Annotated in this window: 55 protein-coding genes (1 of these 55 running past the window's edge); 19 read left to right on the top strand and 36 right to left on the bottom strand. The window is 35.9% G+C overall.

From position 1 onward, the window contains the following. The 3 genes from xerA to I6U50_RS15040 form a co-directional block, all read right to left on the bottom strand. Positions 1-500: the 5' portion of a site-specific tyrosine recombinase/integron integrase gene (gene xerA, locus I6U50_RS15050; RefSeq protein WP_198639446.1), read on the bottom strand. It extends 679 nt beyond the left edge of the window; 500 of the gene's 1,179 nt are visible here — the first part of the coding sequence; its start codon is at positions 498-500; its stop codon lies off the left edge, out of view. 67 nt (positions 501-567) lie between these two features. Continuing rightward, on the bottom strand, positions 568-993 hold the full coding sequence (locus tag I6U50_RS15045) for a DUF4268 domain-containing protein (protein WP_198639445.1): 426 nt from the start codon (positions 991-993) through the stop codon (positions 568-570). Between the two features lie 122 nt (positions 994-1,115). Next, complete coding sequence (locus I6U50_RS15040; RefSeq protein WP_193709411.1) at positions 1,116-1,784, bottom strand: ZIP family metal transporter; 669 nt, start codon at positions 1,782-1,784, stop codon at positions 1,116-1,118. Between the two features lie 126 nt (positions 1,785-1,910). Between I6U50_RS15040 and I6U50_RS15035 the strand changes: the two genes are divergently transcribed. Both I6U50_RS15035 and I6U50_RS15030 read left to right on the top strand, forming a co-directional pair. Beyond that, positions 1,911-3,068 (top strand): THUMP domain-containing class I SAM-dependent RNA methyltransferase, encoded by a 1,158-nt coding sequence (locus I6U50_RS15035; protein WP_198639444.1) that lies wholly within the window; start codon positions 1,911-1,913, stop codon positions 3,066-3,068. 118 nt (positions 3,069-3,186) lie between these two features. After that, positions 3,187-3,387, top strand: a complete 201-nt coding sequence (locus I6U50_RS15030) for a hypothetical protein (protein ID WP_198639443.1) — start codon at positions 3,187-3,189, stop codon at positions 3,385-3,387. A gap of 192 nt (positions 3,388-3,579) precedes the next feature. Here the strand turns inward: I6U50_RS15030 and I6U50_RS15025 are convergent, their stop codons facing one another. The 3 genes from I6U50_RS15025 to rlmD are packed head-to-tail and all read right to left on the bottom strand — an operon-like array spanning position 3,580 to position 6,187. Then, complete coding sequence (locus I6U50_RS15025; RefSeq protein WP_198639442.1) at positions 3,580-4,284, bottom strand: DUF6048 family protein; 705 nt, start codon at positions 4,282-4,284, stop codon at positions 3,580-3,582. Beyond that, entirely contained in the window at positions 4,250-4,777 is a 528-nt protein-coding gene (locus tag I6U50_RS15020) for a DUF6452 family protein (RefSeq protein WP_198639441.1), read from the bottom strand. Before I6U50_RS15020 ends, I6U50_RS15025 begins: the two co-directional genes overlap by 35 nt. Continuing rightward, positions 4,778-6,187 (bottom strand): 23S rRNA (uracil(1939)-C(5))-methyltransferase RlmD, encoded by a 1,410-nt coding sequence (rlmD, locus tag I6U50_RS15015; RefSeq protein WP_198639461.1) that lies wholly within the window; start codon positions 6,185-6,187, stop codon positions 4,778-4,780. 179 nt (positions 6,188-6,366) lie between these two features. Here rlmD and rocD point away from each other — a divergent pair, with 179 nt between their 5' ends. Beyond that, complete coding sequence (rocD, locus tag I6U50_RS15010) at positions 6,367-7,647, top strand: ornithine--oxo-acid transaminase (RefSeq protein ID WP_198639440.1); 1,281 nt, start codon at positions 6,367-6,369, stop codon at positions 7,645-7,647. A 368-nt stretch (positions 7,648-8,015) separates the two neighbouring features. Here the strand turns inward: rocD and I6U50_RS15005 are convergent, their stop codons facing one another. The 4 genes from I6U50_RS15005 to I6U50_RS14990 all read right to left on the bottom strand — a co-directional run bounded on the left by I6U50_RS15005 (position 8,016) and on the right by I6U50_RS14990 (position 12,249). After that, positions 8,016-8,762, bottom strand: coding sequence for an NYN domain-containing protein (locus tag I6U50_RS15005; protein WP_193709416.1), 747 nt, complete (start codon positions 8,760-8,762; stop codon positions 8,016-8,018). Between the two features lie 423 nt (positions 8,763-9,185). Then, on the bottom strand, positions 9,186-10,343 hold the full coding sequence (locus I6U50_RS15000; RefSeq protein ID WP_198639439.1) for a baeRF7 domain-containing protein: 1,158 nt from the start codon (positions 10,341-10,343) through the stop codon (positions 9,186-9,188). 101 nt (positions 10,344-10,444) lie between these two features. Then, positions 10,445-11,326: a cation diffusion facilitator family transporter gene (locus tag I6U50_RS14995; protein ID WP_193709418.1), complete on the bottom strand. Its 882-nt coding sequence runs from the start codon at positions 11,324-11,326 to the stop codon at positions 10,445-10,447. A 92-nt stretch (positions 11,327-11,418) separates the two neighbouring features. Next, positions 11,419-12,249 (bottom strand): DUF1853 family protein, encoded by an 831-nt coding sequence (locus I6U50_RS14990; protein ID WP_198639438.1) that lies wholly within the window; start codon positions 12,247-12,249, stop codon positions 11,419-11,421. Between the two features lie 290 nt (positions 12,250-12,539). Here I6U50_RS14990 and hemN point away from each other — a divergent pair, with 290 nt between their 5' ends. Further along, positions 12,540-13,895, top strand: a complete 1,356-nt coding sequence (gene hemN, locus I6U50_RS14985) for an oxygen-independent coproporphyrinogen III oxidase (RefSeq protein ID WP_198639437.1) — start codon at positions 12,540-12,542, stop codon at positions 13,893-13,895. Positions 13,896-14,214: 319 nt separating this feature from the next. On the opposite strand, the gene I6U50_RS16035 is transcribed toward hemN, so the two are convergent. From I6U50_RS16035 to nhaA, 10 genes are all read right to left on the bottom strand, one after another. After that, positions 14,215-14,349, bottom strand: a complete 135-nt coding sequence (locus I6U50_RS16035; RefSeq protein ID WP_262894739.1) for a hypothetical protein — start codon at positions 14,347-14,349, stop codon at positions 14,215-14,217. A 16-nt stretch (positions 14,350-14,365) separates the two neighbouring features. Next, a complete protein-coding gene (locus tag I6U50_RS14980) occupies positions 14,366-15,067 on the bottom strand; it encodes a sulfite exporter TauE/SafE family protein (protein ID WP_198639436.1) in 702 nt (233 codons plus the stop codon). Next, positions 15,068-15,514 (bottom strand): FixH family protein, encoded by a 447-nt coding sequence (locus tag I6U50_RS14975; RefSeq protein ID WP_193709423.1) that lies wholly within the window; start codon positions 15,512-15,514, stop codon positions 15,068-15,070. Between the two features lie 12 nt (positions 15,515-15,526). Then, positions 15,527-16,942 carry a cytochrome c oxidase accessory protein CcoG gene (gene ccoG / locus I6U50_RS14970; protein ID WP_198639435.1) on the bottom strand — a complete coding sequence of 472 codons (1,416 nt, stop codon included), beginning with the start codon at positions 16,940-16,942 and terminating at the stop codon, positions 15,527-15,529. A 24-nt stretch (positions 16,943-16,966) separates the two neighbouring features. Then, a complete protein-coding gene (locus I6U50_RS14965; RefSeq protein WP_198639434.1) occupies positions 16,967-17,848 on the bottom strand; it encodes a cbb3-type cytochrome c oxidase N-terminal domain-containing protein in 882 nt (293 codons plus the stop codon). A gap of 2 nt (positions 17,849-17,850) precedes the next feature. Continuing rightward, entirely contained in the window at positions 17,851-18,033 is a 183-nt protein-coding gene (locus tag I6U50_RS14960) for a CcoQ/FixQ family Cbb3-type cytochrome c oxidase assembly chaperone (RefSeq protein WP_193709426.1), read from the bottom strand. Between the two features lie 2 nt (positions 18,034-18,035). Beyond that, positions 18,036-20,237 carry a cytochrome-c oxidase, cbb3-type subunit I gene (gene ccoN / locus I6U50_RS14955; RefSeq protein WP_198639433.1) on the bottom strand — a complete coding sequence of 734 codons (2,202 nt, stop codon included), beginning with the start codon at positions 20,235-20,237 and terminating at the stop codon, positions 18,036-18,038. 2 nt (positions 20,238-20,239) lie between these two features. Beyond that, complete coding sequence (gene ccoS / locus I6U50_RS14950) at positions 20,240-20,434, bottom strand: cbb3-type cytochrome oxidase assembly protein CcoS (RefSeq protein WP_193709428.1); 195 nt, start codon at positions 20,432-20,434, stop codon at positions 20,240-20,242. Between the two features lie 69 nt (positions 20,435-20,503). Next, positions 20,504-22,897, bottom strand: a complete 2,394-nt coding sequence (locus I6U50_RS14945; RefSeq protein WP_198639432.1) for a heavy metal translocating P-type ATPase — start codon at positions 22,895-22,897, stop codon at positions 20,504-20,506. A gap of 72 nt (positions 22,898-22,969) precedes the next feature. Beyond that, the gene (gene nhaA, locus I6U50_RS14940; RefSeq protein ID WP_198639431.1) at positions 22,970-24,295 is read right to left on the bottom strand and encodes a Na+/H+ antiporter NhaA; all 1,326 of its coding nucleotides are present in this window, start codon (positions 24,293-24,295) and stop codon (positions 22,970-22,972) included. 277 nt (positions 24,296-24,572) lie between these two features. On the opposite strand from nhaA, the gene corA reads away from it, so the two are divergent. Next, complete coding sequence (gene corA / locus I6U50_RS14935) at positions 24,573-25,649, top strand: magnesium/cobalt transporter CorA (RefSeq protein ID WP_193709431.1); 1,077 nt, start codon at positions 24,573-24,575, stop codon at positions 25,647-25,649. Between the two features lie 13 nt (positions 25,650-25,662). After that, entirely contained in the window at positions 25,663-26,784 is a 1,122-nt protein-coding gene (locus tag I6U50_RS14930) for a lactonase family protein (protein ID WP_198639430.1), read from the top strand. Between the two features lie 231 nt (positions 26,785-27,015). Here I6U50_RS14930 and I6U50_RS14925 read toward each other — a convergent pair whose 3' ends face one another. The 6 genes from I6U50_RS14925 to I6U50_RS14900 all read right to left on the bottom strand — a co-directional run bounded on the left by I6U50_RS14925 (position 27,016) and on the right by I6U50_RS14900 (position 34,240). Next, a complete protein-coding gene (locus I6U50_RS14925) occupies positions 27,016-27,939 on the bottom strand; it encodes a M14 family metallopeptidase (RefSeq protein ID WP_198639429.1) in 924 nt (307 codons plus the stop codon). Positions 27,940-28,046: 107 nt separating this feature from the next. Beyond that, positions 28,047-29,096 carry a glutathione synthetase gene (locus I6U50_RS14920; RefSeq protein WP_198629183.1) on the bottom strand — a complete coding sequence of 350 codons (1,050 nt, stop codon included), beginning with the start codon at positions 29,094-29,096 and terminating at the stop codon, positions 28,047-28,049. After that, positions 29,093-30,940 (bottom strand): flavohemoglobin expression-modulating QEGLA motif protein, encoded by a 1,848-nt coding sequence (locus tag I6U50_RS14915; protein WP_198639428.1) that lies wholly within the window; start codon positions 30,938-30,940, stop codon positions 29,093-29,095. The genes I6U50_RS14920 and I6U50_RS14915 overlap by 4 nt, the downstream gene beginning before the upstream one ends. A 345-nt stretch (positions 30,941-31,285) precedes the next feature. Then, entirely contained in the window at positions 31,286-32,347 is a 1,062-nt protein-coding gene (locus I6U50_RS14910; protein WP_198639427.1) for an endonuclease/exonuclease/phosphatase family protein, read from the bottom strand. Between the two features lie 294 nt (positions 32,348-32,641). Then, the gene (locus I6U50_RS14905; RefSeq protein ID WP_198639426.1) at positions 32,642-33,952 is read right to left on the bottom strand and encodes a mechanosensitive ion channel family protein; all 1,311 of its coding nucleotides are present in this window, start codon (positions 33,950-33,952) and stop codon (positions 32,642-32,644) included. A 3-nt stretch (positions 33,953-33,955) separates the two neighbouring features. After that, positions 33,956-34,240 (bottom strand): DUF3817 domain-containing protein, encoded by a 285-nt coding sequence (locus I6U50_RS14900; RefSeq protein ID WP_193709438.1) that lies wholly within the window; start codon positions 34,238-34,240, stop codon positions 33,956-33,958. 154 nt (positions 34,241-34,394) lie between these two features. On the opposite strand from I6U50_RS14900, the gene galE reads away from it, so the two are divergent. Then, positions 34,395-35,432: a UDP-glucose 4-epimerase GalE gene (gene galE, locus I6U50_RS14895; protein WP_198639425.1), complete on the top strand. Its 1,038-nt coding sequence runs from the start codon at positions 34,395-34,397 to the stop codon at positions 35,430-35,432. A 66-nt stretch (positions 35,433-35,498) separates the two neighbouring features. Here galE and I6U50_RS14890 read toward each other — a convergent pair whose 3' ends face one another. The 4 genes from I6U50_RS14890 to I6U50_RS14875 all read right to left on the bottom strand — a co-directional run bounded on the left by I6U50_RS14890 (position 35,499) and on the right by I6U50_RS14875 (position 37,778). After that, a complete protein-coding gene (locus tag I6U50_RS14890) occupies positions 35,499-35,657 on the bottom strand; it encodes a YqaE/Pmp3 family membrane protein (RefSeq protein ID WP_193709774.1) in 159 nt (52 codons plus the stop codon). 89 nt (positions 35,658-35,746) lie between these two features. Next, on the bottom strand, positions 35,747-36,523 hold the full coding sequence (locus tag I6U50_RS14885) for a DUF1206 domain-containing protein (protein ID WP_198639424.1): 777 nt from the start codon (positions 36,521-36,523) through the stop codon (positions 35,747-35,749). 78 nt (positions 36,524-36,601) lie between these two features. Beyond that, complete coding sequence (locus tag I6U50_RS14880) at positions 36,602-37,219, bottom strand: YqaA family protein (RefSeq protein ID WP_193709775.1); 618 nt, start codon at positions 37,217-37,219, stop codon at positions 36,602-36,604. Positions 37,220-37,403: 184 nt separating this feature from the next. Next, positions 37,404-37,778 carry a hypothetical protein gene (locus I6U50_RS14875; protein ID WP_193709441.1) on the bottom strand — a complete coding sequence of 125 codons (375 nt, stop codon included), beginning with the start codon at positions 37,776-37,778 and terminating at the stop codon, positions 37,404-37,406. Between the two features lie 281 nt (positions 37,779-38,059). On the opposite strand from I6U50_RS14875, the gene I6U50_RS14870 reads away from it, so the two are divergent. From I6U50_RS14870 to cysM, 8 genes are all read left to right on the top strand, one after another. Then, a complete protein-coding gene (locus tag I6U50_RS14870) occupies positions 38,060-38,770 on the top strand; it encodes an SDR family oxidoreductase (protein ID WP_198639423.1) in 711 nt (236 codons plus the stop codon). Positions 38,771-38,966: 196 nt separating this feature from the next. Beyond that, positions 38,967-39,299 (top strand): ArsR/SmtB family transcription factor, encoded by a 333-nt coding sequence (locus I6U50_RS14865; protein WP_193709443.1) that lies wholly within the window; start codon positions 38,967-38,969, stop codon positions 39,297-39,299. A gap of 173 nt (positions 39,300-39,472) precedes the next feature. Continuing rightward, a complete protein-coding gene (gene arsB / locus I6U50_RS14860) occupies positions 39,473-40,522 on the top strand; it encodes an ACR3 family arsenite efflux transporter (RefSeq protein WP_198639422.1) in 1,050 nt (349 codons plus the stop codon). Next, positions 40,522-41,580: an ArsO family NAD(P)H-dependent flavin-containing monooxygenase gene (locus tag I6U50_RS14855; protein ID WP_198639421.1), complete on the top strand. Its 1,059-nt coding sequence runs from the start codon at positions 40,522-40,524 to the stop codon at positions 41,578-41,580. Before arsB ends, I6U50_RS14855 begins: the two co-directional genes overlap by 1 nt. A 220-nt stretch (positions 41,581-41,800) precedes the next feature. Further along, entirely contained in the window at positions 41,801-44,044 is a 2,244-nt protein-coding gene (locus I6U50_RS14850) for an FUSC family protein (protein ID WP_232805961.1), read from the top strand. Further along, entirely contained in the window at positions 44,045-44,557 is a 513-nt protein-coding gene (locus tag I6U50_RS14845) for a DUF6155 family protein (protein ID WP_198639420.1), read from the top strand. It begins immediately after the preceding gene. Between the two features lie 204 nt (positions 44,558-44,761). Then, entirely contained in the window at positions 44,762-45,550 is a 789-nt protein-coding gene (gene epsC, locus I6U50_RS14840) for a serine O-acetyltransferase EpsC (protein ID WP_193709447.1), read from the top strand. Beyond that, positions 45,550-46,434 carry a cysteine synthase CysM gene (gene cysM / locus I6U50_RS14835; RefSeq protein ID WP_193709448.1) on the top strand — a complete coding sequence of 295 codons (885 nt, stop codon included), beginning with the start codon at positions 45,550-45,552 and terminating at the stop codon, positions 46,432-46,434. The genes epsC and cysM overlap by 1 nt, the downstream gene beginning before the upstream one ends. Positions 46,435-46,591: 157 nt before the next feature. On the opposite strand, the gene I6U50_RS14830 is transcribed toward cysM, so the two are convergent. Next, entirely contained in the window at positions 46,592-47,155 is a 564-nt protein-coding gene (locus tag I6U50_RS14830) for a hypothetical protein (protein ID WP_198639419.1), read from the bottom strand. Between the two features lie 118 nt (positions 47,156-47,273). Next, entirely contained in the window at positions 47,274-47,969 is a 696-nt protein-coding gene (locus I6U50_RS14825; protein WP_198639418.1) for a Crp/Fnr family transcriptional regulator, read from the bottom strand. A gap of 158 nt (positions 47,970-48,127) precedes the next feature. Here I6U50_RS14825 and I6U50_RS14820 point away from each other — a divergent pair, with 158 nt between their 5' ends. Continuing rightward, positions 48,128-49,642, top strand: coding sequence for a DEAD/DEAH box helicase (locus tag I6U50_RS14820; RefSeq protein WP_193709451.1), 1,515 nt, complete (start codon positions 48,128-48,130; stop codon positions 49,640-49,642). Between the two features lie 176 nt (positions 49,643-49,818). Here the strand turns inward: I6U50_RS14820 and I6U50_RS14815 are convergent, their stop codons facing one another. Next, positions 49,819-52,116 (bottom strand): penicillin-binding protein 1A, encoded by a 2,298-nt coding sequence (locus tag I6U50_RS14815; protein ID WP_198639417.1) that lies wholly within the window; start codon positions 52,114-52,116, stop codon positions 49,819-49,821. A 182-nt stretch (positions 52,117-52,298) separates the two neighbouring features. Continuing rightward, positions 52,299-52,436 carry a hypothetical protein gene (locus I6U50_RS15955; protein ID WP_198629199.1) on the bottom strand — a complete coding sequence of 46 codons (138 nt, stop codon included), beginning with the start codon at positions 52,434-52,436 and terminating at the stop codon, positions 52,299-52,301. A 564-nt stretch (positions 52,437-53,000) separates the two neighbouring features. On the opposite strand from I6U50_RS15955, the gene I6U50_RS14810 reads away from it, so the two are divergent. The 3 genes from I6U50_RS14810 to I6U50_RS14800 all read left to right on the top strand — a co-directional run bounded on the left by I6U50_RS14810 (position 53,001) and on the right by I6U50_RS14800 (position 55,322). Beyond that, positions 53,001-53,858: an SdiA-regulated domain-containing protein gene (locus I6U50_RS14810; RefSeq protein ID WP_198639416.1), complete on the top strand. Its 858-nt coding sequence runs from the start codon at positions 53,001-53,003 to the stop codon at positions 53,856-53,858. Positions 53,859-53,863: 5 nt separating this feature from the next. After that, the gene (locus I6U50_RS14805; RefSeq protein WP_198639415.1) at positions 53,864-54,574 is read left to right on the top strand and encodes a TVP38/TMEM64 family protein; all 711 of its coding nucleotides are present in this window, start codon (positions 53,864-53,866) and stop codon (positions 54,572-54,574) included. A gap of 295 nt (positions 54,575-54,869) precedes the next feature. Further along, positions 54,870-55,322 carry a cold-shock protein gene (locus I6U50_RS14800; protein WP_193709455.1) on the top strand — a complete coding sequence of 151 codons (453 nt, stop codon included), beginning with the start codon at positions 54,870-54,872 and terminating at the stop codon, positions 55,320-55,322. Positions 55,323-55,516: 194 nt separating this feature from the next. Here the strand turns inward: I6U50_RS14800 and I6U50_RS14795 are convergent, their stop codons facing one another. Both I6U50_RS14795 and I6U50_RS14790 read right to left on the bottom strand, forming a co-directional pair. After that, positions 55,517-56,440 (bottom strand): PorP/SprF family type IX secretion system membrane protein, encoded by a 924-nt coding sequence (locus I6U50_RS14795; protein WP_232805960.1) that lies wholly within the window; start codon positions 56,438-56,440, stop codon positions 55,517-55,519. A gap of 62 nt (positions 56,441-56,502) precedes the next feature. Next, a partial coding sequence (locus I6U50_RS14790) for a gliding motility-associated C-terminal domain-containing protein (RefSeq protein ID WP_198639414.1) occupies positions 56,503-57,671 on the bottom strand: 1,169 nt, incomplete at its 5' end.

Below are 57,671 nucleotides of genomic sequence, written 5' to 3'. Positions count from 1 at the left end.
GCACTTACACATTGCCGGTGTGTACTGATAGCGTAATTTTTCCCGGCAATTTCTTTTTCAATAAAAAGCTCAATGCTACGATTGGTAATGGTATCTAAATTGTCTTTTTGAAATTCTAGAAACCGTTGTACAAAGGTGTTGTAGGTTTTTAAGGTACTTTTGCTTAATCGCTGTCCCAGCAAATAATTCTTAAATTCCTCCAGGATATCCAATTGTTGGGCATTTAAATTTGAAATTTTTTCCTCAGGCGCTGCTATTGCCGTTACTTTAAGATTTTTTAAGGCCGAATAATCTATAATAGACCCTATTTTTTTTAAATTATAATAAATACGTTTTTTATTGTTGACTGAATATGGTAAATAAAAGCAAGAATAGGTGCGGGACCAGCGCATGCCTGCCATATTTTTAATGAACTCATTGAGCTCAAAATCAAATTTGTAAGTGATTCCAATTTGTAGTTCGTCTCTATGGTGAAACGGAAAAAGCCTAATAGTTCTCATAAGTCTATTTTAAACAAATAAGAAACTAAATTAGTTGGGTGAAAACCCTGAAAATTACGAAGAAAACTTAGCGAAAAAGGTCTTTATATTCCATGAAAAAGTCCTCCATTTTCTCCATGTTATCATTTAAGAACTTCATGGCTTCAGGCCATTGGTTTCGGTTATGTATGCTAACATTATCTAGTTGCACATATACCCGGGAAATTACTTTTCCTTCCGGAAGTTCATAGGCTTCGTCAAAAATTGCTTCAGGTAAATATTCAGAAAGTAGAATATTTTTTAAAGAGAGCAGCTTTTCGAAATAATAGGCTCTAATTAGTGGGTCTTCATCCAAAACATCTATAGAAACCTGGGCAAATTTTCGGTGAAAAGTAAATTTTAGCTGAAGTTCTTTTATGCCGGTATTATAAAGTACCCATTTTCTTCGGAAAACAATACCAAAACTGGTCCAGAACTGTTGTCTTAATTTTTTACTTTCAGCTTTGCTAAACATAGTATACCAATTTAATTTTGTACAGTCGCATAGAAAGCAAAGTTGCTTTTTTGTTCTATGAGCAAGGAAATAGCGCGGAAAATGAACGAGTTTGAATGCGGCATTAGATTGTTAATTTGGTATTAGATAAAATAAGCCAGTAAAATACCACCAACAATTACCGCAAGTTTAGAAATATTGAATTTATGGTTTTTGGAAGCTTCAAATAGAATGGTGGTAGAAACGTGTAAAAAAATACCAATTACCAGGGCATTAATGTAAACTGAAAGGTCCTTAAATACACTAAATTCAGATTTAAAAAAGCTTCCTAAAGGTGTCATTAAAGCGAAAATTGCCAGGAAAACACCAACTTTTATCTTGCTTAAGTTAGAATGAATAAGGAAAACCGAAAGTATTGTGGCCACCGGAATTTTGTGTATTACAACGCCATGTAGTATATGGTCGCCTTCGTCCATAGGGAAGCCTTCTAAAAAGGCATGAATACTTAAACTTATTAAAAGCAGTATTGGGAATTTATTCATAGACTCCTGGTGGTGTAAGTGCCCATGTTCTACCCCTTTTGATACAAATTCCAGGATAATTTGTAATAGTAGCCCCAGCATGATAAAGATTCCCACTTCGTTTGTGCCGTTTAAATAAACCTCGGGCAACAATTCAAAAACAGTAACGGCCAATAAATAGGCACCACTAAAACTAAGTAGTAATTTAAACCCCGTAGAAGAGGAGGGATTTAAGAAAGTAGCAATAAGGTATCCGGCAAGAACAGAAACAAGGGGTAAAATATAGATCATTAATTACGTAAAAATATTATTAGAAAACCTAAGTCGTAAAAGCTTTTAGAATATTTCAGTATCCAAAGCCGGCAATACTATTATTCAGCAAAATTACCCTATTTTTGTGGACTGTAAAAAACCAATATGGAAAATAATTTTAAAATGATCGCCAAGACCATGTATGGTTTTGAGCCGGTTTTGGCTAAAGAACTTCTGGCTCTTGGCGCGATGGATATAAAAGAAGGAACCAGAAATGTAAGTTTTGTGGGAGATACCGGGTTTATGTATAAAGCCAATCTTTGCCTTAGAACTGCTATAAAAATCCTGAAACCTTACCGGAGTTTTAAAATATATTCTGAAGAAGATCTTTATAAGCAAATCTATGAGTTGCCCTGGGAGGATTTTATGGACGTAGACGATAGCCTGGCAATAGACGCTACGGTACATTCAGAAACGTTTACACATTCTAAATATATTTCCCTTAAAACAAAAGATGCTATTGTAGATCGCTTTCGCGATAAGTTTGGCAGGAGACCCAATGTAGACCTGGATTTCCCAACTTTGCGGCTTAATATTCATATTGAAAAGAATTTTTGCAATGTTTCTTTTGATTCCTCTGGCCAGTCGCTTCATAAACGTGGGTATAAATCGGCTACCAATATTGCCCCTATAAACGAAGTTTTAGCTGCCGGCCTGTTATTGCTTTCCGGTTGGGATGGGCAATCTGATTTTATGGATCCTATGTGCGGTAGTGGTACTATTTTAATTGAAGCCGCTATGATTGCCTGTAATATTCCTCCTAATTTAAACCGAAAGGAATTTGCGTTTGAACGTTGGAAAGATTGGGATGAAGATTTATTTGAAAAAATAGAAGCTTCGGTATTAAAAAAGATGCGGGAATTTCATTTTAATATCAAAGGTTACGATACTTCACCATCGGCAGTACATAAAGCCATAGATAATATTGAAAATGCAAATCTATCTGAATTTATAAAAGTAGAAAGACAGGATTTCTTTGCTTCACAAAAGGAAGGTGAGCGGCATTTGCATATGTTGTTTAATCCGCCTTATGGAGAACGATTGGAAATAGATATGCCAAAATTTTATAAAGAAATAGGAGATACCTTAAAGCAATCTTACCCAGGGACTGATGCCTGGTTTATAACTTCTAATCTTGAAGCAATAAAACACGTTGGCCTAAGGCCTTCCCGAAAAATAAAACTTTACAACGGTGCCCTGGAATCTAAGTTATTAAAATACCAGATCTACCAGGGATCAAAAAAGGCCAAGTTCCAGGAATAGGATTCGGGAATCGGGAGTGGTTGATTCGTTGCTTTGATGGGGAGATTGCTTCAGTTGTACCTCCTTTGCAATGACTTTGTTTCAAAAGGAATTGTCATTGCGAGACCCAATACAAAATTTGAAAAACGCTGGTATTGACGTTTCAAAGCAGCGCTTTGGAATCTTTTTCCGCAGTATAAGTTTTGTTTTGCGTGAAAAAATCTTGAAGCCTTGGAAAGATTTTAGCAAAACAAAACTGGTTTTCAGCTTTGCTGAAAAATACCTTGGAAAAAGCGCCTTTTCTTTTGTTTCGTTTTCTTTGGGCGAGCAAAGAAAATGAAAGTTAGGATGCTTAAAGTCTTTTGTTAAGTTGCTGTTATTTAGTAAATAACGTTAATGATAGCGACACCGGAGCACGGCAATCTCGCCCCGTCTTTGCGAGGAGCGCAGCAACGCGGCAATCTGTCGTTGGTTTTCGATCTGTCGATTCAAGTTTGTAAAACCAGTTAATGCAGTTTAATTTTCAATTCCCCTATTTCTTATAAAAAGGAATTAGATAACTAATAGTGTATCCATAACCAACTCCAATATTACTATCGTCGTAAGTACGGTTAAAACCGGGTATAGCCAGGTTGTCAAAATTATTTGGGGTAGACTGAAACAACCTGCGCTTTAATTGAACATTAACCGAGAGGTATAAATTATTCAATACTTCAACCTTAATCCCTGCAATTAATTCTATCCAGCTAGCGGTTAAACCGGAATATTCAATATTATCGGTTCTAATATCAGGTTCAAAAAAAGGATTAGTGGTGTATATTTGGTATTCTTCTACTTCCTGGGTAAAAGTGGCAAAACCATAGCGCGCACCTACAAAAATAAGATTCTGCATTCCGGTCCAGTTTTCGTAAGCATTGTAATCGGCTCCCAGTTTTATATAGCTTCCTCGGGAAGTTAGTCTAATATTGTCTTCTTCATAACCTATACTTTCATTACCCAATTCGGCTGCAGCATAGTAATTTTTATAAACCCTGTAATCTCCAAGAATTTCAAAACCTGAATAATCTTCCTGAAAAGCCGTTCTTGCCAGTTTACTAAGATCTGTGCCCACGCGTAATCCAAATTTTTCGCGCTTGGCAAGGCTATCCTTTACTGTTGTTTCCTGGCTAAATAGGGGAGAAGCCAAAAACAGAAAGGAAAGACTAATAAAATATACTAATATGTGCTTGTGTTTCATCTTCAATGTTGGGTTCTTCAATAATATAAGAATCAATCCATTGTCCCTCTTCACCGCCTTCAATGGTTAGCTTTAAACTATTATAAATTACTTTATAAGCACAGGCGCGGTTTATATATACCTCTTCGGTGCCGTAAGTAAATGTTAAGGTGTCGGTATTTGGCGTAAATTCATCATCTTCCTCTTCTTCGTTATCCGAATCAAAAATAGTGAAGGAATAGGTAGTGGCGTTTTGGTTTGTCCTTAAAGGAATTACAATACTATCCTGATTTATTCGTCTGTATAGGGTCTTAACAGAGTCGTTTACAATAGACCTGATGCTTAAATTGGTGGGCCTGGCAGGTTGATCACGATCACTTGCATCATAAAACCGCATGACCATCATTGGGGTGGTTTGCGTTGCTTCAGCGCATATATCGTCTCTTTGGCAGCTTGAAAAAAGCATTAGCAATCCACCGATTAAAAAGAGGTTTTTAAGATATTTTGTATTCATTTATTTTCTTTCTAAACAAACAACATTTTCTACGTGATGTGTTTGCGGAAACATATCTACCGGCTGTACTTTAGTTACTTTGTAATATTCGTCTAGCAAAGAGAGGTCTCGCGCCTGGGTAGCCGAATTACAACTTACATAAACAATACGCTCTGGCAATATACCAATTATTTGAGCAACTACATCTTTATGCATGCCGTCCCGGGGAGGGTCGGTAATAATAACATCGGGCTGGCCATGTGTATTGATAAAAGATTCAGAAAAAACCTTTTTCATATCGCCTACAAAAAACTCGGCGTTGTTAATCTGGTTTCGTTCCGCATTTTCTTTAGCATCTATAATAGCTTCAGGTACCACTTCAACACCCACTACCTTCTTTGCCTTTTTCGCCACAAATTGTGCAATGGTTCCTGTTCCGGTATAGAGGTCATAAACAATTTCGTCTCCCTGTAAATTAGCGAAATCGCGGGTTATTTTATAAAGTTCGTAGGCCTGCGCCGAATTGGTTTGGTAAAAAGACTTGGCGTTTATTTTAAACTGAAGTCCTTCCATTTGCTCAAAAATATGATCGCGACCTTTATAGCAAATTACTTCCTGATCGTAAATAGTATCGTTGCCTTTTTCATTGATCACGTACTGAAGCGAAGTGACCTCGGGAAACATTTCTGCTACCGCCTCTAATAGTAATTCACGCTTTTCCCTGTCTTCATAAAAAAACTGGATTAAAACCATAAGCTCACCGGTAGAGGAGGTCCTAATCATTAAAGTTCTTAAGAGGCCTTCCTGTTTACGGGCATTAAAGAAACTAAGCTTATTATCGGTTGCGAATTCTTTTACAAAGTTTCTAACAGCATTACTGGGATCTTCCTGTAGATGGCATTTTTTGATATCCAGGATTTTATCCCACATTCCTGGAATATGAAATCCCAGGGCATTCTTATTGTCAAAATCCTGTCCGCTGTTTATTTCCTCGGGGGTTAACCAGCGGCTATCGCTAAAAGAAAACTCCATTTTATTACGGTAAAAATAGATTTCCTTACTTCCTAAAATGGGAGTAACTTCAGGTAGGTCAACTTTCCCAACGCGAATAAGATTATTTAAAACTTCGTCCTGCTTATATTCCAGTTGATATTTATACTCCATATTTTGCCATTTACAGCCTCCACAAGTTCCAAAGTGCTGGCAAACAGGTTCTGTACGTTTATCTGAATATTGATGAAAATTTACAGCTGTTCCCTGGTAGTATGATTTTCTTTTTTTTGTAGTTTTAATATCGGCTATATCGCCGGGTACTACATTATCTATAAAGATTATTCGGCCATCTGGAGAGTTCCCGATTCCTTTTCCTTTTCCACCGGCACCGGTAACTTCAACGGCCTCAAATACCTTGTTTTTATTCCTTCTTCCCATAGCGCAAAAATAAGATAATTGTAAAGATTTATTCCCTGAGTTGCTTAAAATTTCGGCAAACATTTAGTAATTTGCCAAAACTTGAATTTTGGATGATTTCTCTCCCTTGCTGCCTGAGTTTTTAAATAATTGGGAGCAAAAGAAGGAATTGTGAAAATTAACAGTTAAAAATTAAATGAATGCCATTAACAGAAATTAAATCCTCAGAAGAAGCTATTAACCTGGAAGATAAACATGGTGCCCATAATTACCATCCGCTTCCTGCTGTTTTAAGCAAAGGGGAAGGAGTTCATGTTTGGGACGTAGAAGGAAAAAAATACTACGATTTCCTTTCTGCGTATTCCGCGGTAAACCAGGGCCATTGTCATCCTAAAATTGTAAATGCTATGTATGAGCAAGCCTCGAAATTAGCACTTACTTCCCGGGCTTTCCATAACGATGTGCTTGGTGCTTATGAGAAATATGCCACCGATTATTTTAAATTCGATAAACTTTTGCCCATGAATACAGGGGCAGAAGCTGTTGAAACCGCTATAAAAATTGCCAGAAAATGGGCCTATGAAAAGAAAGGGGTAAAAGAAACAGATGCACAAATTATTGTTTGTGAAAATAATTTCCACGGAAGAACCACTACCATAATTTCTTTTTCGAATGATGAAGGCGCCCGTAAAAATTTTGGGCCATATACCCCCGGGTTTATTAAAGTAGCTTATGACGATCCTGATGCACTGGAAAAAGCCATCACAGACAATGATAATATTGCCGGCTTTTTAGTAGAACCCATTCAAGGGGAAGCAGGAGTTTATACCCCGGCAGATGATTATATGAAAAAAGCCAAAGAAATTTGTAACAAGCACAATGTGCTTTTTATGGCCGATGAAATCCAAACGGGTATTGCCAGAACAGGTTCTTTACTGGCCGTTTGTGGAAATTGTACCTGCGAAGGCCACTGTGAGCGACAGGAAACTTATACAAGACCAGATATTTTGATATTAGGAAAAGCACTTTCCGGAGGTAACTACCCGGTATCTGCAGTACTGGCCGATGATGAGGTAATGAATGTAATTCAGCCCGGTCAACACGGCTCTACTTTTGGAGGAAACCCTGTAGCTGCTGCTACAGCCGTTGCTGCTTTAGATGTTGTGCGAGATGAAAAACTGGCCCTTAATGCCCGTAAACTGGGAAATCTTTTTAGAAGATTAATGAACGACTATATTAAGGATTCTAATATTGTAGAATTGGTAAGAGGTCGTGGGCTATTAAATGCCATTGTTATTAACGACTCAGAAGAAAGTTCTACCGCCTGGGATATTTGTATGGCTTTAAAAGAAAACGGACTTTTAGCTAAACCAACTCACGGGAATATAATTCGTTTTGCGCCACCACTGGTAATGAACGAAGAACAGCTTAAAGATTGTGTAGATATTATTATTTCTACATTAAAGGAATTTGAAAAGTAATTTTCTCTAGAATGCATAAAGAAAGAGGCTGTCTGAAAAGTTTATTCTCGTCAAGCTGAACTTGTTTCAGCTTCTAACATGTTTTTAATTACCAACATGTTAAATCCCCGATAAAGAATCGGGGCAGGCTCTGAAATAAATTCAAGATGAGGGTTTTAAAACCTTTTCAGACAGCTTCTTTTATGTTTTAAAATAGCTTGTAAAAGCTGATAATTTTTGGAAAATGAACTCTTTTTAAGCTTTATCCCGAATTTCTCTCGTAGTATGATAAAAGGCTTTTAGAACTTTTTAATGCAATTGTTTCTTATTCGATAATAGAGATTTTTATGGCTACTTATCGGCACTTTGAGCTGCAAAGGGCTAAGTCCTTAAGCCTCTTTATTTTTAACGTAAATAAGTTTAAACTTACTGTTTTGGTTGGTTCGTGATTCAATTTCAAATTTGTCTATAGAATGAATCATGGGGGTTAGTTTTTGAAAGCCGTAATTACGAGAATCAAAATTGGGTTGCTTTTTCTGGAGTAAACTTCCTACATCTCCCAAAAAAGCCCAGCCATCTTCATCGGCCACGTCTGAAATAGTTTGTGATATAAACCGAATAACCTTGGGTGTGATCTTGTCAACATTTTTCTTTTTGGAAGCTTTCCCACCCTTACCGTTATTTTGATCGCTATCTTCTTTATCTGTATTCTTTAAAATTTCAATATAAATGAATCTGTCGCATGCTACAATAAATGGTTCAGGGGTTTTCTTTTCGCCAATACCAATCACATTTTTGCCTGCTTCGCGCAGCCTTGTTGCCAATCTTGTAAAATCGCTATCACTGGAAACCAGGCAGAACCCATCTACTTTATCTGAATATAAAATATCCATCGCATCAATGATCATGGCCGAATCTGTTGCGTTTTTTCCCTGAGTATAGCCGTATTGTTGAATAGGATTAATAGCATTTTCTAGCAGTACATTTTTCCATTTTGCTAAATGGGGTTTCGTCCAGTCACCGTAAATTCGCTTAATCGTTGGATTGCCGTATTTGGCAATTTCTTCCATCATTTCTTTTATATAGGCCGAAGGGATATTATCGCCATCAATTAGTACCGCGAGGTTAGTTTCCATAGAGTTTTATTTGAGGTAAATATACTTGTTTTACTCGATAATCGAGGTTTATCCCAATCGTTTTCGGGACTTCGAGGCTGGTCTCGAAATAATAAAATATTTTCATTTAATTGCTACCTGGCTTGCCCCGATTTAATTTATACAAAAAAGAGGCTGTCTGAAAAGTCTATTCTCGTCAAACTGAACTTGTTTCAGCTTCTAACATGTTTTTAATTACCAACATGTTAGATCCCCGATAAAAAATCGGGGCAGGCTCTGAAATAAATTCAAGATGACGGTTTTAAAACCTTTTCAGAAAGCTTCTTCCTTAATTGACTTACTTTATTGGCACCGCCAAAGGGTATAATACCTAAGGCTTGCCTCGAAATTAAAAATTTGTTTCCAACGAATGCCTCGTGGGCTTGCCCCGAGGTAGTTTACTAATTAAAACCTATAAAGTGCATTCATTTTTGAATTCTTATCTGGCATTTGTGCTTCCGGTATAAGAAACACATGTCCACCTTGTTTTAGAACTTCCCTGGCACCCCAATTCATCAATGAATAATTTCCTTCTTTTTGTGCATCATCAATAGTAACGTTCATATTATCGGAATTATAGGTCCCCCAAATTTCACTTCGGTTTTCCAGAAACAGGCTGTCTACTTTTCCCTGTTGAATTGCAGGAAGAATATCGGTAACTGAAGCTCCGGTAGTATCGGTATTGTTCAGTTCATTAAATTTTTTAATTCTTTCCTTCTTTATCTTTTCCAGTTCAGGTTCTAAAACCTGTACGGCTTTCTCGTGTAATCCAAGCATATCACTCTCTGATGGGTTACCCGGAATCACTGTTTTGATTAGATGCTTATAGGTATTCACTTTTTCGTAAATAGGAAATAAATAATCTTGGGTAGCCACTACCAACGGAACGCTTTCACTATTTAACACCGTTTCCAGACCTTTGTCTATAGCTCTAAAATATTTGTTGATTTCTTCTTTGCGTACTTCATCACTAGTACCTCCATGCCCGTGGAAAATGGTGTTTTCCCCACCTGAATTTTGAGTTTTAAAATCCAGGTGTTTCTGTTTATAATCAAAACCTACCCTTTCTTCCAATTTGGAAGGAACAAGATCATCTACCACCACTTTACCTATACTATATCTTGTTGCCTCATAAAGCGCTACATCTTCCAACTGAAGTGCCAGCACATAAAAGCGGCTGTCTTCATTAAACATGGGAACCAATGGCTTTATATAAAACTCTTCCGAAATATAAGTATGCGCATCAAAATTTACGGGAAGTGTGTATTTTTCAAAAAAACCTTCTGCCGCAAAAATTGCCAGACCGTCGCTTTGGTGTCGCCAAAAAGTTTTTTCATTGAGTAAAGCTTTAATAGGTTCTCCTATTTTTTCAATCTTACTTTCAGGTACCGCTTTTTCTTTTAGTTTTGTAGCGACTTCTTTCCATAGGGATTTTAGATGTGTTTTATTTTTTTCTTCCAAAACTTCCTTGCCTGCACGTTGGGTAGGAATAAAAATAGAGACACAGGTAGTGTCTTTTACGTTGGTTAATTGCTCCAAATCCTTTTCATTTATCAAACTCATAATATCATTATTTTGGTTAATTACTAATGAATATAAGTTGATTTTAATGGACCCCAATAGGATTTAGCAGCGCTTTAACGCTAAATCTTTCTTAAAGAATTTTATTCATATTCCACATTTGGTTCTACGTGAATAAGAACATCAAAAATTTCGGGAAGGTGGGTGAGAAGCTCGTTTTTTACCCGGTGGGCAATATCATGTCCCTCTTTAACACTAATGTGTGCATTTACAATAATATGAAGGTCTACATGGTAAATCATTCCTGTTTTTCTAACATAGCATTTTTCGGTATCTAAAACTCCGGGCACCTTAATACTTACTTTACGAATATCGGCAATCATATCATCATACATATGTTCGTCCATAATTTCTCCCAGGGCAGGCCTTAGAATAAGATAAGCGTTATAAATAATAAAGCCAGAGGCAAATAGAGCCGCCCAATCGTCTGCGGTTTCATAGCCCTTTCCCATAAAAAGAGCTATAGAAATGCCTATAAAGGCCATTAAAGAAGTAATTGCATCGCTACGATGGTGCCAGGCATCAGCCTTTAAAGAAGTGCTTTTGGTTTCGGTTCCTTTTTTAGAGACTTTTCTGTAAAAATATTCTTTAATAATTACAATTGCTCCCAGTACTATAAGCGTATAGGGTTCCGGTACTTTATGCGGAGTTTTTATATGCTGAATACTCTCGTAAGCAATTACAGTTGCTGAAACTATTAAAAAACCTACCACGGCAAAAGTCATAAGGGGTTCAGCTTTTCCGTGACCATAGGGGTGATTTTCATCGGGTGGTTTACTGGAATATTTGAGCCCCAATAAAACCAGAAACGATGAGAATACATCAGTGGTAGATTCTATGGCGTCGGCAATAAGGGCATATGAGTTTCCAAATATTCCGGTTACAAATTTAGCGACGGCCAGTACAGCATTTCCTAAAATGCTGAGCCAGGATGCTTTTATCGCTTCATTTGTGTTTTGGTTCATAGAAAGCATTTTATTAGAAATGTAAATTTAAAAGTAATAATATGATTTCCCGGAATAATTGAACTTTAAAATGTTTAGAAAGCCGTTTATGTTTACCACCAAACTACAAACAAACGCTCATAATTGTTCCCCGGTTTTTTTATCCATAATAATGGTGCTTTTTTATTACTAAGCACTATTTCTATCTGTTTTATTATTTCTGAATGGCTAAACCAGGTTGTGCCGTGTTTTGGCAATATAGGCCAATCTTGTTTTTTAGGCGCATAATAATTAAAATCTCGATAAGCAGAGGTATTAAAATCTTTAAAATGCAACCAGGTACCGGTTATACAGCTATTGTTTACTTCCGGAAGTTGTTTAAATTGAAATTCCCTGGGAACAAAAAGATTTGCCTTAAAACAAGTTTGTTGAATAATTTCTTCTGATTTTAAATTTAGGCCTTCCAAAAGATTTTCTGTTTCGGGTCTAAACAGTAAAGGAAACTGTTTTTCCTTTAGCTTTTTAATTTTTTGCAAAAGACTGTCTTTTCGGTTTGGGCCAATCCAACGCTCAGCTTCTATGGAAAAAGAAGGATCGTAAACATAGAATTTGTAAACCATTTCTATGTGATACACATACTTTTGTGTAAGCTCTTTTAGTAGAAAATCGAGTTCCCCCAGGGTGATTTTGTCCCGACTTACCTGAATGTTCCCGGCCAGTAAATTGTAAGTTGGGTTCTGCTGAATAATCCATTCAAAAAATCGCTCAACACGTTTACCCATTACAAAATTTTCTGCAAGAGAAGGCAGTTGTGCTATTGTAGGTTTTTGTTGAGAGGCATTTACTTCGGGTAATTGAAACTGTTTTATTTCCTGAAAATCTTTTTTCCATAAAGGAGGTGTATTTAAGAAACCTTCAAATTGTTTTGCGATACGATTTTGCATTATAAAATTTTAGATTAACTGCTTTTACTAATCGAAAATATACATTTACTAAAGCTGTAACCAATAATAATTAAAAAGCTTTATATGCTAGACGCTGTAAGTTTAAACTATTAAAAACCCCCAAACTTCTTGTCGTTATTACTACTATAGACCTTTATTGATATGAAGCTCAGTATTTATGAATATACTTCATTGAAATAACACTATTTGAATAAGATTTATAAGAACCTGATCTCCCTCATATTAATTAAAAAGTAACTGAAATATTTTTGTAAAAAATTACATTGTCTATGTCGTTGAACCTAATAAGTAAATATAATGTGCCGGGACCAAGGTACACAAGTTATCCTACCGTTCCTTACTGGGAAGACAATAGCTTTTCTATGACTGCCTGGAAAGAAAGTTTAAAGCGTAGTTTTAGCGAGAATAAAGAAGTTAGCCTGTACATTCATTTACCTTTTTGTGAGAGTTTATGTACTTTTTGCGGCTGTAACAAGCGAATTACAAAAAAGCACGAAGTAGAGTCTCCTTATATTGAAACCCTTTTACTAGAGTGGGACCTTTATCTGGAAATTCTTGGAGAAAAGCCCACAATTAGAGAGGTACACCTTGGCGGGGGGACTCCCACTTTTTTTGCTCCTGAAAATCTTAAGTTCTTATTAAATATGATTTTCCGAAAAGCCAATCGGGATTGTGATACCGAATTAAGTTTTGAAGGCCACCCCAACAATACAACTAAAGCACATTTAGAAATGTTTTCAAAATTGGGTTTTAAACGTGTAAGTTATGGGGTGCAGGATTATAGCGAAAAGGTGCAAAAGGCAATTCATAGAATCCAACCCTTTGAAAATGTAAAGAAAACTACAGAAGAGGCCCGGAAAGCCGGTTTCACCTCTGTGGGGCACGATATTATTTTTGGTTTACCCTTCCAAACCAAGAAAGATATTATTGAAACCATAGAAAAAACAAAATTGCTAATGCCAGATCGTATTGCTTTTTATAGTTATGCACATGTACCCTGGATAAAAGGAAATGGGCAACGCGGCTTTAAAGATTCAGACCTTCCAGTTGCAGATGTAAAGCGCGAGATGTATGAAATAGGCAAGCAAATGCTGGAAGACGCCGGTTATGTAGAAATTGGGATGGACCATTTTGCATTAAAAACAGATTCTCTTTACAAAGCTTTGCAAGAAAAAAAATTACATAGAAACTTTATGGGTTATACCACATCTTCGGGAGCTTCCATGATTGGTCTAGGCGTCTCGGCCATAAGTGATAGTTGGTATGGCTTTGCACAAAATGAAAAATCGGTAGAAGCTTATCAAAGTCTTATTGCTGAAGGAATTATTCCTGTTTTTCGCGGTCATATTTTGAGTGAGAAGGATTTGGTGATACGAAAGCACATTCTAAATTTAATGTGCCATTTGGAAACCAATTGGGTGTCTTCTGATGATTATTTTGAAGAATTACCTGAGGTTCTTGCTAAATTGCGGGAAATGGAAGCCGACGGACTTGTAAACTTTTTTGATAAGGGATTAACGATTCCGGAAAAAGGGAGACCATTTGTGCGTAACCTTTGTATGGCTTTTGATTTAAAAATGCAGGCCAGAAAACCTGATACACAACTTTTTTCAATGACGGTTTAAATTTAAGTGTTAAAACCGAAATGTAATACCTCGCGGAAAGTCCGCGAGGTATTTAAATATAAGTTTGGTGTAGTAAAATACTAGAGGTTTCAGAAAAAAGTCCGTTATGAGATTTCTTAACGGACTTTTCATTTAAAAAAAACTGTGTTAGGAATAATTTTTTTAGTTGGAAATACTAAATATTATCCTCTTTTGAAATTCATTTTCGAATAAAAGCTTTGTTCCATAATCGATATTTACCCCAGTAATTAGCGGTTCTCTGAGATTTAGGCTTTAATTCAAGAGAATTTGTATAATACCCGGTTTATTAAAAGTGACTTTACTTTTTGTCTTTACCGCCGTTTATCATATTTAAAACAATAAGAATTAGGCCGACGCAAACAACGCCAAAAATAGCAATAAGAAAACTTCCCATTTCCCAATTTACCAATGCAATTGTGTTTAATAGTTTCATAATCAGTGTGTTTTGGTTAGTGGCAACTTTGTGTTGCAGTAATTTCCGGAGTTATTTCCATAGGGGAGAGGTAAGGAATTCCAAGCCCCATTCCTCTAAGAATAAACAGCAGCCCCATAAGAATTACAAAAACAGGAACCGCTTTTCTAATTTTAGATCTAATATTGAGGTTTATAAAATTCCCCAGATAGATGGCGGTGGTCATTAACGGGATTGTTCCAAGCCCAAAGAGAGCCATATATAAGCTGCCTTCTAGAGCGGTTCCCGAAGCCATAGCGCCAAAAACCGCCATGTACACCAGTCCGCAGGGGAGGAAGCCGTTTAGAAAACCAATGGTATAAAAAGTGTCTGGTGATTTTTGCTTTAATTGTTTGCCAAGATTGCTTTTTATTTTTGAGACAATTTTAAAAATTTGTTTTGATCCATTATACCTGGTAAACTTTTTATAAGGGAGAAGGATCACCAAAATCATTAAAGCTCCTACCAGGATCGAAAGTTGCTGCTGAAGCCCAAAAAGGCTAAAGCTTTTGCCAAGTAACCCAAATAAAAGCCCAATAATAGCATACGAACTTAGGCGGCCAAAATGATATAGGGAAATTTGCCCAAGCTTTTTAGCATTGTTTTTATGATCTACCGGCAATAAAAATGCTATAGGACCACACATTCCTACGCAATGAAAACTTCCCAGAAGCCCAAATATTAGTGCCGAGATTAACATTTAATAAACTATTTCGTTTTTGTATAAATACGGTGTATTCTCGTATTCCCAATGAATGTTAATGTTCCATCTGCCATCTACTAACTGCTCATCTTTTATAAAAATCTGATAAGATGTTAGTTTTAAAGGTATATTAAAATCTAATTTTTGATTAGATGGTCGATAAAAATGAAGGTTTCCTGAGATTTTTGAAAGTTCCAGGTTTTTAGGGAATTCTATAAGCCAACCCCCTTTAACCCTTCTGTCCTTAATGTTTTCTTCTAGCGAAAAAGCATTGGTTTCGGCATCAATTTCCTCCTGATAATGTAGTTCTTCCTGATAATATTCTTCAGTCACCAAGTCGTGATCAAACTTCGAATCAGTAAGCATGTTTATCACTAAATACATAATGAAACTTATAAAAAGTGCCATACCAATAACAATTCCTGTTCCCCAATTAAATTTCATAAATTCCTTTTTTTAGTTAAAACTACGAGGTCCCATAAACATAGTGCTGGTAGTTTCTATTAAACGATCACCGCTGTAAATACCAATTTTTAATTTTTCCTTTTCATCTTCCAAAGCAGCAGTGTGAATTTCTATAAACAAGGTACCTTCAGTTAATTCCTGTCCGGGTACTGTAATATTTGATTGTTTTACCGGTTTTATTTCCCCCTGGTGCGATAATAACTTAAACTCGATATTCTCAAAATCTGCTGTTGTTTTATTCACTAGTTTATAGGTGAAAACATTGCTTACAATATTATCGGCCTTTTTTTCATATAACTGTCCCGGTAACCTTAATATTCTGGCTTCGACCTCACTTCTAATAAATAACATTCCCATCAGGACAGCGGTTAGAATTCCCAAAACTATGCTATAGCCTTTTAATCTTGCAGTAAATTTAAATTTGGCCTTCTTTTCAATATTTTCTTCACTGGCATATCTAATTAAGCCTTTAGGCAGATCTACCGCCTCCATCATATCGTCGCAGGCATCTATACATGCAGTGCAGTTTATACACTCCAGTTGGGTACCGTTTCTAATATCTATTCCTGTAGGACAAACCTGTACGCATTGAAAACAGTCTATGCAATCACCTTTTCTGGTGGCGGCCCTATCTTCGTTCTTTTTAAACTTTGCCCTGCCTTTTTCTTTTTCTCCGCGTTTATGATCATAGGCAACAACTATAGATTTATTATCTAGCAATACACCTTGAAGCCTACCGTAGGGACAGGCAATAACGCAAACCTGCTCTCTAAACCAGGCAAAAACAAAATAGAAAACAGCAGTAAATATTAATAGCGATATAAAAGTGCTTAAATGGTTAAATGGGCCATCGGTTACATATTGTATAAGACGGTCACTTCCCATTAAATAGGCTAAAAAAACATTTGCTATTAGAAATGAAATTATAAAGAATATAAACCATTTTAGGCCACGTTTTCTTATTTTTTCAGCATTCCATTTTTGTTTTTCTAAACGTATTTGTTTTCCGCGGTCTCCTTCAATCCAGTATTCAATCCTGCGGAATACCATTTCCATAAAAATGGTTTGTGGACAAAGCCAACCGCAAAAAATCCTACCAAAGGCGACGGTAAAAAGAATGATAAAAACCACTCCAAGTACCATCATTATTACGAAAATATGAAAGTCTTGTGGCCAAAAAGGAAATCCAAAAATATTGAAACGCCTTTCCAGGATATTGAACATTAAAAACTGATTGCCGTTTATTTTTACAAATGGAGCGGCAAAAAGAAAAATGAGCAATACATAACTTACATATTTTCTATACTCGTAAAACTTACCTGATGGTTTTTTAGGAAAAACCCATAGTCTTTTACCCTCGTCGTCTGCCGTGGCTATTTTATCCCTGAATTTTTCTTTATTATCCAAAACCTACGTATATAACTATTTTACTTATTCTGTTTCAGGCTCCCAAATTTCACCCTCTGGTGCTTTTGCATTGGGAGGGTTGGTTCCTTCCAGGCTTATAACATAACTGGAAACCTGGGCAATTTCCTGGGCACTCAATTCAGATTTCCAGGCTACCATTCCTTTCCCGTCACGGCCTCCTTCAGATACTGTTTGAAAAACATTGCTAATACCACCTCCCAATATCCAGTGTTTATCGGTAAGGTTTGGGCCAATACTACCACCACCATCGGCTTTATGGCAGGCCATACAGCTGGTCATAAATATTTGTTCTCCTGCTTCAAGATCAGAAGCCTCGGTTAAGAGTTCTACCGAAGAAGCATCTATAAGATCTGGATTCGCTTTTTTGTAAGCTTCAATTTCCTCTTTTGCCTGGGCTACCTCGGCAAGGTATTCTTCTGCCTGAGTTTCTCCATCAAAAATGTGGTAATATCCCATATAAACAAATGCGAAAATGATACTCACGTAAAAGCCATATAGCCACCAGGAGGGAAGATCGTTGTCCAGTTCTTTGATACCATCATAATTATGATCCAGAAGAATTTCATCTTCTTTTTCCATAGGTTTCTGGTTCAGCATCTTTTTATATAATCTCTTTATACCCGAAAATTGCTTTTCTGAATCTTCAGCTTTAAGATTTTTATAGCGTTCCTGTGCATCTGGCTTTAAACTGCGGAAAACCATATTCTCCAAAGCCGTAACTGAAACTTCTATAGCGATAGCAATTACCAGTACAATGGCAAGAATGCCCCAAATAACCGGATATTGTTGAAATGCCCAGTCGGTTTCTGCCTCTATGGTTAATTCTATTAAAACCAAGGCAAGGATTAAGAATCCAGCTATTCTTAAATATGAGTTATTTTTCATAGTTATTTAATTTCCTGGTTAGTGTCTAGTGGTAATTGGCTTACCTCTTCAATATCTTTCTTTTTTGCGGTAATTACCCATAGGAAAAGCACTACAAAGAAGATGAAGAATATAAGCAAAGAGATAAGCGGATATATCATAACCCCGTCTATGCTTTCCATATGGCCTTTTACAAATTTAAACATGCTTAATTGTTTTTGGTATTTGAAACTTCTACATCTTTAGCTTTAATATCTGTACCCAGTCTTTGCAGATATGCGATAAGCGCTACAATTTCTCGATTTCGCATTTCTACGAATTCTTTCCCATTTTTAGCGGCGAATTCTTTTTCGGCTTCATAGGTTTCAACAAAATCCGGATCTGCATAAAGGTTTTTCTCTATTTGAGTTCCCTGCTCAGTCATCCATTGTTGGGCATTGTCAATTTCCTCCTGGGTATAGGGTACACCAAGGGTACGTAGGGCTTCCATTTTCGATTCGGTGTCGCCTTTGTCCAGCTCGTCTGTGATTAGCCATTTATAAGCCGGCATAATAGAACCTGCTGAGGTACTTTGCGGATCGTACATGTGGTTTAGGTGCCAGTTATCAGAATATTTACCACCAACCCGCATAAGGTCTGGCCCTGTACGTTTACTACCCCATAAGAAAGGGTAATCATATACATACTCTCCGGCTTTTGAGTATTCGCCATAACGTTCAACTTCGCTTCTAAATGGTCTAATCATTTGCGAGTGGCAGGACACACAACCTTCTCGTATGTAAATATCTCTACCTTCGAGTTCTAGTGGGGTATAGGGTTTTACGCTCGAGATTACCGGTACATATTCATCTACCATTAATGAAGGCACAATTTGTACTATACCACCAATTAAAATTGCGATAGTGGCAAATATGGTAAGTTTTACAGGTCTTCTTTCTAACCAAGAGTGGTAAGCTTCTCCTGCGGTTCTCTTACGAGTTACTTTTTGTAGTGGTGCAGCTTCTGCTAATTCATCTTCAACTTCACTTCCCTGTCTAACGGTTTTTACTATGTTATAAAGTAAAATAAATGCTCCCACAATATATAATGTACCTCCAATGGCACGCATCCAGTACATTGGAATAATTGAGGTTACTGTTTCTAAAAAGTTTCCGTAGGTAAGGGTTCCGTCTGGATTAAATTGCTTCCACATAGAAGCCTGCACAAAGCCTGCTACGTACATTGGCAATGCATAAATAATAATACCAAGTGTTCCTATCCAGAAATGGGCATTTGCCAATTTGGTAGAGTATAGTTTTGTTTTAAACAACCTTGGTACAAGCCAGTAAACCATACCAAAAGTTAGGAAACCATTCCAGGCAAGTGCTCCCACGTGAACGTGTGCAATAATCCAGTCACTAAAGTGTGCAATGGCGTTTACGTTTTTAAGAGAAAGCATAGGCCCTTCAAAAGTTGCCATCCCGTAGCCGGTAATCGCTACTACGAAAAATTTAAGTACGGGATTTGTTCGCACTTTATCCCATGCACCACGCAGGGTTAAAAGTCCGTTTATCATACCACCCCAGGATGGGAACAATAGCATTACAGAAAAGGCTACCCCAAGGTTTTGAGCCCAGTCTGGTAAAGTTGAATACAATAAATGGTGTGGCCCTGCCCAGATATAGATAAATATAAGCGACCAAAAGTGTATAATAGAAAGCCTATAGGAATATACCGGCCTGTTAGCTGCTTTTGGTACAAAATAATACATTAAGCCCAGGAAAGGCGTTGTAAGGAAGAATGCCACCGCATTGTGTCCATACCACCACTGTACTAAAGCATCCTGAACCCCAGAATAAAAAGAATAACTTTTTAATGCAGTAACAGGTATTTCAATATTGTTTACAATGTGTAATACAGCAACGGTTACGAATGTAGCAAGGTAAAACCAAATGGCCACATATAAGTGACGTTGTCTTCTTTTAATCATGGTTCCAATAAGGTTAGCTCCAAAAGCAACCCAAACCAAAGCAATTGCAATATCTATTGGCCATTCTAATTCAGCATACTCTTTAGAACTGGTGAAACCCATAGGTAAGGTAATGGCCGCTGCTACAATTATGGCCTGCCACCCCCAAAAGTTGAAATTACTTAAAAAATCGCTATACATTCTGGCTTTAAGCAAACGTTGGGTAGAATAGTATACCCCAGCAAAAATTGCGTTTCCAACAAAGGCAAAAATCACCGCATTGGTATGCAATGGCCTTAAACGACCAAAACTTAACCATGGAATACCATCGGTTATGTTAGGGAATAAAAACATAAATGCGAGCAAAAGCCCTACACTCATACCCACTATACCCCAAAAAAGGGTAGCCATAGTAAACTTTTTTACGATTTTATTATCGTAATGAAACTGTTCTACTTCCATAGTTAATTAGATTTCTTGTTTTTGGTGGAACTGGATTTACTTGATTTTGGTTTTACTAATTCATCATCAAATAACATTCTTACTGAGGGTGTGTAGACATCGTCATATTGTCCTTTTTTTACTGAAAAAATAAAAGCGACAAAGAAGATGAGGGCTACCAATACACTTAAAGCCAGTAAGAGGTAAATGATATTCATGTTAATTCAATTATTTAGCAAACTTAAAAATGTGTTAAAATCTAAAATATGATTTAAATCAGGTTTAGCCTAATACCGTTTTAATTTTTTTCCGGCCAGGTTGGTTGCCAATGTTGCAAAAGCTACTATACTAATTGAGCTTAAAGGCATTAATATAGCAGCAATAACCGGCATTAAATTGCCGGTTACAGCAAAAGCAAGGCCTATTGCATTATAACATAAACTTAATACAAAGCTCCATTTTATGATTTTTATTCCTTTTGCCGAAAGTTGAAAATACTTGCTTAATTGAGGAAGGTTTGAAGCTTCTAAAATACCATCACAAGCCGGAGAGAAAACGTTAATATTTTCTGAAATAGCAATCCCAACATTACTTTGTGCCAGTGCGCCGGCGTCGTTAAGTCCGTCGCCTATCATCATAACCAATTTGCCTTCTTCCTGAAGTTTTTTAATAAAAGCAAGTTTATCGTCCGGTTTTTGGTTAAAGTAAAACCTGGTCGTTAAAGGCAACATTTTTTCAAGCCTTTCCTTTTCACCATCATTATCTCCCGAAAGAATAAACAACTTTTTGGTTTCGCCCAGTTCTTTAAATAGTTGGGCGAGGCCTTCTCGATAAGAGTTTTTAAAAACATAACAACCTTTATATTCTTCGTTGCTACTAATATGAACGCTTGTTTTATTAAGTTCTTTGGTTTTTGTGGCAAAATCCCTTACAAAAGTTTCAGAGCCAATCTTTATCCTGTTGCCGTTAGTTTCGGCACTAATTCCTTGCCCTGTATATTCCTGAAATTCATCTAAACCCTGTATATTATTTTTATCCAGAATTTGATATAATTGTCTGCTTAAAGGATGGCTGGAAGCTCTTAAACTGCTACTTAATAAGCTTTGTTCCTCGGTGTTTAATTTTAAGCCCTCATAGAAAATCTCTGTTTTATTGTTTGAGGTAATTGTTCCCGTTTTATCAAAAACTACACAATCTATTTTGGCTATTTGTTCAATAACACTCGCTTCCTTTAAGTAAAATTTATTCCTTCCGAAGATACGAAGCAAATTTCCCAGCGTAAATGGGGTAGCAAGAGCTATAGCACAGGGGCAGGCAATAATTAATACCGCCGTGAACACATTTAAAGCTTTTGACGGATCGTAGATTAGCCAAAACAAAGTAGCTGTAAAGGCAATACTTAAAACCCCGGTGGTGAAGCGCTTACTTATTTGATTGATGAGTGTTTGAAATTCGCTGTTTTTATCTTTATCAAATACTTCATTACTCCAAAGTTTTGTAAGGTAACTTTGGTCTATGGCTTTTATGGCTTCAATTTCCAGAACACCTCCCTGTTGTCTACCACCGGCATAGAGTGTTTCTCCAGATTCTTTTCTAACAACTTCGGCCTCTCCTGTTACAAAACTGTAGTCTATATTTGCCTGGCCCTTTATTAAAACCGCATCTATTGGTATTAATTCGCCATTTCTTATTAAAATACGATCACCGGCTTTTATTTTATAAACCTGTATTTGCTCTTCTAGGCTTTCATTGGAGTTGTTTTTTGTTAAGCGCGTAACGGCCATGGGAAAATAAGATTTATAATCCCTTTCAAAAGATAGGTATGAATAAGTTTTTTGCTGAAAAAACTTTCCTAAAAGTAAGAAGAAGACCAAGCCCGTAAGGCTATCAAAAAAACCGGTTCCCAGGTCTAAAAGGATCTCTGTAGTACTTCGTATAAAAAGAACGGCAATTCCAAGGGCAATAGGTACGTCTATGTTTAGTATTTTAGCTCTTAATCCTTTATAGGCCGAAACAAAATAACCTGAGCCCGAATAAAAAACCACTGGTAGGGAAAAAGCAAACATTAGCCAGCGAAATAAATGTTTAAATTGCTCAAGCCAAAACTCTTTTACTTCAAAATATTCGGGAAAAGAAAGAAACATCACATTCCCAAAAGCAAAACCGGCAACTCCAAGTTTGTAGATTAGACTTCTATCTACTTTATGATCTTTTTCATCGTAATCTTTTAGGGAAATATAAGGTTCATAACCAATTTTACTAAGAAGATAAACCAGTTCCTTGAGGTTTATCTTTTCGGGAGAGAAACTTATACGTACAGTTTTTTTTGGAAAATCTACTTGAGCCGATTTAACCCCGTTGTTTAGTTTTCCAAGATTTTCTAAGACCCAAATACACGAGCTACAGTGCATAGAGGGTACCAGGAAATTTACAATTTGTGTATTGCCTTCATTAAATTCTAATAACTTTTCAGCTATTTCCTTATTGTCAAGAAAATCGAATTTACCTTCTGAAGTCACCGGAGAGATCCCCGGTTTTTCCTGAAGATCATAATAATAAGTAAGATCGCTTTCGTTTAAGATTTCATAAACAGTTTTACAACCATGGCAACAGAAATCTTTTTCCTGAAAAACAAGGTGCTCATTTTTACATGCTTCACCACAGTGAAAACAGTTTTTCATACAAACCGAATTTTAATTGCAAATTTCGTGAAATTACGACCATTTAATATGACCGGAATCAGGTTTACCTAACTAATTGCTATTGCTAACTTTTCGTAAGTAAAAATAACCAATTATTCCGGCAAGTAAAGAGGCCAATAAGATTCCAATTTTTGCCTGAGACATGTAACTTTCGTTTTCAAAAGCAAGATCGGTAATAAATAAGGACATAGTGAAGCCAATGGCCGCTAAACAGGCAACACCATATACATGCTTCCACTTTACCTTTTGGGGCAGTGCTGCAATTTTAAGCCAAACCATAAGTTTTGAGAATAAAATTATTCCGGTTAATTTTCCTAAAATAAGTCCGCTAACAACGCCAATCAATACAGGACTTAAAACAGCACCAAAAGAGGTTTCTCCAAGGCTAACTCCTGCATTGGCAAAGGCAAATATTGGAAGAATTACGAAGCTTATTAATGGGTGCAGTGCATGCTCCAGCCGTTGTAGAGGGGGAGTGGCATCTTCGGTTAATGAAGAGAATTTTTCAATAGTATAAGTAATATGTTCTTCAGCTTCTTTAGGATCTTTTTTTCTATTCCTGAATTCCTGCTGAATTTCGTAGCCTAGAAGTTTAGCTTTTCTAAGGAATAGTGGGGTATTAATTTTTTTGGTGTTAGGAATTGCGAAGGCGGCCAGAACGGCAGCTATAGTGGCATGTACTCCTGAAAGTAAAATTGCCAGCCACAAACCTCCAATTCCCATAACTGCATAAAAAAGGGTATTTCTAATGCCAATTAAATTGGCTGCGGCAAGAATTAAGAGAAAAACCCCTGCAATTCCCAGACTTTGCAAGGAGATATCTGAGGTATAAAAAAATGCAATTACCAGAACAGCCCCCAGGTCGTCTACGATGGCAATAGCGGTTAAAAACACTTTTAGAGGTAAAGGAACCCTGTCTCCCAAAAGATAAAGTATTCCCAGTGCAAAAGCAATATCTGTAGCCATAGGAATTCCCCAACCCGATACAGAATCAAGGCCCGTATTAAAGTAATAAAAGATAAGTGCAGGAAAAATCATGCCTCCAATCGCGGCTCCTATAGGCAGCATAGATTTTTTTATGCTTGAAAGCTCACCTTGTAGAATTTCCCGTTTAAGTTCAAGTCCAACCACAAAGAAAAAGATAGACATAAGTCCGTCGTTAATCCAGTGCAGTAAATTTTTTCTTATCACAAAATCGTTTATTCCCAGATGAATGTATTGTTTCCATAAGCTATGGTAGGCATCAGCAAAAGGGGAATTAGCTACTATCATGGCTAGTAAGGCCGAAAAAATAAGCAATAAACCTACCGATGTTTTTTTCTCAATAAAATTCTTAATTGGGAGTATAAGATAAATGTCCAGAGGTGATTTTTTCATAGTAAACAGTTGCTAAAAATAGATGTAGAATACTTGATAATAAAGCTATTACCATTTTAGGGATGTAGATATGATAAAACTCAGTTTTTGGGTAATTCATAAAGTATAAAGATCATGAATCCTAATTTGTTTTTTGAAACTGCTAACAACAAAACATTACCCGGTCATCCAGGTTTAATAGTTTGGAGCTTAGCTCGAAATAAAAAAATATTTCCGTTTAATGCCTGTTGGATTGCCATAGGGTAATTTATTACCTTTAGGGCTATAAAGTTTAAATATGGTAAAAAAGCTAACCCAAAGTTTACGCAGGCCTAAAATGAAGTCGGTTAACCAACCTCCCGGAACAGTTACTTATGTAGGAAGAAAAGAGTCTGGTGAAACCAAGCTGGAAGTAATAGATTACAATAAAAACAATTTCGAGAAACTTACCTCTTCCACTACCGAAGATGCTTTTAAATTTGAGGCAGAAGACCGTATTACCTGGTTTAATATAGATGGACTAAGCAATACCGAAGAAATTGAAAAGCTTGGTAAGTATTACGAACTGCATCCATTAATTATTGAAGATATAGTAAATACCACACAACGACCAAAGATAGATGAATATGAAGATTATTTATTTATAGTTGCAAAAATGCTATATCACCAGGATGGAAAATTAGTACATGAGCATATAAGTTTTGTTTTAGGTAGTAACTATGTATTAACATTCCAGGAAGCCGGTGGAGATGTATTTGATGGGGTTAGGGGAAGGCTTGAAAAATCGTACGGGCGTATTAGAAGTAATGGCTCTGATTATCTTGTATTTGCGCTTTTGGATGCTATAGTAGACCATTATTTCCTGGTAGTAGATGAGTTGAGCGAGAAAGTTGAAAGCCTTGAAGAACAATTATTTGAAAGTAAACCGGGCGATGATATCACTGCTGAAATTCAGGATCTTAAACGATCTATTTTAAGAGTTAGGCGAGCGGTTTTTCCCCTAAAAGAAGTTATATTTAGGCTTCAAAAAATGGAAAATGAGCTTATAAAAAGCCGCACTAGAAACTATATAGACGATCTACACGATCATATACTACAGGTTTCAGAAAACATAGATCTCTACAGGGAAATGGCCTGGGGACTTATGGATATGTATATGACCACCCTTAGCAATAAGATGAACGAGGTGATGAAAGTTTTAACCATTATGGCCTCTATTTTTATTCCCCTTACTTTTATTGCAGGAATTTACGGGATGAACTTTCAACACATGCCAGAGTTGCAATGGGAGTACAGTTACTATGTGCTTTGGGGGGTGATGGTTGTGATTTTCCTCTTAATGATTTTTTATTTCAAGCGAAAAAAATGGTTATAACTCAAATAATAATATGAAAAAAATTACTTTAATTGGCCTTGCTTTGTCCTTTACGTTAAGTTGTACGGCGCAAAAAACAGAGAATCCGGTTTACATTGGTACTTATACCAAAAAAGAGGGGCATGTAGATGGAAAGGCCAAAGGAATATATCTAGCAATGCAAAACCCTGAAAACGGAAGTTTACAACCCCAAAAAACAGTTGCTGAAATTACGAATCCTAGTTTTGTAAAAGTCTCAAAAGATGGTGAAAACCTGTATGCCGTAAGTGAATTGGGAAGCGGGAATATAGATTCGGTATTTATTTATTCGTATAAAAGAAAGGAAGACAACAGCCTGGAAGAAATAGGAAAAATTTCTACCGAAGCTTTTGCGCCCTGCCATATTGAGATGGACAAAACCGGAGAGTATGTTTTTGTATCGAATTATTTAGGAGGTGTTGTGATGCTTTATAAAAGAGATGAAAACGGAAATCTTTTAAAACAGCAGAAGCTGGAGTTAGAGAATCCAAAAGAATCTCATGCACATTCGGTTTCAATTTCTTCCGATAATAAAACAGCTTATATATCAGATCTTGGGAACGATAAAATATGGATTTATAACTTTAATGAAAAGGAGGGGAAACTAAGTCCTAAAGAGCAATCATTTGTTGAGTTAGAAGAAGGTTCGGGACCAAGACATTTCGATATTTCTAAAGACAATAATTTTGCCTTTTCGCTGAATGAGATAAATTCTAGCATTAGTGTTTTTAAAATACAAAAAGAGGGTAAACTTGAATTAATACAGAATATTTCAAGTTTGCCTGAAACCTTCAACGGAAATAATTCGGGCGCAGATATTCACGTACATCCTTCCGGAAAATATGTCTATGCTTCTAATCGCGGCCATAATAGCATTGCGGCTTTTAAAATTAACCCAAATTCAGGAAAAATAAGCGTAATTGGCCATTACCCAACCAGAGGGGATACGCCAAGAAATTTTGGGATTTCCCCAGATGGAAAATTCCTGTATGCTGCCAACCAGGACACTTCAACTATTAGCAGTTTTAAGGTGAATATGGAAACCGGCGAACTGGAAGAACACTTGCTGCCTGTTGAGGTTATGTCTCCCGTTTGCGTAGAGTTTGCTGAAGATTAATATTACAAAAAGAAGGCTGTCTGAAAATCTATTCTCGTCAAGCTGAACTTGTTTTAGCTTCTAAGATGTTTTGATTATCAATTTTTATATCCCCGATAAAGAATCGGGGCAGGCTCTGAAATAAATTCAAGATGACGATTTTTAAGAACTTTCCAGACAGCCTCCTTTTTAATTCTAAATACATATATTTTGAAATGAATTCAGAATGATTTAAAGTTACAATTGCTGGATTCAATTATTTACATCTACTTCTTCTATTACAAAAAAGCCGTCATTGCCCTGTGCCTGGTACAGCGGCATAAAAATCCTGGCATCCCATTTACTTTTAACTTCTTCGCCGTTTTGTATCGCCAACACTTCTCCTTTTTCAATTTTTTGAAAATTTTCATAGCCCGGTTGCATTTTAAAAGAATCAGAATCTTTTAAACCGTGCCTATGTATCAGCTCAAAAGTTTTTTGTTCCGGGGCATTCTTTTTAGCAAAACGATCTACACATTCGGGATAGGTTTCAATTTTGGATAAATCCAGCTTACAGGCTTCTTTTAAAGCAAGCCAAATAACCCCTTCGTGATTTTCAACCGAAGTTTTATCTTCGTGCTGCCCGGCTTCAAAAACAAAGCCCGTCATCCCTATTCGGCTTAGATAATGATCTATATCACCGGTTATAATATCACTAAACCCACGTACTATAAAAGTTGGGAAATTATGTGCCCAGGCGTCATTATCGTTCACTTCCTGTACAGAAACATAGGGCAAACTTGCCGATGAGGTAGTATGGCAATCCAGAAAATATCGTTTTGTATACTCCTTTTCCGGGTATTGATTTAAAATCTCAATGATTTCCCACATTTCTTTTTGTTCATGGGTATGCTTCTTTTTTTGTTTGATGTTTTCTTCGGTCCAAACCCTGTTTAAATCCTCATCTATATAACGTTTGTTTTGATTTAATGCTTTATGGTTTCCGGAAACTCCAACCAGGGTTCCTTGAATTGTGGGATTTGTCTTTTTTAATTGTTTAAAAACTTCTTCAAGAGCCTTTACACCACTGGGTTCATTGCCGTGGATTCCCGCGGTAACAAAAAGTAAAGGTCCTTCTTTATTACTGCTATATTCTCCAATTATCCTGGGAATATTTTTATTTGGTTTGTTGCTCATAACACGTGGTTTTTTATTGGCACCGCCAAAGGATAAATTACCCCCTAGGCTTGCTTATAAATTAAAAATTTGTTTTTACCGAATGCCTTCTCGGCTTGCCCCGAGACTTATTCCATACAGGCAATTTCCCTGTTGGTAAATTGATGACCATAAAGGTTTTTGTACTCAACTTTGCGTTCTATCGCCTCAATTACTACATCTGAGAATTCTGGTAATCCTATATCTTTAAAATGTTCCATCCCACCGGGACTTAACACATTAATTTCAATCAATTTATCTTTTACAACATCAAGACCCACAAAGAAAAGTCCGTCGCGAATTAGTTTTGGGGCAGTAAGATCTACAATTCGCTGCATCTCGGGAGTAAGGTCACTGCTATCGGCAGTGGCGCCCAGGGCAAAATTACTTCTAAATTCACCTTCCCCGCTTACTCGCCTAATAATAGCCTGTTTACCGTCCTTAACCATTACACGACCGTTCATTAGAATTATTCTTACATCACCATCTTTGACGGCCGGCAAAAATTCCTGGGCAATAACATATCCCTTCTGGCTAATTGTTTCAATTATCTGATTAATGTTTTTTTCGTTTTCATCTACCAGAAAAACATTTTGTCCACCTGAGCCTTCCAGTGGTTTTAAAACAATCTTTTTATTGTTATTTTCCCAGAACTCCAGGATATCCTCTTTTTTTCGGGTAATAAGCGAGTTGGGTTTAATTTCTGCCGGAAGCTCTTCAAAGTATAACTTATCGATAAATGCATTAGAAAGAGCATAAGCATCGTTTAGTACCAATACCCCTTGCTGTTGCATCATTCTTCCAAAGGCAACCCCGGCTTGTTCTGCCCACTTTCGACCAGATTCTTCTTCGGTGGGATTATTTCTAATAAATAATACATCTAAAGTCTTTGCTGTGATCTTTCTTTTTCTGGCTTTAGAGCTTTGTAAAGCTTCCAGAAATTTTTTTGGTGATTTGGTTTTGGTATTCTTGGGTACCTGCGTGCTGTTTATGCTTATAGGCGCATCGTGGTGAAAATTAAAATCTCCCACTCCCATAGCATACACTTCGTGACCTCTGGAATGGGCCATAGTCATTAACATTACGGAAGTTCCGCAACTTTCGGTTTCAATATCGTTTAATACAAAGCAAATTTTCATTGGGTTATCATTTTTGAAAGGGGAAGTCCCTCCCTGATTAGGTTTAATTTATTGGTAATATTTTCGGTTAATAAATAACTGGGGCGCAACGCGCTTGTTTTTAATACTTTTCTTTCGGTTAGTTCTTCAATAATTTTGGTATGTTCTAATCCAAATTTTCCTGCTAGTAAAGGCTCATATTCTCCGCCATTTTGTAAATAATCACGAAGTTGTACCAAACCTTTTAAATAAATTATATCTTTTAGAAATCCGCCTCCCTGCATAATCCTGGAAGTAATATTAAAAGCCCTGGATGCAGAGAATCCGTAATCCATTTTTAATAGTCTAAATAACTGTGGAAATTCTGCTCCCTCAATTAAAGCCGAGCCCGCTATTACACGTCCGGCCAGGGTTCTAAGTCTGTTTGCTGTTAAGCCACCTACTAAATACTCAGACATTACGGCCAGGCCTTCCTGTAGCGGATCATAATCGGCAAGACCACTACTTAAAAGTTGCAAAGGCTGCCGGGTTCCGTTGTAATGGGTAAGCACATGGGTACCAACTTCGTGCTGAATTAAGGCCATTGCTTCGGTTTTATTCATTTTATAATCTGCCGGAACATAAAGCTCACCATTGTTAACCATTATAATGTTCACATCTTTGCGAATATGAACTTTACTTTTAAAGTTTTCATCCTGTTCGGCGAAATAATCGAATTCTCTACGAGCCAAACTACTAAAGCCTTTGGCATCAATAAACTCGGCATTTTTATCTTCTTCTGTTTCATTAAGCTCTCTTAAAATTGTTCCTGCTTCTTCGCTTAATTTCGGACTTAAGCCTTTGTAAAGTCTAATGCTATTATAGAAAAAATTTGATGTACCTCGTTCGCTTAACATCGTAATTTGCTGATCCAGTTCTTCTCGTTTTTCCCTAAAAATATGGGACATAGCAGGATCGTCTATTTCTTCAATTTTTAAATTATAGAGTTCTCTTTTTAATAGATCGGGATCTATGGGAAGCAACCTATAATGGTAATCCAAAACTTTTTCGTACTTGCTTTCAAAAAACGTGTTTTTTATATCCTGAATATTAGCCGGTGAAATAAGCCATAGAAACTGGTAAGAACGTTCTATTTTTGCCAGGGCTTTGTCTACCTCAAAAACTTTTTCTTTTAAGTGTTTCCTTCCCAATGCAAGATAACTGCCTACACCGCTGGTAGTTTGTACACGCACATAATCGTAGATGGCTTTGTGAATACAGGTTATAAGATAGTCTTTAAATTGCCTTAAAAAGACAGGATAAATTTTGTTGTCTTTATCGCGGAAAACAGGTGGAATTTCGAGGCCTACAACAACAGCACCTGATTTTTTTGCCTCTTCAATACTCAAAATTTCCTGATCGCCTTCTTTTTGTCTATTTGGGGTGTCTTTTATTTCAGCTTTTAAGTATAATCCACTAAAAACCTGATTGATATCATTAAGCTCTTTTTGTAAAACTTTTATAGAGGTAGGGAGCTTTTCAGCCGGAGCCTTTATGGTAAAACAATCATTGGGCTCACCCGTATAGATTTCAAAAATCATATAAGATTTAAAATCTGTTGAAAGTTTATCTGCTAAAGCATAAATAAGTTTTCGATAGGCCTCAAAAAACTTATCTCCAATTAAAAGATAGGAAGCTTCACTAACAACTATTCGTTCGGTACCTTCATCATCCTGTCTTTTTCTGTATACTATCAGGTAAGGTAAATTGTCTTCTATATGTATTAAACCTCCTCCCGGAAGTGAAGCACTTAGTTTGCCATCTTCTTCCAGGATTGTTAAAATTTTTTTAATCGATTTTTCCGATAAATCAGATATATTCAGCATTTTGGTTTTCTTCTAAAAGTTTACTCGTTAATCGAGATTTATGCTTCGAGGTTTAGCCCGAAATCAAAAAATCTTTTCATTTAATGCCTCGTTGGCTTGCCATGAGGTAATTTACTTGTTCTATGTTACTAGAAAACCACTTTTATGTAGCACTAAATTGAACATATAAGTGGTTAAACTTGAAATAAATTTAGAAAGAAAACCAGTGAATATTAATTTGTAAACCTACTTTGGGTTTTATTTAAGAGATATATAGAAAATTACTTAAAAGCCTTTAAAATTAGCCGAAAGCACTTATTTGAGATAGAATGACTGATGAAATTTGTTAGTAGGCGAGAATATATTTCACTTTTCCTTTGATTTTTCAACCTGATTACGGGCGCTTTTAATTTCCTCTTTCGTGGCAGGTTTTGGTTTTTGTGCTGCGGCTTTTTCGGGTTCTAGATTGAGTTCTATGTATAAAGGCAAATGATCTGAATCTATTTTGCTTCCCAGTTTAAAATCGGCTACTCTAAATTCTTCGGTTACAAAAACGTGATCTAAAGACCAGCGCATCCAAAAACTGTTAGCATCGAAAGTGTTATAAAAACCTCGGCCAATCCTGGTATTTAATAATCCGCCAACCTTTTGAAAGAGGGCAGTAGTTGAAGACCAGGCTACATCGTTAAAATCTCCGGCTACTACAACCGGTAATTTAGAGTCTCTGGCCATTAGGGCTACTTTCATCATCTCTGCATCCCTATCGGTAGAAGAAGGGTTGTGCTGCGGCATGGGAGGGGTAGGATGGATGGCGTGAAACATTATTTCTTTACCCGATCTTAATTCCAGGACGCTATGAATAGAAGGAATGCTATCATCTACTAAATATCGCAGTTGGGGATTTTTGAGTGCTAATTTTGAATAAAGTAACATCCCATAAGTATTATCCAATGGCGCTTCAACTTTATAGGGATAAGAAGCAGTGATTTTAGAAAGATCATTTTTCCACCGATTATTTGTTTCGGTAAAAAGCAATATGTCGGGATTTTGTTTTTTGATATCGGCAATTATCAAATCGGGATTTTCGTTTTCCTGCAACACATTGGCCGAATAAAGGCTAAATTTATTACTGGTATTTTCTGAGGAAACCTGTCCAACCTCGTAGTTTTTATGGGGAAAGTAGGGATATATTTTCACAACCTGAAAAGTAAAACAGGCTATAAGCACCCCCATAAAGATATAGTCTTCAATTCTTTTAACCTCAAACCTAATAAAATAGGCAGCGATTGCGGTAAGGGTAAGCAGGCTTAATTGAATGTGTAAGTAATCAAATATCCTTATCCACCAATAGTCGGCTGCAATTAATGGAACTAAGGTCATTACTACTGCGATAATCCCAAAAACCTGAAGAAATCCTTTTAAAGTCATATTACTTTATTGGTATCGCCAAAGAGTATACCCGAGGCTTGCATTGAAATTAAAAATTTGTTTCCAACTAATGCCTCGTTGTTTTGCCTTTGGAATTTTACTAATATTTTGATGAAAAATATGATAAGTTAAATAAAATTAAGCATTTTGATTTCTTTTTAGCCAATAATTGAGAATTAATGCTTAAAAGCTTGCCGATGGATGAAAATCTTTCCACCTAAGACGTTTGATTTGCCACAAAATAATTTATACGCTATTTGAAATTTAAATAGACTTAGATTGATGCGGGCTAAACTATTTTTTGGCATTATTGATAGATCCACTTTCAATTTGCTTATTTAAATAATCTCTTAAATCATCACCCGATGGAGCCTCAAATAATTGAAGATCAAAAAATGATACCGCGGCTATTACATGATCAAAGATGTCGGCAGTGATATACTCGAAGTTTTCCCAGCGTTTATCACGGCTAAAGCATAAAATTTCTACAGGAATACCGTGTTCGGTTGGTTGTAGGTGCCGTACAATAATGTACATTTCTTTATGAACCGCAGAATGATTGTTTAAATAAGTATCTATATATTTTCTAAAAATACCCAAATTGGTTTGGTTTCTTCCGTTTAATGGTAAGCTGGTATCAATTTGGTGACTAGTGTTGTATTCATTAATTTCATCCTGTCTGTCTTTAAGATAAGTAGAAATTAACTGGATTTTTTTATACTTTTCAATGTCTTCAGCGGTAATAAATTTAACCGAATTCTGTTTAATAAAAATCGCCCTCTTAATTCTTCTTCCCGGAGATTCCTGCATACCACGCCAGTTCTGAAAAGATTCAGAAATGAGGCTGTAGGTAGGGATAGAGGTAAATGTATTATCAAAATTCTGAACCCTAACCGTAGCGAGGGTTATTTCGGTTACGGTACCATCGGCTCCATATTTACTAAAAGTTATCCAGTCGCCAATTCTAACAATATCGTTTACACTAACCTGAATGGAAGCTACAAAGCCCAGGATAGTATCTTTAAAAATCAACAACAAAATTGCTGAGGCAGCACCAAGGGAGATAATAAAATTAATAACATCTTTGTCGGTGATTTCAGCTACAATAAAAAGTATTGCAAACAACCAAACAATAATCATCACTACCTGAATATAACTTTCAACAGGTTTGTCGTGAAAAGATTCTAAAGTTCTTAAATAGGCTTTTGTCCCCCTTAAAATGCTTCTTATAATCCAAACAATAAGAAGTATTATATAGATGTCTACTACAAAATAGAACGACTTAATGGCCAGTGGGAAGTCTACCAGGATAAAAGGTACGGTAATGTATACAATGAATATAGGAAGGATTTGCCCTATATATTTTGGAAAATTGGTTTTTATAAGAAAATCGTCAAAAGAGGTTGTGGTTTTATTACTGAAACTTTTAAAAGCTTCTATCACAAAATTCTTTATCAGGTAATTAACCCCAAAAATTATTAAAATAAGAATCAGGATATTTAATAGCAGGTTAAGGTAAAGAGCTACCGTAGTATTTACCCCCTGATTAATTAAGAAATTTTCAAAAAGACAGATAAGATTCTTAAATCCTTCTTCTAAATCCATAGTTTAGAGATATTTTTTTTCAACATAAAAAGGACCAAATGGAACCAGAGAACAACCCAATATCACAAATAGTTCTTTAAAGTTCCAGTTTAGGGGTTTAAATAACCAAACAGCACCTATAACATAGGCAATAAAAAGTACCCCATGGGCCATTCCTACTTGTTGTACCATTGCTGGCATATCCCAAATATATTTTAGCGGCATGGCGATAAATAACAACAATAAAAATGAAAGTCCTTCCAGGATACTTACATACTTAAAAACCTTTTTTTGCTTTTCTAGAGACATAGTTTAAAATTTAGATTGCAAAGATAGTTTTTATAGAGAACCTGGTAATTTATAATGGCTTTTTCCTTGAAATATTTAGCGGTGAATTTATATTCTATAAGAAGGATTAGCAAATTGAATTTTATTAATTTGCATTTTAATTAAAACAAAAGAAATGAGCTCAAAAATATTGGTAACCGGCGGACTTGGTTTTATAGGTTCACATACCGTGGTGGCACTTCAGGAAAAAGGTCACGAAGTGGTGATTATAGATAATTTGTCTAATTCTTCTATAGATGTGCTTGCCGGAATCACTAAAATAACCCAAAAAACACCGGTATTTGAAAATATTGACCTTCGGAATAAAAATGAGGTAAAAGAATTTTTTGAAAAGTATCCGGATATTGAAGGGGTTATTCATTTTGCTGCTTCCAAAGCCGTGGGAGAAAGTGTTGAAAATCCATTGCTTTACTACGAAAATAACCTTTCAAGCTTAATTTATTTACTCCAGGAACTACAACAAAAAGAAAGCGCCTATTTTATTTTTAGTTCTTCCTGTACGGTTTACGGGCAGGCCGATGAACTACCAATTACCGAAAATGCTCCGGTAAAAAAGGCCGAATCTCCTTACGGAAATACCAAGCAAATAGGAGAGGAGATAATTACCGATACGGCTAAAATAAATAAAAACTTTAAAGCGATTTCACTTCGGTATTTTAACCCTATTGGGGCGCATCCATCGGCTGAAATTGGAGAACTGCCCATTGGTACCCCACAAAACCTTATTCCTTTTATTACGCAAACTGCTATTGGAAAAAGAAAAGAACTTTCGGTATTTGGTGACGATTATCCAACCCCCGATGGAACTTGTATAAGAGATTATATTCATGTAATAGACCTGGCCAAAGCGCATGTTGTGGCTTTAGAACGTCTTCAAAAAAATAGAGAAAAAAGCAACTTTGAAGTTTTTAATCTTGGAACCGGGAAAGGAAGCTCGGTGCTGGAAGTTATTAATTCGTTTGAGCGCTCTACCGGAGAAAAATTACCTTACAAAATAGTGGGTAGGCGCGAAGGAGATATCGTAGCAGCTTATGCTGATACACAAAAGGCCAATAAAGAATTGGGATGGAAAACCGAAAAACATTTAGATGAAGCTCTAAAAAGTGCCTGGGAATGGCAAAAAGAAGTGGTGAAAAGAGAGGAGAATAATTAATTTAACTGATATATATAAGAGAGGCTGTCAAAATTTAAAACAGCCTCTCTTTGTATTTATAAATACCTACCGTGTACCATTCACAATAAACGCGTGAATTACCCCCGGAACCCAGCCCAGGGCAGTTAGTAAAAGACTTATTAGAAATGTGACCCCTAAACCATGTTTAAGAAATACAGATAGTGGTGGTAATAGGATATTTAAAATAATGGTTAACATAATTATATTTTTTTGGTTGTTACTATCGAAATTACATAGAAATACCAGTCTAATAATTAGATTTAACGAGTTCTTGGTAGGGGTTTAACAAAACATCAGGCTTTAAATTTTCTATATCTGGCCAGCATAAATACATAAATGCTGTAGCATACAAAGCCCGCAGCAACTATGCCCATTAACCACGAGCCATATTGCGATTCCTGTAAGAATGAAAACGCATCAGTAGTACCTTTCATATTAGAGGTATTTGATGCCAGCGCAGCTTTAACAAAAATATAGGCAAGTATACAAAATATGATGCCCCGGGCAATTAACCCAAGATAGCCGGTATTTTTAATGGTTTTTCTTTTCTTTTCGTCACTAATAGAATCATAACCAAAATCCTGTAAAAATTCTTTTGTTTTGGCTTTTTTAAATTGAAAGATACCTGCAATAGCCAGCCCAATACCAATTACTGCAAATACAATTACACCGGCAGTACCCGAAAGTCCCGAACTGGAATTGCCGCTACCAGAAGAAGCAGCATTAATTAAAGTCATAAATGCATAAACAGATAAACCAAAGTAAAGTATAGCACTTATAAAATATGCCAGTCTTTTCGCTTTAGCTTTTTTATCATCACCAATATTTTCTGGATCTTTTAAAGATTGGATAAATCTCCATACCGAATAACATAAAAGTCCAAGACCAAGTAGAATTAGTAAAGCATTTCCAAAGGGCTGCTTTTCCAAAAATTCAATTATCTGTAATTTACTGGACTTTTGCCCGCCCATATTAAAAGCAGCCAAAAAGGTAAGTACTCCTGTGATGCCATACACAGAAGCTTTAGCAACATAGCCAACACGGGCTACATTTTTTAGTTTAGAATCCATATTAAAATTTTAAGGTTAGTTCCTTAAAATTAGTTTTTTTGGAATTTAACAGCAGTATTCTTGGGAAAAGTTTAGTGTTTACACCATTTCAAAAATTACCAGGGCATACAAATAAAAACGCACAAACCTAAGTAAACCAAACAATAAATAACTCGGGAATGGAAATTTTATAATACCTGCTGCAATACTTGTCATGGCAAAGGGAATAGGTAGTAATGCTCCTACAATAATTAAAAAGCCACCCCATTTTCTGGTATTTTTAATATGTTGAGCCATTTTCACTTCTATTGCTTCGTGAACAGCCGGGATTTTGGTCATCCATCTTCCCATAAAATAGGAGATCACACCGCCTAAATAAGATACAAGGGCTAATAATGAAAGATATAAAATAGGACTGGCCGATTTACCTGACCATGCAATAAATAGTTCAGGAGGAATTAAACCAAGCAGGGATTCTGAAGCAAAGAAAACACTAATAATACCCAAAGGGGAATAAGTCTCGGTTACCGTAACCAACATGTCCTCAATATCAAGAACAAACCTATCTATAGCCCAAAGTGCAGCTATAAATAAAACGATTGGTAAAATTGCTTTCTTTATGCTATTCCAAACAAAACTGTAAAAACCGGTATAACTATAATACTGGTGTAACAAGCGTATGCGCGACTTCTTTTTAGATTTCGCATCTTTCTTCATCAAATTCTCCTTTAGCAATTTACTCACTAAGTAAGTTTATAAAACTTCGATATTGTATCAAAAAACTATATTACTCTACTTAATGTCCCGGAATAAACCCGAGATGATTTCTTATTGAGGTATTCAATAAGATTTGCCCGATACCTTTCAAATATCAGGCCGTAATATTCATAAAAGTTACGATCTAATTCTCTTCTGCATATTCATTGAATGCGTTTACGTATTCACGCAACTCAATTTCATTTACACGATTTGAGGGGTCGGCCATTAGAGAAAGTAAATAATCCAGACTTTCCTGTCCGGTTGTTTCTTCCTGTACCGGTGCTTCCTCTCCTTCTTCTACCGCCTCATCACCAGGAATGGCAATATTAAAAGAATCGTAAGCTTCTACGTGTTCAAAGGTTAACCTAATTACTTTTGCTAATAAAGGCTGCCCTTCTTCTACTACAAGGGGTCTTAAGTCTTTGAGGTCGCTTATCAACGTGTTGGTGATTATTCCGTTGCGCATTAAATCACGCTGAATCTTGTTTAGTAATTTTTGGGCTTTTATATTGTTCAAGAGAAAATAAGTTAATCAGGTTATACTATTTTTTGCAAATGTACTGCTTTCGTCGTTTTATGAAACATTTTTGGAAAAAAATAAGTAGAAATTCAGATAAATATATTTGGAATTATACGACTGCTAATTTAAACAGATGGTTCTTATGGTTTTGATAAACAGATTTTTATATGTTGTTAGTTTAAAGCTTGGTTTAATATTAACAATATCTTAGTCCTTAAGATTTCAGCAAAATAGCATTGTTTAGTAGATTTAACTCAATCAAAAAAATAAGAAATACTATGAATTCATTAAAAGGAAAAGTGGCATTTATAACCGGTGGAAGTAAAGGTATAGGTTATGGAGTAGCCCAGGCGTTGTTAGATTTAGGGATGAAGGTAGCTATTACAAGCAGATCTAAAGAGGCTGCTGAAACAGCTGCTAAAGATTTAAGTGCAACCGATGCCTTGGGTCTCGAAGCCGATGTAAGAAATTATGAAAGTCAGGAAAATGCCGTAAAAGCAGCTATAGATAAATTTGGACAAATGGATGTGATGATAGCCAATGCCGGAATTGGGCATTTTGGTTCCATAAGCGAGTTATCGCCAAAACAATGGCAGGAGACGATAGACACCAATCTTACCGGTGTATTTTACAGTGTTAAAGCTAGTTTAGAAGCTCTAGAAAAATCTAAAGGATACCTTATTACTATTTCCAGCTTAGCCGGAACTAATTTTTTTGCAGGAGGAGCTGCTTATAATGCCAGCAAATTTGGCCTAACAGGATTTACACAAGCGGTGATGCTAGATCTTAGACAAAAAGGAGTGAATGTAAGCACCATAATGCCCGGATCTGTAGCTACTCATTTTAACAATCATACGCCAAATGCTGAAGATGCCTGGAAGATACAACCTGAAGATATTGGCGAGTTAGTAGTAGATCTTTTAAAAATGAATAAGCGTACGCTACCAAGTAAGATAGAGGTAAGACCATCGCAGCCACCAAAAAAATAATTTTTTATTAAGTTATATTTAGAGGCTGTTTTAAAAGGTTATTTTATCGGTTATTTTGAATTTATGTCAAAATCTAAGTGTCTTATTGAAGACATCATAGACACAGAAAGAAATTTGGCTTAACGACAATTAAACTTTCCAAACAGCCTCTTTTTTTATCGGTTCATTTATCGTAATATTGCAATAAACAATTTATATGGGGCTTACAAAATCTGAAATGTTTACAAGGTCGCAAAACGAACTGGCTGGTATCGCTAAAGTACTGGGCCATCCCGCACGGATTGCAATTTTACAAGAAATAATAAAATCTAAATCCTGTATTTGCGGTGATTTGGTGCAGGAAGTAGGGCTGGCGCAACCTACCATTTCCCAACATCTAAAGGAATTAAAGAATATTGGGCTAATAAAGGGTGATATAGAAGGTACGCGCGTGTGCTATTGTATTAATACTAAAAAATGGGAAGAGGTGAAGCAGCTTTTTCATAGTTTTTTTGATACGCATATTCCAATGAATGATGATTGCTGCTAATTCACTTAAACTAAATAAGCATTATTATTCTTTCTAAAAATTTTAAATTTTCCTTCCAGGTAAATTACCTCTGGGCAAGCCCAAGAGGCATCCGTTGGAAACAAATTTTAATTTCGCGGCAAGCCTCGGGGCATTACACCCATTGGCGGTGCCAATAAAAAATCTATCTGTTTATGACTCAAAAGAAAATGGGTTTTCTCGATAAATATCTAAGTTTATGGATTTTTCTGGCCATGTTTATAGGGGTGGCTATTGGTTATTATGTTCCGCAAAGCGCCGGTGTTATAAATTCGTATAGTGTAGGTGCTACCAATATTCCTATCGCCATTGGATTAATTTTAATGATGTATCCCCCTTTGGCTAAAGTAAATTATAAGTATTTACCGGGCATTTTTAAGAATATAAAGATCCTTGGTATTTCCTTATTACTTAATTGGATAATAGGGCCTTTATTGATGTTTTTTCTAGCTATCATTTTTCTTCAGGATCATCCCGAATATATGGTTGGGCTTATTCTAATTGGGTTGGCACGTTGTATTGCGATGGTTTTAGTATGGAATGATCTTGCTGAAGGTAGTAGCGAATATGGCGCCGGTTTGGTGGCTTTAAATAGTATTTTCCAAATATTCTTCTATAGTTTTTATGCCTGGGTTTTTATTACTGTTTTACCACCCTATTTTGGGTTTGAAGCTGCCATTGTAGATATTTCAATAGGAACCATTGCAGAAAGCGTTGCTATTTACCTTGGTATTCCTTTTCTGGCAGGCTATTTAAGTAGGGTGTTTTTGGTTAGGGCCAAAGGCGAAGACTGGTATAAAAACAAATTTCTTCCGGCAGTTTCTCCACTTACCCTTATCGCATTACTATTCACCATTTTGGTTATGTTTAGTTTAAAAGGAGAAACCATAGTAAATATTCCGGTAGATATTGTTTTAATAGCTATTCCTTTAGTGATTTATTTCGTCTCAATGTTTTTTATAAGTTTCTTTATTTCGAAATATTTTGGAGCTGGTTATAAACAAAATGCCTCCATTTCTTTTACGGCAACAGGTAATAATTTTGAACTTGCCATTGCGGTAGCTATTGCGGTCTTCGGAATAAACAGTGGCCAGGCCTTTGCAGGTGTGATTGGGCCCTTAATTGAAGTTCCTGTTTTAATAGGCCTGGTTAGCGTGGCATTTTGGCTGAAACAGAAATATTATCCGAAAGAAAAATTAGGCTAATGGCTGAAATCTATGATGTAATAATAATTGGAGGTGGGCAAAGCGCACTTGCCTGTGCTTATTACGCGAGAAGAACAAGCCTGAATTACCTAGTACTTGACGGGCAGGAAACTTGCGGCGGGGCCTGGCAAAAAACCTGGGATTCTTTAAGTTTATTTTCCCCGGCAGAGCACGCTTCGCTTCCGGGTTGGTTAATGCCAAAAGCTAAAGATAAGTTTCCCGATAAAAAACACGTAATTAATTATTTGTGTGCGTATGAAGAACGATACGATTTTCCAATTAAAAGGCCTGTAAACGTCACAAATGTGGAAAAAGAATTGGCTGTATTCAGGCTTAAAACTTCGGAAGGGGAATTTTTTTCAAAGGCAGTAATTTCGGCTACCGGAACCTGGAATGCACCTTATATACCCAAAATTGAGGGAATGGAAACTTTCCGCGGAAAACAAATTCATTCATCTCAATATAGAAATACAGATAAATTAGAGCATAAGAAGGTACTTGTTGTTGGGGAAGGAAACTCTGGCGCCCAAATTTTAGCCGAAGTTTCTAAAGTGGCACACACCAGTTGGGCCACTTTAAAAGAACCCGAATTTTTACCAGACGATGTAGACGGTAGCGTGCTTTTTAATGTGGCCACAGCTAAATATAAAGCTGAAAATGAAGGGAGGGAATTTAATCTCAAAAATTATAATCTTGGCGATATTGTTATGCTTCCTGCCGTTAAGCAAGCCAGGCAAAGAGGAGTACTTGTAAGTAAAGGTAAGTTAAGCGGATTTACGCAAGATGGCGTGATTTGGGAAGATGGAACACAGCAAGTGTTTGATATTATAATTTGGTGTACCGGTTTTCACTATGCTACTAATCATTTAAAAAATATTGCCCATTTGGATGGAAAGGGGAAAATTAAAACTGAAGGGACAAAAGCCAAACAAACAGAAGGACTTTGGCTGGTAGGTTATGGTAGATGGACGGGGTATGCCAGCGCTACTTTAATTGGGGTTGGTAGAAGCGCCCGGGCTACAGTAAAAGAGCTAACCGATTATTTAAAGGGTCTTTAATTTATACCTATACAATAAGTTGAACAACCTAAAAATTTACTGTATTATTGATATTTCATGCTTTGGCGGTGCCAATAAAAAAGGAATTTTTTTAGGAGGCAATGAACTAAAGATATTCTTCTAATCAGGATTCTATGATGGAGTAAATGTTATGATTTCTTAAAGAAGTGCGAAAAAACCTATAATACACCGTAACTTTACCGATAAAAAAGCATCAAATTTGCCCAATATTATTCCCAATTACTGGCAGGAATTCCTGAAATACCTTAGAAGTACCGACTTTTCTAAAGCTATGGTGCTTACCTTGTCTATTGGTTTGCCGGTAGGGGTTTCTATTTGGTTGGGAAATTCTGAAATAGGTTCGGTATTGGCAATGGGAGCTTTATTAAGTTCGCCCAGTGATATCCCCGGTAGCTTTAGGCATCGCAATTTTGGAGTTATTATAGCAGCCTTGCTGGCGGGAATAGTTTCGATAATTATGGCCTATGCATCAGCTTATCTCTGGCTGGTTTTTCCGCTTTTGGGACTTTTAATGTTTGGGATAGCTTATTTGGCTGTTTATGGATTTAGGGCTTCCCTGGTTGCTTTTGCCGGACTATTTGCCATAGTGTTAAGTTTTGCCAATATTTCTACTGAAATTCTTCCCTGGGAACGCGGACTTCTTATTACTGCCGGTGGAATTTTCTATTTATTATTGAGTAATCTTTGGACTCTTATAAACCCTAAACAGCATACAGAACAACTTTTGGCCGAATGCCTCGAGCTAACTGCGCAGTACCTTAAAACAAGGGCACATTTGCTTACTGAAACAGGGGAACGCGAAAAACTTCAGAAAGAATTATTCTTGCTACAAAGCGATCTTAACGAGAAACACGAAAGCCTTAGAAACCTTCTAATAAATGCGAGGCGCGCTTCCGGAAATTCTAATTATGCACGCAAGAGATTGCTTATTTTTATAGAATTGGTAGATATCCTGGAATTGGCCATGGCCAACCCCGTAGACTATAATAAAATGGATGAAGTTTTAGGGGAAGACCGGGAACTGCTACATCGATTTAAAAAATTAATTAAGAAGATTGCTTTTCAACTGGATGAAATTTCTATTGTTATAGAAAAGAAAAAAGAAGCCAGCTCCAAAGAAATTAGGACGTATTTAAAAGGGATAGAGGAGAACTTTAAGGAAGTTCGTGGGCTTATTGCTTCCGATAATACCGAAAAGGCGTTTTTGCTTCAAAATCTATTTGATTATTTAGAAAAGCAGGGACAAAAAATTAATACCATTATTCGGGTATTGCATAATTTAGATACCCGGGAAACTACTTTGTTAAAAAATAAAGAAGTTTCGCAGTTTATTACCCCACAGGATTATGATCCCAAACTTCTAATTGAAAATTTTAATTTTGGCTCGCCAATTTTTAAACATTCTTTAAGGCTTGCTATCGTTGTTTTAGTAGGTTTTGGTATTGGACTATATTTTTCTTTTGAAAATGCTTATTGGATAATTCTCACTATAGTGGTAATTATGCGCCCAAATTACGGGCTTACCAAAGATCGTTCTAAACAGCGAATTCTAGGAACCCTAATAGGTGCCGTTATTGCCCTGGGAATTGTTTTGGTAGTTAAAAACCAGGTTGTGTATGGTGTTTTAGGCCTGTTTTCGTTAACCCTGGCATTTTCCTTATTGCAACGTAATTATCGTACTGCGGCTGTTTTTATAACCTTGAGTATTATATTTATTTATTCACTTCTAAAACCCGATGTTTTTAGTGTGATTCAATTTAGGGTGATAGACACTGTTTTGGGGGCCGGCCTGGCTGCGTTGGGGAATATTCTTCTTTGGCCTGCCTGGGAATCACAACATATTAAAAGTGTGATTGCCGAAAGTATAAGGGCCAATAAAACTTACCTGCAAGAAATTGATGCTTTTTATCATAAAAAAGGCGGTTTGCCAACTTCCTATAAGCTTTCCAGAAAAAAAGCATTTCTGGAAATGGGTAATTTAAGTGCCTCTTTTCAAAGAATGACGCAGGAGCCAAAATTTAGACAAAAGGAATTAGGGCAACTTTATAAAATTGTAGGTTTAAACCAAACCTTCCTTTCTGCACTGGCCTCGCTAGGAACTTTTATTCAAAACCATAAGACTACGGCTGCTTCAAAAAATTTCGAGATTTTTGTTTTTCATATTAGCACCAATTTGGAAAATGCCAAAATGGGCCTTGAAGATATCAGGCAACTACAGGATGTTGATCCTACCCGAACTCAAAAAGCAGCTTCAGAGTTGTTTAAAACCTATAAAAAACTACTTCTAGAAAGAGAAAACCAGTTAAAAGAAGAATCGGGAAAAGGTCAAAAGGAGGTGCAGTTAAAATTACAGGAAGCGCAATTAGTTAGCAGTCAATTACAATGGTTGTTGGAGATTTCAGAGAACCTTCAAAAAACTATAGCGAAAACAAAATTCAGCTAAATGAGTAAACGCCAGTTAAAAAAATACCTTCAGGATTTACCAAAAGAAGAATTGGAAGAACAAATTATAGACCTTTATGAGCGTTTTAAACCCGTAAAGGTTTTTTACGACTTTGTTTTTAATCCACGAGAAGAAGAACTTATACGGAAGGCTAAATTAAAAATATCTAAAGAGTATTTTTCGGAAACCAGGCGTAAACCTAAAGCCCGTAGATCTATAGCTCAAAAAGAAATCAAGCATTTTCAGCAGCTTGGTGTAGAAGCACATCTAACAGCAGACCTTATGCTTTTTAATATTGAAATTGCCCAAACCTATGCTGATGAAAAAAATAATTTGAAAGAAGCTTTCTGTAAAAGTATGTTTAAATCTTTTGAAGAAGCGGTAAAGTTTATTTTAAAAGAAGGTATCCTGCCTGAATTTAAGCTTAGGATCTTAAAGATTGCTGCCGAAGCCGAACGACAAAAATGGCCTAATTCCTACAGGTTTGAAAAGATAGAAATGCAATTTCAATAAATACCTTTTATAACTGACTTTTATATTTGAGTGGATATTTAGAGAGAGGCTTTTATAAGTAGAAGAGAACTTAATATTTTTATTTCGTATAGAAATTAAATAGGCTCATTGAAAGCATTTATAATAAATTAGGTAGAATTTGATTTGCTATTGTTTACTTTTGGAATAAAACGAAAAGTACCTTTCTAAAAATTGCAGTTTTAAATGAGCCAGAGTGAAGTTATAGAGAAAATAAAGGCACAAAAAAATTTACCAAATTTAAAATTCAGTATTAAGGAAAAAACTGAAGCCTTTACCAATAACCTATTTTACACGTTGTTTGATGAAGAAACGCCTGTAAAAGAAAATATTAAAAAGTTAGGAGAAGATTTTGAAGAACTTGCAGATTTGGTGTGCTGGGAGCCAGATACCCCCTGTAGGGATATTTGGCAGGAATATTTAGATAGATTGCCCGAAATTTTAAAAAAACTACATAAAGATGCCAGGGCAATTTCAGAGAATGATCCTGCAGCAAATTCCATAGAAGAAGTTATTCTTTCTTATCCGGGTTTTTTCGCTATAGCTATTTATCGTTTTAGCCATGAGTTTTATAAATTCGGTCTTCCACTTGTGCCACGTTTAATGGCCGAGTGTGCACATGCCCTTACCGGAACAGATATTAACCCGGGAGCGCATATTGGTACACCTTTCTTTATAGATCATGCCACAGGAGTGGTAATAGGTGAAACAGCGGTTATAGAAGATAATGTAAAGATCTACCAGGGAGTAACCCTGGGGGCACTTTATGTAGATCGCAATTTAAAAGATGTAAAAAGGCATCCTACCATAGAAAAAAATGTTACAATTTATGCGAATGCTACTATTTTAGGAGGTGAAACAATTATAGGGGCCAATAGTGTGATAGGAGGAAATGTATGGTTAACGGCTTCTGTGCCTAAAAACTCCATGGTTTCACATAATCCACAAATCAATATAAAAAATACGAATAGATAATGAATAATTCTATATTAGATTTAATAGGAAATACACCTTTGGTGAAAGCCCAAACTTTAGTTGAAAACCCAAAGGTGGAACTCTACTTTAAGCTTGAAGGTCAAAACCCGGGTGGAAGTGTAAAGGATCGTGCAGCCTATAATATGATTAAAAGTGCACTAGATAGGGGAGACATAACCCGGGAAACTAAACTTATTGAAGCCACAAGCGGAAATACCGGTATAGCCCTTGCTATGGTAGCTAGGATATTTAAATTAGATATTGAATTGGTAATGCCCGAAAATTCTACCATAGAACGTGTACAAACTATGCGTGCATATGGAGCTAAAGTTACACTTACAGATGCCGAAGGGGGTATTGAAGGAGCCAGGGATTATGCAGAAACTAAAATGGCCGAAGGTGATTATTTTATGATCAATCAGTTTAGTAATAATGATAATTGGCAGGCCCATTATCATACTACCGGACCAGAAATTTGGAACGATACCCGGCATAAAATATCGCATTTTGTCTCTTCTATGGGAACTACCGGAACCATTATGGGAACTTCTACCTATTTAAAGGAAAAGAATAATGAAATTCAAATTGTTGGGGTGCAACCAACCGATAACTCCAGAATTCCCGGAATTAGAAAATGGCCCGAAGCCTATCTTCCTAAAATTTTTGTACCTACAAAAGTAGACCGAATACTGGAGGTAAGTGAGGAGGAAGCTGTTGCAATGACTAAAAAACTGGCCGAAGAAGAAGGGATTTTTGCCGGTATGAGTAGTGGAGGTGCCGCTGCTGCCGCTCTTAGACTATGTAATGAATTAGAGGAAGGTGTTGTTGTTAGTATAGTTTGCGATCGTGGGGACCGTTATTTATCGTCTCATATTTTTGATTAAAATAAATACTCCGGAAATTGAAAAAAAATTTCCGGAGTGAATATAGAACCTATTTAAGTGGCTTTGTTGGCAAAACCAATGGGTATAATACCCGGCTGCCTGCCTCGAAATTGAAATTTGTTTCAATAAATTTCTTTTGAACTTACCCCGAGGTGTTTTACTCTAAAGTAGCTACAGCATAACCTGTGGCGTCTCTAGTAACATTCATTTTTACATTTTTCTTGTTTTTACCATTTTCAAGTTTCACTTTATAATATTCTTTATCAATAGTCCATCCAGACTTTGTAAATGCCAAATGTTTGGTTCCTACAATACTGTAACCTTCATTGGCTCTTAAGATTTTTACAAGGGTTCTGTTTGGTAAATTAACGTCTACAAAGCGTTGGTTACTGGAAATAACCTCACCATTTCTATTATAATTTACTTTTAGTTTACCTTTATTGGTAATAAAACTTACGGTATATTTATCGTAGCCTTTATCCTGATTGGCCTCAATAAAATCTTCAATGCTAAAATTTTCTCTTGCATATTTTAAAGGATTAGCGTGAAATTGTCCAACGTAGTCTTCACTAACCTGAAATGTTAGCGTATTTGATGTTTCATCAATTTCCAGAGACTTTGGATTAAAATCCATCCTTAATTCGTCTAGCTTAATTATACCTTGTGAATATACCATTCCCACAATGGTGAAACACAATAGGCTTAAGATTAACTTTTTCATAATATTTTATTTTAGAGATTAATAAATAATTATATGCCAAAAGTAATCTTCTCTTAAGCCCAATAAAACTACCTAAGTAGCAGTATTTCAAGCTTTAATAGTTTTTAACGGTTGTTTATTAATTAGTTGCTTTCTTTAAAAGTAGTGGTAAGTTAATTACTTCCATTTTTTTTCGGCTTATTTTCAAAATACCTTCCTTTTTAAAATTTTGGAAATGCCTGTTAACTACAGCTCTTGTAGAGCCTATTAAATTTGCTATTTCGTCGTTAGAAAGATCATGTATATATTCTAGCTTTTGAGATTCATGATTCAGGTTTTTTAAAATTAACCTTGCAAGACGTGCCGGAATTTCGAAAAAAGTATGATTAATAGCATAGTCTTCTACGCGTAGAAGCTGTTTCCCTATGTATGTTAGCAGTTTTTCATTAAGCTCGGGATATAATTTTAACCATTTTTGCATGGTAAAGGTAGGGGTCGTTAACATATGTACTTCCTCTAAAGACTCGTAATAAATTTTATGATTACAATTATCAACTAAAGAAATTACATCAAAAAAATCGTTTTGCTTCAGTAAAAACAAGGTAAACTCCCTACCAGTTTCTTTGTTGGTTTGATATACCTTTAAACGTCCTGAAATTATAATATGAAATTTATGCTTTAAATTTTTGCAGTTGCTGCAAGTGCGTGCCGGCCAAATCTCCTTTACAAAGTTAGAGGCGATTTCAGCCAGAGTTTCCTGCTTAAAATCATTAAAAAGAAGATTATTACCTATAACATCTAAGCCACTCCTGTTTGTACTACCGTTCTTCTTCATAATCAAGCAGTTTGAAAAAAATGAGTCAACCGGGGAGAGTAGAAATAAGTTCTAAATTTAATAAATTCTTCCCTTTTAATTCGTATTTGTTTCCTAAATATTTCTTTAAACCTAAGAAATCAGCTATTTTTGCAAACTTGCAGATTTGAACAAAAATTATGGCGGTGGAAACCTTTGGAATAGAAGATAAGAAAGTAGATAAACAACTTTATGACTATCAACAAAAAGATATAGACAAAATCTTTGGTGTGATAGATAAGCATCCTGAACATTATAACCTTCTTTATCAGTTGCCTACAGGTGGTGGTAAAACGGTTATATTTTCACAAATGGTGCGGGAATATATTCAACGAACTCAAAAAAAAGTACTTATTCTTACCCATAGAATCGAGTTGTGTAAACAAACCTCTAATATGCTAGATGGGTTTGGGGTACGTAACAAGATTATTAATTCTAAGGTAAAGGAATTACCAGACCAGGAAAATTACATGTGCTTTGTAGCCATGGTAGAAACCCTGAACAATCGTCTACACGACGAGAAATTGGAGATTCAGGACATTGGTTTGGTAATTATAGATGAAGCCCATTATAATTCATTTAGAAAACTATTCAAATTTTTTGAAAAATGCTTTATACTTGGAGTTACGGCTACACCACTTAGCTCCAATATTAAGTTGCCTATGAAAGATAATTACCGCGAATTAATTGTAGGTGATTCTATAGGCTCTCTTATTGAAAAAGGCTTTTTGGCCCGGGCAAATACTTTTAGTTACAACGTAGGCCTTACGAGTTTAAAGGTGGGAATGAATGGAGATTATACCGTAAAATCTTCTGAAGAATTGTATTCTAACATTTCTATGCAGGAAAAGTTGTTAAACGCCTATTACGAGCGTTCCCGCGGTAAGAAAACACTTATTTTTAATAATGGTATCAATACGTCAATAGAGGTCTATGAAACCTTTAGAAATGCAGGTTTGCCTATTCGGCACCTGGATAACACCACTAGTAAACAGGATAGAAAGGATATTTTAAAATGGTTTAAACATACGCCTGACGCTATTGTAACCTCCGTTAGTATTCTTACTACCGGTTTTGATGAACCTACGGTAGAAACTATAGTTTTGAATAGGGCTACAAAATCATTAACCCTTTATTTTCAAATGATTGGTAGAGGATCAAGGGTCTTACCGGGAAAATCTGAATTTAACGTGATAGATTTAGGTAATAACCTCGCAAGATTTGGCGAATGGAGTGCCCCGGTAGACTGGAAACAAATTTTTAGAGCCCCAGATTTCTATTTTGAAAATTTATTGAGTGATGAAGAAATAGAGCGGGAATTTAAATATGTAATGCCTCCCGAAATACGAGAGCAATTTTCTAAATCCGAAAATGTAGATTTTGATGTGGAAGAAGCATATGATGAGGTTATAAAAAAAGGATTAAAATCGAAGGCGGTTTTAGAATGGTCTATGGAGCAACACGTAAAAATGTGCGTAGAAAATTCTGAAGATGTTTTTGATGCTCGAATTTTGGCCAAAGAACTAAAAGACGATATTGCTTCAAGAATTAAACAATACTCTTATTGTATTAGTAAAAGTACCAAGAATTATCGCGATTGGCTGGAAGAGGATTACTCGAGAAAACTGAGAATGGCCATCAATAAAGAATTTTAGAAGCAAATTACCTTTCCTGGTAAGCTTTAAATGCATTAAATATCGAATATAGAGTGTATGGGCATTATTAATTAAACAATATTTAAATAAATTGTTTAATTAATAATGCCTTTTTTACAATTTATATCAGCTATGGACCTTTTATAGTACTTTAGTAAGTTTGTTTTCTATAGCTTCTAGTCTTTATCTTTCCCACCAAAAAGGCGTTTAAAGAAGCCTTTCTTTTTCTCTTTTTTCTCCTCTTTTTCAGGTTTATCCTTATCGCTTCCACCAAATAAACGTTTAAAAAAACCGTCTCTTTTTACAGGATCGCAATCCAACATTTCACTAATTTCAGAAGAGATAGGAGCAAACCGGGCTTTTGTGATATCGTTAAAGCTGGTATCCATATTCATTTTTTGCATGAGTTTAGCAAAAATTGGTAATGCCGAATTTGCTCCCTGGCCAATATAGGTGTTTCTGAAGCCTATTCTATGGTCGTCGGCACCAACCCAGGTAACTGCAAGTAGGTTGGGGGTAATACCCACAAACCAGCCATCTTTATTGTTTTGTGTAGTACCTGTCTTGCCCGCAATATCATTACTTAATCCGTAAGTGGTTCTTAGCCTGGTGGCCGTTCCCTGGTTTACCGTAGCTTTCATCATGTCTATCATGATTTTTCGGTTGGTCTCGGAAATAGATGGGGCCTCTGAAATTTCAGGCTTAAATTCAGCTAAAATGTTTCCCTGGTCATCTTCAATTCTGGAGATATAAAAAGGCTTACTCGTTTTTCCATTATTCACAAATGGCGTATAAGCCCTGGTTAACTCGGTTAGACTTAAAGAAGCCGTTCCCAATGCGATTGATGGAACTTTGGGGAGTTCAGAATTTATACCCATAGCTTTTGCCTGGTTCACTACCCCTTGAATTCCTGTCTCCATAAGTACTTTAACGGCAATAGTGTTCATAGACTTACTTAGTGCTTCCTTTAAGTTATAATTTATATGCGGATCTTCTTCATCACCTCCTGAATTAGAAGGAGTCCAGCCATTGGCATAACTTACTTCTCTTGCCGAAAAGTAGGTGCATGGATCCATCCCGTTCTCAAGGGCTGCGGTGTAAACAAACGGCTTGAATGTAGAGCCTACCTGGCGCTTACTTTGTGAAACATGATCGTATTTAAAATATCTAAAGTCTATGCCGCCAACCCAGGCCTGTACCGCACCGGTTTGTGGTGTAACGGCCAGCATCCCTGCGTTTAGGAATTTTAAATAATGTGCTACACTGTCTTTAGTGCTAATATTTCTAGTTTCAACTTTATCGTAATCAAAAAGTTCTATTGATTTTTTTCTATTTAAAATTTCCAGAATTTGATTCTCACTTTTGCCTTCCGTGGCCAGTTTTTTCCAGGCCGAGGTTTTCTTAAGGGCTTCTTTTACTATGTTTTGATTTGTTAACCAGGGGGCACTCTTTCCCCAGGCTTCTTCGTGCTGTTTTTGAAGAGCCCGCAAATGTTCTTTTAAAGCCTCTTCGGCCAAACTTTGCATTTTATAATTTAAGGTGGTGTGTATACTTAAACCATCTCTATAAATATTAAACTTTTTACCATCCTTGTTTTTTAATGTATCCAGGATTTTACTCAAGTCTTTTCTTATTTGGGCCCTAAAATAGGGAGCCAATCCTTTATCGTGACCATAGTTTTTGTAATTAAGAACCAGTGCTTTTTGCTTTGCTTCATTTACTTCGGCCTCTGTTAAATAGCCATACTTTCCCATTTGTTCTAAAACAACATCCCTTCGCAACCGACTTCTTTCAGGGAAAATTCTTGGATTATAAGAATGGGATGCTTTTAATGTGCCTACTAAAACGGCGGCTTCTTCAAGATTGATTTCTGAGGTATGTTTCCCGAAGAATTTCATAGAAGCACTCTCTATTCCGTAGGTATTATCACTAAAAGGTACCGTGTTGAAATAAAGTTTGAGAATATCTTCTTTTGAATAAATATCTTCCAGCCTTTTTGCGATAATGGCTTCCTGAAATTTATTGACAACAATTCCAAGCGGTCCATAATCTTTTCTTCCGTAGATATTTTTGGCCAATTGAAGGCTAATAGTACTACCACCACCGGAAGAATCGTCCTGAAGTAGAATAGATTTAAAAAGCACCCTTAGAAGACTGCGGTTATCAATTCCGTTGTGTTCAAAAAAGCGTGCGTCTTCAGTTGCGACCAGTGCGTTAATTAAATGACTGGGAAGTTCTTCAAATGTAATGGGTTGCCGATCAAAAACATAAAATTTCCCAATAAGTTCACCATTATCGGCCAGAACCTCTGTAGCCCTGTTTTGTCTGAGTTCTTTTAATTCGGTAGAGGAAGGGAGTTCACCCCAGGCTCCAAAATAAATGCTGGCAAAAAATATTATAAAAACGCTAAAAAGACTTACCAGAGTTATGAAAGCCCATTTAAGCCAGGGTTTCCTTTTAATTTTATTGAGCATAGTAAATTTTATTGTTACAAATAAACAAATACCATATAAAAAGGGTTTCCTATTTAAAGATTTTTTAAGTTTTTAAAGTGCAGGTTTTCAGGTGTATCTAAAATTGGCTATAAAAAAGCCGGTCACAAATTACATTGTGCCGGCTAAGGAATAATACATTTCATAAAGAATTTATTTTAAGATCAACACATAGGTTGATGGTTTAAATGCCAGTTGTTTCTTGTAAAATTTTCCTGAAATTTAATATTTGGCTTTTTCCCATATAACTGGCAATCTCTTACGCTTCCAAAATTTCGGTTGATATATTCGTGGATTTTCATAATGTTAAGTTTTTTTAGTAACGACGTTTTATATCCCAGTTACTACGATGGTTTGATTTTAACTGATTTAAAAAAGGACGATTGTTTTGAAAGGTTTTCATAATTTCTAGGTTTTAGGATTATCTTAAATAGCGTCTTTTACTATTCCAGTTTTTCTTGGTACTATTTTTTTCCTGATTAAAAAATGCTCTGCTAATGGTTTCTGAAGTTTTCATAATTTCTAGGTTTTAGGATTATCTTAAATAGCGTCTTTTACTATTCCAGTTTTTCTTAGTACTATTTCTTTCTTGATTAAAAAATGCTCTGCTAAGGGTTTCTGAAGTTTTCATAATTTCTATAATTAAATGTTATACCTAATAGACTGTTAGCAATCTTGTTTGTTACAGTACTATGTTATAAATAGTACTAAATTAACTTATTTTTAACAAATCAGGGTGTTTTTGGCGGGTTTTGGACTTGCTGTTTAAGCTAATTTTTAAATTCGTCTGTTAATAATATTTAATTATACAGGCAAAGCTTAGGAATAAACTTACTTTAGGACCTTATTCTAGAAACCTTATGAAAATGAATAGAATAATTTTGGGGATTATAGCTGCAATTTTTATTGTAGCCGGACTTATATACTGGATCTTTAAGGACAATAGTTATATTTCTTTTGATGATGCTAATAAAACCTATTCTATTGAAAAGAAGTGGGAGTTACCACCCATTCTAGAAGAAATTTCAGGTATCAGTTATTTAGGAAATAATGAAATGGCTTGTATCCAGGATGAAGATGGTACCATCTTTATTTTTAATTTGGAAACCTCAAAAATTACATCGCGAATTGAATTTGGAGAACCTGGCGATTACGAAGATATTGCTGTTCTGGAAGATACGGCTTATGTACTTAGAAGCGATGCCAAAATTATTGAGGTTAAAAATTTTAGGAGTAAAAGTTTTAAAACGAATAGTTATCAGGTATCGGGATTAGATATAAATGATGTGGAAAGTTTGGAAATAGATAGAGTAAATAATCGTTTGCTCTTTGCTGTAAAAGAATATAATAATCGTAAAGCTATTAAGGAAATTTATGCCTTTAATCTTTCTACTAAAACTGTAGAAGAGCAAACTTTTGTAAGCCTGGATGGTGAAGCTAAAATCTATAAAGATTTAGTAGGGGGGAAGGCATCACAGGTAATTAGGCCCTCTGCCATAAGGTTTCATCCAAAAACGGGAGAATTATATGTTTTAGAAGGAAATCAACCAAAACTTATTATCCTCCAAAAAAATAGAACAGAAAGTAATATTCATATTTTAGACACAGAGACTTTTCCGCAACCCGAGGCTTTAGATTTTGATGAAAAAAACCGCTTGTATATTTCTAACGAAAGCCGAAGACAGCCTGCAAATATTTTAAGACTCAAACTAAATACCAAATAAGGTTTATGGCCGATTCTATAGAGACCACTTCAGTTAAGAAAAGTAAAGCACCCCTAATAGTATCAGGAACTATAATAATTGCCTTTGTTGCGGCTTATTTTTTTATTCCCGGAGTTAAAGATTTTTTTTCAGAAGCCTGGAGTGTTTTAACCAGTAACGATGAAGAAAGAATAACCAATTGGGTTTCAGAATTTGGATGGCTGGGACCAACAGTTCTTATTTTGGCCATGGTGGCACAAATGTTTTTAATAGTAATTCCATCGGTTGCGTTAATGGTAGTCTCTATTCTGGCTTACGGACCTATCTTTGGAAGCTTAATTATTTTTGCTGCAATTTTTTCGGCTTCCAGTGTAGGTTACTTTATAGGAAGGTATTTTGGTCCTGTGATCGTAAAGAAATTAATTGGCCCAAAGAATGAAAATAAAATAGAAGATTTTATTGAAGATTATGGCTTTTGGGCAGTTATTGTAACCAGAATAAATCCGTTTCTATCTAACGATGCCATTAGTTTTGTAGGTGGCATTCTTAAAATGGGCTACTGGCGTTTTATTGGAGCCACACTGGTTGGAATCGCACCATTAACTATTTTTATAGCCATTATAGGAAAAAGTACAAGTGGTTTAAAAACCGGTCTACTCTGGGGGTCTATTGTAAGCTTAATAATTTTTATTTTATATGTTTGGTGGGATAAAAATAAACGAGGGAATAAAAATTAGCTCAAGTATTTAATTTAGAAATTATTTACCTGGTAACCTAAATTTATTGCTGAGAGGTTTATCTTGAGACCTGAAAAACCTACTAAATGGCCATCTGGCTTTAGCATAAAATAATTTATCTCCTTCAAATTAAGTATTTTAATTTCTATCACTTATCTTTGTAAAAGTTTAAGCTGTATCCTAACAGGGATTCTTAACTTTCTTTACATATAGATGGTTATTAGCCTTGCCACTACCGGTAATCTCTTCAGGTAATTCCAAGCTTACTCACCTAATTATTAATTAAACATAACTAATGGGCAAATCGCAGCAGACATTTAGTAAAACTGAAAAAGAAAAAAAGAAAATAAAAAAAAGAAAGGAGAAGGAGCTTAGAAAGCAGGAGCGAAAAGAAAACTCAAATAAAGGAGGTAGCTTTGAGGATATGATCGCTTATGTAGATGCAGATGGTAATCTTACTGATACACCACCAGATCCTTCCCAAAAGGTTGAAGTTGAAGCCGAAAGTATAGAAATTGGTATTCCTAAGAAAGAAGATTTACCAGAGGAAGATCCTGTAAGAAATGGAAAGGTTTCCTTTTTTGACCATTCTAAAGGTTTTGGATTTATAATCGACTCAGAAAATAACGAAAAGTATTTTGTTCACGTTACCGGATTAATCGATGAGATTAATGAAAATGATAAGGTAAGCTTTGAACTTGAAAAAGGAATGAAAGGTATGAATGCTGTACGAGTAAAACAGCAGTAGACCTATAATAACAATAAGGTTTGGTAATGCATATTGCTAAACCTTTTTATTTTTCCCAATCTTTAATAAAAGTTTTAGGCTTTGTGGTGGAATAAATACGAAGTGCTACAGTGTATATTTTTACATTCAGGAGATTGTAGTTTTTTAGAATTAAAAATTAGGATCAGCTTGATACTGAGCTATTAAAATTAGTTTTAAAACTTATAGGCTACGATAATACCGTGATTATTTCCTAGTATCCCATTTTTTAGGCCGAAGTTATAGTAGTAAACAAACTTAAAATTTTGTAAGGCATAAATTCCACCTAGAAAATTTATAGAATGGCTACTTCTATATCCAGTACCAATTTCAAACTTATTTTTAAAATTTACGGCAATATTCGCATCTATTTGTAATGGTGCTCCATTTTCATATTTTAAAAGTGCGCTAGGTTTAATCATAATTTCCTGAAATCTATTAGTGAAAAAACGATATCCGAAATAACCATAAAACGGATTACTCAGGTTCAAATCATTTCTTGATGCTAGTTTATCGCCTAAAATATTGGGAGCTGAAACTCCCAGATAAAAGTTTGCCCTATTGTATAGAATACCCACTCCCATTGTGGGAATATTGGCATTTATGTTTTCATCAAACTTAGGATCATTGGTAATGCCCAAATCCAATAAATTTTCATTAAACTGTTGCACGCCAGCGGTAATACCAAAGGACAATACATTCTGATCGTATACTTGCCAATAAGGCCGATTATTCTCCACATCGAAAAATATTTTATAAGAATAGGCCACAAATGCTCTTGTACTGGTGGTTACCCCTATTTTATCGTGCAAAACTGCTGCTCCCAAACCCATTTTATTGTTGTTAATGGGTGTATGGAAACTAAAACTAAGTGTTGTTGGGCTCCCTTCTATATTATTTAAATACCCATAATTGCTTATAGAAGCTTCGGGGCTTTCAGCAATTCCGGAATAAGCAGGATTTAATATAAAAGGATTGTAATTATATTCCGGGAATAAAGCGGTTTGTTGTGCACTAGAAATATAGGTGCATATAAAAACAATAAAACAAGTGGTTATGGCCGTTTTATATTTTTTAGTCATGTAAACTTTCTGAGCCATTTATTTCTATTTAGTTATTTGAATAGTAACAATCATTTTTCTTAAAAATCTATAAATGATCTTTAACGCTTTAAGACTAGAAAGCCTTTTAATTTTTTAAGTCGATGGTTTTTAGTAACATTTTCAATGGTAAAGAAATACGTGCCTGAAGGTAAGTTGCTACCTCCAAGTTTGGTTGATTTGTTAGCTATTCCTCTAAAAACATTGTTTTGATTATTATAACCTTGAATACGGAATACAATATCTCCCCAGCGATTATATATGGAAACTATATTGTTAGGATGATTCTCTATTCCCCCAATAACCCAATAGTCGTTAATACCATCATCGTTAGGTGAAAAGCCATATTTTGTTTCGCTTACAGTAATATTAGTAGTTTCTGTGGTAAAACTTATTTCTGTACATCCCGTAGCATTTCCTACCGCATTATAAGGAGTAACCGAAACATAGATAGTGGTGTTTTCAGGGAAATCGGTTGTATGGCTATAAGTTGTTGTTGTAAGATTGGTATTATTTACCAGGTCATTTCCTCCTACAGTTGTCCCGATATTTATATAATATCCATCGGCATCTTGTACAGCATCCCAGCTAATATTTTCACTGATGCTAACCTCGGTTGCACCGTCTACCGGACTGGTAATTGTAGAACAATTTGGAATGCTCGGAGTTGCAAAGCTCTCTGTGGTAAAACTTATTTCTGTACATCCTGTGGCATTACCAATAGCATTATAAGGAGTAACCGAAACATAAATTGTAGTATTTTCAGGGAAATCGGTTGTAGGGTTATAATTTGTTGTTGTAAGATCGGTATTATTTACCAGATCATTTCCTCCTGGAGTTGTCCCGATATTCACATAATATCCATCGGCATTTGGTACAGCATCCCAGCTAATATTTTCACTGATGCAAACATCGGTTGCACCGTCTACCGGACTGGTAATTGTAGTACAATCCGGAACGCTCGGATTTGCGAAGCTCTCTGTGGTAAAACTTATTTCTGGACATCCTGTGGCACTTCCTACCACATTATAAGGAGTAACCGAAACATAGATTGTGGTATTTTCAGGGAAGTCGGTTGTATGGCTATAACTTGTTGTTGTCAGCTCAGCATTATTTACCAGGTCATTTCCTTCTGGAGTTGTCCCGATATTTATATAATATCCATCGGCATTTGGTACAGCATCCCAGCTAATATTTTCACTGATGCTAACCTCGGTTGCACCGTCTAGCG

Source organism: Salegentibacter maritimus (assembly GCF_016236975.1).
GTDB lineage: Bacteria > Bacteroidota > Bacteroidia > Flavobacteriales > Flavobacteriaceae > Salegentibacter > Salegentibacter maritimus.
This window is presented reverse-complemented; position numbering and strand designations above follow the sequence as displayed.

Bases quoted from the DNA above. Each gene is read 5' to 3' on its own strand.
- I6U50_RS14845 (WP_198639420.1), top strand. From the start codon at position 44,045: ATGAGTAAACGCCAGTTAAAAAAATACCTTCAGGATTTACCAAAAGAA.
- I6U50_RS14990 (WP_198639438.1), bottom strand. From the start codon at position 12,249: ATGCAAAATCGTATCGCAAAACAATTTGAAGGTTTCTTAAATACACCT.
- I6U50_RS14870 (WP_198639423.1), top strand. From the start codon at position 38,060: ATGAATTCATTAAAAGGAAAAGTGGCATTTATAACCGGTGGAAGTAAA.
- ccoN (WP_198639433.1), bottom strand. From the start codon at position 20,237: ATGGAAGTAGAACAGTTTCATTACGATAATAAAATCGTAAAAAAGTTT.
- I6U50_RS14800 (WP_193709455.1), top strand. From the start codon at position 54,870: ATGGGCAAATCGCAGCAGACATTTAGTAAAACTGAAAAAGAAAAAAAG.
- I6U50_RS15020 (WP_198639441.1), bottom strand. From the start codon at position 4,777: ATGAATACAAAATATCTTAAAAACCTCTTTTTAATCGGTGGATTGCTA.
- I6U50_RS14825 (WP_198639418.1), bottom strand. From the start codon at position 47,969: ATGAAGAAGAACGGTAGTACAAACAGGAGTGGCTTAGATGTTATAGGT.
- I6U50_RS15955 (WP_198629199.1), bottom strand. From the start codon at position 52,436: ATGAAAATCCACGAATATATCAACCGAAATTTTGGAAGCGTAAGAGAT.
- galE (WP_198639425.1), top strand. From the start codon at position 34,395: ATGAGCTCAAAAATATTGGTAACCGGCGGACTTGGTTTTATAGGTTCA.
- ccoS (WP_193709428.1), bottom strand. From the start codon at position 20,434: ATGAATATCATTTACCTCTTACTGGCTTTAAGTGTATTGGTAGCCCTC.
- I6U50_RS14900 (WP_193709438.1), bottom strand. From the start codon at position 34,240: ATGTCTCTAGAAAAGCAAAAAAAGGTTTTTAAGTATGTAAGTATCCTG.
- I6U50_RS15040 (WP_193709411.1), bottom strand. From the start codon at position 1,784: ATGATCTATATTTTACCCCTTGTTTCTGTTCTTGCCGGATACCTTATT.
- I6U50_RS14885 (WP_198639424.1), bottom strand. From the start codon at position 36,523: ATGGATTCTAAACTAAAAAATGTAGCCCGTGTTGGCTATGTTGCTAAA.
- I6U50_RS14995 (WP_193709418.1), bottom strand. From the start codon at position 11,326: ATGAACCAAAACACAAATGAAGCGATAAAAGCATCCTGGCTCAGCATT.
- I6U50_RS15045 (WP_198639445.1), bottom strand. From the start codon at position 993: ATGTTTAGCAAAGCTGAAAGTAAAAAATTAAGACAACAGTTCTGGACC.
- I6U50_RS15035 (WP_198639444.1), top strand. From the start codon at position 1,911: ATGGAAAATAATTTTAAAATGATCGCCAAGACCATGTATGGTTTTGAG.
- I6U50_RS14915 (WP_198639428.1), bottom strand. From the start codon at position 30,940: ATGCTGAATATATCTGATTTATCGGAAAAATCGATTAAAAAAATTTTA.
- I6U50_RS14930 (WP_198639430.1), top strand. From the start codon at position 25,663: ATGAAAAAAATTACTTTAATTGGCCTTGCTTTGTCCTTTACGTTAAGT.
- I6U50_RS15000 (WP_198639439.1), bottom strand. From the start codon at position 10,343: ATGAGTTTGATAAATGAAAAGGATTTGGAGCAATTAACCAACGTAAAA.
- I6U50_RS14830 (WP_198639419.1), bottom strand. From the start codon at position 47,155: ATGAAAAAGTTAATCTTAAGCCTATTGTGTTTCACCATTGTGGGAATG.
- arsB (WP_198639422.1), top strand. From the start codon at position 39,473: ATGACTCAAAAGAAAATGGGTTTTCTCGATAAATATCTAAGTTTATGG.
- cysM (WP_193709448.1), top strand. From the start codon at position 45,550: ATGAATAATTCTATATTAGATTTAATAGGAAATACACCTTTGGTGAAA.
- nhaA (WP_198639431.1), bottom strand. From the start codon at position 24,295: ATGAAAAAATCACCTCTGGACATTTATCTTATACTCCCAATTAAGAAT.
- I6U50_RS14925 (WP_198639429.1), bottom strand. From the start codon at position 27,939: ATGAGCAACAAACCAAATAAAAATATTCCCAGGATAATTGGAGAATAT.
- I6U50_RS15005 (WP_193709416.1), bottom strand. From the start codon at position 8,762: ATGGAAACTAACCTCGCGGTACTAATTGATGGCGATAATATCCCTTCG.
- I6U50_RS16035 (WP_262894739.1), bottom strand. From the start codon at position 14,349: ATGAAACTATTAAACACAATTGCATTGGTAAATTGGGAAATGGGAAGT.
- I6U50_RS14820 (WP_193709451.1), top strand. From the start codon at position 48,128: ATGGCGGTGGAAACCTTTGGAATAGAAGATAAGAAAGTAGATAAACAA.
- I6U50_RS14815 (WP_198639417.1), bottom strand. From the start codon at position 52,116: ATGCTCAATAAAATTAAAAGGAAACCCTGGCTTAAATGGGCTTTCATA.
- I6U50_RS14910 (WP_198639427.1), bottom strand. From the start codon at position 32,347: ATGACTTTAAAAGGATTTCTTCAGGTTTTTGGGATTATCGCAGTAGTA.
- rocD (WP_198639440.1), top strand. From the start codon at position 6,367: ATGCCATTAACAGAAATTAAATCCTCAGAAGAAGCTATTAACCTGGAA.
- I6U50_RS14795 (WP_232805960.1), bottom strand. From the start codon at position 56,440: ATGGCTCAGAAAGTTTACATGACTAAAAAATATAAAACGGCCATAACC.
- I6U50_RS14980 (WP_198639436.1), bottom strand. From the start codon at position 15,067: ATGTTAATCTCGGCACTAATATTTGGGCTTCTGGGAAGTTTTCATTGC.
- I6U50_RS14865 (WP_193709443.1), top strand. From the start codon at position 38,967: ATGGGGCTTACAAAATCTGAAATGTTTACAAGGTCGCAAAACGAACTG.
- I6U50_RS14880 (WP_193709775.1), bottom strand. From the start codon at position 37,219: ATGAAGAAAGATGCGAAATCTAAAAAGAAGTCGCGCATACGCTTGTTA.
- I6U50_RS14975 (WP_193709423.1), bottom strand. From the start codon at position 15,514: ATGAAATTTAATTGGGGAACAGGAATTGTTATTGGTATGGCACTTTTT.
- I6U50_RS14960 (WP_193709426.1), bottom strand. From the start codon at position 18,033: ATGTTTAAATTTGTAAAAGGCCATATGGAAAGCATAGACGGGGTTATG.
- I6U50_RS14945 (WP_198639432.1), bottom strand. From the start codon at position 22,897: ATGAAAAACTGTTTTCACTGTGGTGAAGCATGTAAAAATGAGCACCTT.
- I6U50_RS14805 (WP_198639415.1), top strand. From the start codon at position 53,864: ATGGCCGATTCTATAGAGACCACTTCAGTTAAGAAAAGTAAAGCACCC.
- I6U50_RS14920 (WP_198629183.1), bottom strand. From the start codon at position 29,096: ATGAAAATTTGCTTTGTATTAAACGATATTGAAACCGAAAGTTGCGGA.
- epsC (WP_193709447.1), top strand. From the start codon at position 44,762: ATGAGCCAGAGTGAAGTTATAGAGAAAATAAAGGCACAAAAAAATTTA.
- I6U50_RS14905 (WP_198639426.1), bottom strand. From the start codon at position 33,952: ATGGATTTAGAAGAAGGATTTAAGAATCTTATCTGTCTTTTTGAAAAT.
- rlmD (WP_198639461.1), bottom strand. From the start codon at position 6,187: ATGGGAAGAAGGAATAAAAACAAGGTATTTGAGGCCGTTGAAGTTACC.
- corA (WP_193709431.1), top strand. From the start codon at position 24,573: ATGGTAAAAAAGCTAACCCAAAGTTTACGCAGGCCTAAAATGAAGTCG.
- hemN (WP_198639437.1), top strand. From the start codon at position 12,540: ATGTCGTTGAACCTAATAAGTAAATATAATGTGCCGGGACCAAGGTAC.
- I6U50_RS14855 (WP_198639421.1), top strand. From the start codon at position 40,522: ATGGCTGAAATCTATGATGTAATAATAATTGGAGGTGGGCAAAGCGCA.
- I6U50_RS14810 (WP_198639416.1), top strand. From the start codon at position 53,001: ATGAATAGAATAATTTTGGGGATTATAGCTGCAATTTTTATTGTAGCC.
- I6U50_RS14965 (WP_198639434.1), bottom strand. From the start codon at position 17,848: ATGAAAAATAACTCATATTTAAGAATAGCTGGATTCTTAATCCTTGCC.
- I6U50_RS15025 (WP_198639442.1), bottom strand. From the start codon at position 4,284: ATGAAACACAAGCACATATTAGTATATTTTATTAGTCTTTCCTTTCTG.